This is a genomic window from Zeimonas sediminis, from assembly GCF_023721795.1.
GTDB classification, from domain to species: domain Bacteria; phylum Pseudomonadota; class Gammaproteobacteria; order Burkholderiales; family Burkholderiaceae_E; genus Zeimonas; species Zeimonas sediminis.
The window spans coordinates 1,565,614-1,620,309 of the sequence record NZ_JAMQYE010000001.1; the positions used below are offsets into that span (position 1 = coordinate 1,565,614).

57 protein-coding genes and 1 tRNA gene (2 of these 58 cut by a window edge) are annotated in these 54,696 nt (G+C 71.4%); 39 read left to right on the top strand and 19 right to left on the bottom strand.

Annotation, left to right across the window (positions count from 1 at the left end; translation table 11 throughout):
• The 3 genes in view from ruvA to M6I34_RS07285 are tightly spaced (each overlapping or abutting the next) and all read left to right on the top strand, a layout consistent with a single transcriptional unit that may run on beyond the window.
• A protein-coding gene (gene ruvA, locus M6I34_RS07275; RefSeq protein WP_272485027.1) for a Holliday junction branch migration protein RuvA crosses the window boundary here: on the top strand, positions 1-179 show its end. 403 nt of this gene lie to the left of the window's left edge; 179 of the gene's 582 nt are visible here — the last part of the coding sequence; its start codon lies beyond the left edge, outside the window; the stop codon is at positions 177-179.
• Positions 176-1,228: a Holliday junction branch migration DNA helicase RuvB gene (gene ruvB / locus M6I34_RS07280; RefSeq protein ID WP_272485028.1), complete on the top strand. Its 1,053-nt coding sequence runs from the start codon at positions 176-178 to the stop codon at positions 1,226-1,228. Before ruvA ends, ruvB begins: the two co-directional genes overlap by 4 nt.
• Positions 1,225-1,950 (top strand): rhomboid family intramembrane serine protease, encoded by a 726-nt coding sequence (locus M6I34_RS07285; protein WP_272485029.1) that lies wholly within the window; start codon positions 1,225-1,227, stop codon positions 1,948-1,950. Before ruvB ends, M6I34_RS07285 begins: the two co-directional genes overlap by 4 nt.
• Here the strand turns inward: M6I34_RS07285 and eda are convergent.
• Entirely contained in the window at positions 1,910-2,620 is a 711-nt protein-coding gene (gene eda, locus M6I34_RS07290) for a bifunctional 4-hydroxy-2-oxoglutarate aldolase/2-dehydro-3-deoxy-phosphogluconate aldolase (RefSeq protein ID WP_272485030.1), read from the bottom strand. The two genes, M6I34_RS07285 and eda, sit on opposite strands and share 41 nt — an antisense overlap.
• A 93-nt stretch (positions 2,621-2,713) precedes the next feature.
• Here eda and M6I34_RS07295 point away from each other — a divergent pair, with 93 nt between their 5' ends.
• The 11 genes from M6I34_RS07295 (at position 2,714) to M6I34_RS07345 (ending at position 11,181) form a co-directional block, all read left to right on the top strand.
• Positions 2,714-3,643: a sugar kinase gene (locus tag M6I34_RS07295; RefSeq protein WP_272485031.1), complete on the top strand. Its 930-nt coding sequence runs from the start codon at positions 2,714-2,716 to the stop codon at positions 3,641-3,643.
• A 1-nt stretch (position 3,644) separates the two neighbouring features.
• Positions 3,645-4,124, top strand: coding sequence for a tol-pal system-associated acyl-CoA thioesterase (gene ybgC, locus M6I34_RS07300; protein WP_418953541.1), 480 nt, complete (start codon positions 3,645-3,647; stop codon positions 4,122-4,124).
• Positions 4,121-4,792, top strand: coding sequence for a protein TolQ (gene tolQ, locus M6I34_RS07305; RefSeq protein ID WP_272485033.1), 672 nt, complete (start codon positions 4,121-4,123; stop codon positions 4,790-4,792). The genes ybgC and tolQ overlap by 4 nt, the downstream gene beginning before the upstream one ends.
• A 3-nt stretch (positions 4,793-4,795) precedes the next feature.
• Positions 4,796-5,239 carry a biopolymer transporter ExbD gene (locus M6I34_RS07310; protein ID WP_272485034.1) on the top strand — a complete coding sequence of 148 codons (444 nt, stop codon included), beginning with the start codon at positions 4,796-4,798 and terminating at the stop codon, positions 5,237-5,239.
• A gap of 28 nt (positions 5,240-5,267) precedes the next feature.
• Positions 5,268-6,476 (top strand): cell envelope integrity protein TolA, encoded by a 1,209-nt coding sequence (gene tolA, locus M6I34_RS07315; RefSeq protein ID WP_272485035.1) that lies wholly within the window; start codon positions 5,268-5,270, stop codon positions 6,474-6,476.
• Between the two features lie 38 nt (positions 6,477-6,514).
• Positions 6,515-7,780, top strand: coding sequence for a Tol-Pal system beta propeller repeat protein TolB (gene tolB / locus M6I34_RS07320; RefSeq protein ID WP_272485036.1), 1,266 nt, complete (start codon positions 6,515-6,517; stop codon positions 7,778-7,780).
• 47 nt (positions 7,781-7,827) lie between these two features.
• Positions 7,828-8,388 carry a peptidoglycan-associated lipoprotein Pal gene (gene pal / locus M6I34_RS07325; RefSeq protein ID WP_272485037.1) on the top strand — a complete coding sequence of 187 codons (561 nt, stop codon included), beginning with the start codon at positions 7,828-7,830 and terminating at the stop codon, positions 8,386-8,388.
• Positions 8,388-9,167, top strand: a complete 780-nt coding sequence (gene ybgF / locus M6I34_RS07330) for a tol-pal system protein YbgF (RefSeq protein WP_272485038.1) — start codon at positions 8,388-8,390, stop codon at positions 9,165-9,167. The genes pal and ybgF overlap by 1 nt, the downstream gene beginning before the upstream one ends.
• Positions 9,167-9,886, top strand: a complete 720-nt coding sequence (gene queC, locus M6I34_RS07335; RefSeq protein ID WP_272485039.1) for a 7-cyano-7-deazaguanine synthase QueC — start codon at positions 9,167-9,169, stop codon at positions 9,884-9,886. Before ybgF ends, queC begins: the two co-directional genes overlap by 1 nt.
• A gap of 17 nt (positions 9,887-9,903) precedes the next feature.
• The gene (locus M6I34_RS07340; protein WP_272485040.1) at positions 9,904-11,019 is read left to right on the top strand and encodes a YeeE/YedE family protein; all 1,116 of its coding nucleotides are present in this window, start codon (positions 9,904-9,906) and stop codon (positions 11,017-11,019) included.
• A gap of 86 nt (positions 11,020-11,105) precedes the next feature.
• Positions 11,106-11,181, top strand: a tRNA-Lys gene (locus M6I34_RS07345).
• A gap of 115 nt (positions 11,182-11,296) precedes the next feature.
• On the opposite strand, the gene M6I34_RS07350 is transcribed toward M6I34_RS07345, so the two are convergent.
• The gene (locus tag M6I34_RS07350; protein ID WP_272485041.1) at positions 11,297-12,649 is read right to left on the bottom strand and encodes a PQQ-dependent sugar dehydrogenase; all 1,353 of its coding nucleotides are present in this window, start codon (positions 12,647-12,649) and stop codon (positions 11,297-11,299) included.
• A 145-nt stretch (positions 12,650-12,794) separates the two neighbouring features.
• Positions 12,795-13,703 carry a cyanophycinase gene (locus M6I34_RS07355; RefSeq protein WP_272485042.1) on the bottom strand — a complete coding sequence of 303 codons (909 nt, stop codon included), beginning with the start codon at positions 13,701-13,703 and terminating at the stop codon, positions 12,795-12,797.
• Between the two features lie 235 nt (positions 13,704-13,938).
• Between M6I34_RS07355 and M6I34_RS07360 the strand changes: the two genes are divergently transcribed.
• The 3 genes from M6I34_RS07360 (at position 13,939) to M6I34_RS07370 (ending at position 16,147) form a co-directional block, all read left to right on the top strand.
• Entirely contained in the window at positions 13,939-15,027 is a 1,089-nt protein-coding gene (locus M6I34_RS07360; RefSeq protein ID WP_272485043.1) for an acyltransferase family protein, read from the top strand.
• Positions 15,028-15,090: 63 nt separating this feature from the next.
• A complete protein-coding gene (locus M6I34_RS07365; RefSeq protein ID WP_272485044.1) occupies positions 15,091-15,546 on the top strand; it encodes a DUF3237 domain-containing protein in 456 nt (151 codons plus the stop codon).
• A 7-nt stretch (positions 15,547-15,553) separates the two neighbouring features.
• A complete protein-coding gene (locus tag M6I34_RS07370; protein WP_272485045.1) occupies positions 15,554-16,147 on the top strand; it encodes an IMPACT family protein in 594 nt (197 codons plus the stop codon).
• Here the strand turns inward: M6I34_RS07370 and nanR are convergent.
• Both nanR and M6I34_RS07380 read right to left on the bottom strand, forming a co-directional pair.
• Positions 16,056-16,895 carry a transcriptional regulator NanR gene (nanR, locus tag M6I34_RS07375; RefSeq protein ID WP_272485046.1) on the bottom strand — a complete coding sequence of 280 codons (840 nt, stop codon included), beginning with the start codon at positions 16,893-16,895 and terminating at the stop codon, positions 16,056-16,058. The two genes, M6I34_RS07370 and nanR, sit on opposite strands and share 92 nt — an antisense overlap.
• Positions 16,895-17,728: a phosphogluconate dehydrogenase C-terminal domain-containing protein gene (locus tag M6I34_RS07380; RefSeq protein WP_272485047.1), complete on the bottom strand. Its 834-nt coding sequence runs from the start codon at positions 17,726-17,728 to the stop codon at positions 16,895-16,897. The genes nanR and M6I34_RS07380 overlap by 1 nt, the downstream gene beginning before the upstream one ends.
• A 157-nt stretch (positions 17,729-17,885) precedes the next feature.
• Here M6I34_RS07380 and M6I34_RS07385 point away from each other — a divergent pair, with 157 nt between their 5' ends.
• From M6I34_RS07385 to M6I34_RS07395, 3 genes are read left to right on the top strand one after another with little or no spacing between them, the layout of a single operon-like run.
• The gene (locus M6I34_RS07385) at positions 17,886-19,130 is read left to right on the top strand and encodes a ribulose-bisphosphate carboxylase large subunit family protein (protein WP_272485048.1); all 1,245 of its coding nucleotides are present in this window, start codon (positions 17,886-17,888) and stop codon (positions 19,128-19,130) included.
• Positions 19,127-20,476 carry a 3-oxo-isoapionate kinase OiaK gene (gene oiaK, locus M6I34_RS07390; protein ID WP_418953499.1) on the top strand — a complete coding sequence of 450 codons (1,350 nt, stop codon included), beginning with the start codon at positions 19,127-19,129 and terminating at the stop codon, positions 20,474-20,476. Before M6I34_RS07385 ends, oiaK begins: the two co-directional genes overlap by 4 nt.
• A 57-nt stretch (positions 20,477-20,533) precedes the next feature.
• Positions 20,534-20,932 carry a VOC family protein gene (locus M6I34_RS07395; protein WP_336254468.1) on the top strand — a complete coding sequence of 133 codons (399 nt, stop codon included), beginning with the start codon at positions 20,534-20,536 and terminating at the stop codon, positions 20,930-20,932.
• A 4-nt stretch (positions 20,933-20,936) separates the two neighbouring features.
• Here the strand turns inward: M6I34_RS07395 and M6I34_RS07400 are convergent, their stop codons facing one another.
• The 5 genes from M6I34_RS07400 to M6I34_RS07420 are packed head-to-tail and all read right to left on the bottom strand — an operon-like array spanning position 20,937 to position 26,505.
• The gene (locus M6I34_RS07400) at positions 20,937-22,025 is read right to left on the bottom strand and encodes an SDR family oxidoreductase (RefSeq protein WP_272485049.1); all 1,089 of its coding nucleotides are present in this window, start codon (positions 22,023-22,025) and stop codon (positions 20,937-20,939) included.
• 37 nt (positions 22,026-22,062) lie between these two features.
• On the bottom strand, positions 22,063-22,770 hold the full coding sequence (locus M6I34_RS07405) for an ABC transporter ATP-binding protein (RefSeq protein WP_272485050.1): 708 nt from the start codon (positions 22,768-22,770) through the stop codon (positions 22,063-22,065).
• Positions 22,767-24,437, bottom strand: a complete 1,671-nt coding sequence (locus M6I34_RS07410) for a branched-chain amino acid ABC transporter ATP-binding protein/permease (RefSeq protein WP_272485051.1) — start codon at positions 24,435-24,437, stop codon at positions 22,767-22,769. Before M6I34_RS07410 ends, M6I34_RS07405 begins: the two co-directional genes overlap by 4 nt.
• A 3-nt stretch (positions 24,438-24,440) precedes the next feature.
• Complete coding sequence (locus M6I34_RS07415; RefSeq protein WP_272485052.1) at positions 24,441-25,301, bottom strand: branched-chain amino acid ABC transporter permease; 861 nt, start codon at positions 25,299-25,301, stop codon at positions 24,441-24,443.
• Between the two features lie 49 nt (positions 25,302-25,350).
• A complete protein-coding gene (locus M6I34_RS07420) occupies positions 25,351-26,505 on the bottom strand; it encodes an ABC transporter substrate-binding protein (RefSeq protein ID WP_272485053.1) in 1,155 nt (384 codons plus the stop codon).
• Between the two features lie 265 nt (positions 26,506-26,770).
• On the opposite strand from M6I34_RS07420, the gene M6I34_RS07425 reads away from it, so the two are divergent.
• From M6I34_RS07425 to M6I34_RS07475, 11 genes are all read left to right on the top strand, one after another.
• Positions 26,771-28,390 (top strand): AMP-binding protein, encoded by a 1,620-nt coding sequence (locus tag M6I34_RS07425; protein ID WP_272485054.1) that lies wholly within the window; start codon positions 26,771-26,773, stop codon positions 28,388-28,390.
• Between the two features lie 114 nt (positions 28,391-28,504).
• Entirely contained in the window at positions 28,505-29,332 is an 828-nt protein-coding gene (locus tag M6I34_RS07430) for an IclR family transcriptional regulator (protein ID WP_272485055.1), read from the top strand.
• Positions 29,333-29,380: 48 nt separating this feature from the next.
• Positions 29,381-31,462 carry an acetate--CoA ligase family protein gene (locus M6I34_RS07435; protein ID WP_272485056.1) on the top strand — a complete coding sequence of 694 codons (2,082 nt, stop codon included), beginning with the start codon at positions 29,381-29,383 and terminating at the stop codon, positions 31,460-31,462.
• 139 nt (positions 31,463-31,601) lie between these two features.
• Positions 31,602-32,300 carry an AzlC family ABC transporter permease gene (locus M6I34_RS07440; protein WP_272485057.1) on the top strand — a complete coding sequence of 233 codons (699 nt, stop codon included), beginning with the start codon at positions 31,602-31,604 and terminating at the stop codon, positions 32,298-32,300.
• Positions 32,293-32,619: an AzlD domain-containing protein gene (locus M6I34_RS07445; RefSeq protein WP_272485058.1), complete on the top strand. Its 327-nt coding sequence runs from the start codon at positions 32,293-32,295 to the stop codon at positions 32,617-32,619. Before M6I34_RS07440 ends, M6I34_RS07445 begins: the two co-directional genes overlap by 8 nt.
• Before the next feature lie 16 nt (positions 32,620-32,635).
• On the top strand, positions 32,636-33,049 hold the full coding sequence (locus tag M6I34_RS07450; protein ID WP_272485059.1) for a ribonucleotide reductase subunit alpha: 414 nt from the start codon (positions 32,636-32,638) through the stop codon (positions 33,047-33,049).
• Positions 33,050-33,154: 105 nt separating this feature from the next.
• Positions 33,155-34,087: a DMT family transporter gene (locus tag M6I34_RS07455; protein ID WP_272485060.1), complete on the top strand. Its 933-nt coding sequence runs from the start codon at positions 33,155-33,157 to the stop codon at positions 34,085-34,087.
• Between the two features lie 170 nt (positions 34,088-34,257).
• Complete coding sequence (locus M6I34_RS07460; protein WP_272485061.1) at positions 34,258-35,034, top strand: ferredoxin--NADP reductase; 777 nt, start codon at positions 34,258-34,260, stop codon at positions 35,032-35,034.
• Between the two features lie 234 nt (positions 35,035-35,268).
• On the top strand, positions 35,269-37,041 hold the full coding sequence (locus M6I34_RS07465) for an N-acetylglutaminylglutamine amidotransferase (protein ID WP_272485062.1): 1,773 nt from the start codon (positions 35,269-35,271) through the stop codon (positions 37,039-37,041).
• Between the two features lie 38 nt (positions 37,042-37,079).
• A complete protein-coding gene (gene ngg / locus M6I34_RS07470) occupies positions 37,080-38,825 on the top strand; it encodes an N-acetylglutaminylglutamine synthetase (protein WP_272485063.1) in 1,746 nt (581 codons plus the stop codon).
• Complete coding sequence (locus M6I34_RS07475) at positions 38,822-40,036, top strand: osmoprotectant NAGGN system M42 family peptidase (protein WP_272485064.1); 1,215 nt, start codon at positions 38,822-38,824, stop codon at positions 40,034-40,036. Before ngg ends, M6I34_RS07475 begins: the two co-directional genes overlap by 4 nt.
• Before the next feature lie 61 nt (positions 40,037-40,097).
• Here the strand turns inward: M6I34_RS07475 and M6I34_RS07480 are convergent, their stop codons facing one another.
• From M6I34_RS07480 to M6I34_RS07490, 3 genes are read right to left on the bottom strand one after another with little or no spacing between them, the layout of a single operon-like run.
• Positions 40,098-40,766 (bottom strand): DsbA family oxidoreductase, encoded by a 669-nt coding sequence (locus tag M6I34_RS07480; RefSeq protein ID WP_272485065.1) that lies wholly within the window; start codon positions 40,764-40,766, stop codon positions 40,098-40,100.
• Positions 40,767-40,780: 14 nt separating this feature from the next.
• Positions 40,781-41,422 (bottom strand): trimeric intracellular cation channel family protein, encoded by a 642-nt coding sequence (locus M6I34_RS07485; protein WP_272485066.1) that lies wholly within the window; start codon positions 41,420-41,422, stop codon positions 40,781-40,783.
• A complete protein-coding gene (locus M6I34_RS07490; protein ID WP_272485067.1) occupies positions 41,419-41,988 on the bottom strand; it encodes a DUF2062 domain-containing protein in 570 nt (189 codons plus the stop codon). The genes M6I34_RS07485 and M6I34_RS07490 overlap by 4 nt, the downstream gene beginning before the upstream one ends.
• A gap of 226 nt (positions 41,989-42,214) precedes the next feature.
• Between M6I34_RS07490 and phhA the strand changes: the two genes are divergently transcribed.
• The 4 genes from phhA to alkB all read left to right on the top strand — a co-directional run bounded on the left by phhA (position 42,215) and on the right by alkB (position 45,972).
• Positions 42,215-43,072 (top strand): phenylalanine 4-monooxygenase, encoded by an 858-nt coding sequence (phhA, locus tag M6I34_RS07495; protein WP_272485068.1) that lies wholly within the window; start codon positions 42,215-42,217, stop codon positions 43,070-43,072.
• A gap of 81 nt (positions 43,073-43,153) precedes the next feature.
• Positions 43,154-44,101, top strand: coding sequence for a delta(1)-pyrroline-2-carboxylate reductase family protein (locus tag M6I34_RS07500; protein ID WP_272485069.1), 948 nt, complete (start codon positions 43,154-43,156; stop codon positions 44,099-44,101).
• A gap of 84 nt (positions 44,102-44,185) precedes the next feature.
• Positions 44,186-45,313 carry a bifunctional DNA-binding transcriptional regulator/O6-methylguanine-DNA methyltransferase Ada gene (gene ada / locus M6I34_RS07505; protein WP_272485070.1) on the top strand — a complete coding sequence of 376 codons (1,128 nt, stop codon included), beginning with the start codon at positions 44,186-44,188 and terminating at the stop codon, positions 45,311-45,313.
• A complete protein-coding gene (gene alkB, locus M6I34_RS07510; protein ID WP_272485071.1) occupies positions 45,310-45,972 on the top strand; it encodes a DNA oxidative demethylase AlkB in 663 nt (220 codons plus the stop codon). Before ada ends, alkB begins: the two co-directional genes overlap by 4 nt.
• Before the next feature lie 52 nt (positions 45,973-46,024).
• Here alkB and M6I34_RS07515 read toward each other — a convergent pair whose 3' ends face one another.
• Complete coding sequence (locus M6I34_RS07515) at positions 46,025-46,768, bottom strand: DUF4197 domain-containing protein (protein ID WP_272485072.1); 744 nt, start codon at positions 46,766-46,768, stop codon at positions 46,025-46,027.
• Between the two features lie 135 nt (positions 46,769-46,903).
• Between M6I34_RS07515 and M6I34_RS07520 the strand changes: the two genes are divergently transcribed.
• The 4 genes from M6I34_RS07520 to M6I34_RS07535 all read left to right on the top strand — a co-directional run bounded on the left by M6I34_RS07520 (position 46,904) and on the right by M6I34_RS07535 (position 50,711).
• Complete coding sequence (locus M6I34_RS07520; RefSeq protein WP_272485073.1) at positions 46,904-47,362, top strand: MarR family winged helix-turn-helix transcriptional regulator; 459 nt, start codon at positions 46,904-46,906, stop codon at positions 47,360-47,362.
• Positions 47,359-48,663: an MFS transporter gene (locus tag M6I34_RS07525; protein WP_272485074.1), complete on the top strand. Its 1,305-nt coding sequence runs from the start codon at positions 47,359-47,361 to the stop codon at positions 48,661-48,663. The genes M6I34_RS07520 and M6I34_RS07525 overlap by 4 nt, the downstream gene beginning before the upstream one ends.
• Positions 48,664-48,870: 207 nt before the next feature.
• Positions 48,871-49,542 carry a GTP cyclohydrolase II gene (gene ribA, locus M6I34_RS07530; RefSeq protein ID WP_272485075.1) on the top strand — a complete coding sequence of 224 codons (672 nt, stop codon included), beginning with the start codon at positions 48,871-48,873 and terminating at the stop codon, positions 49,540-49,542.
• A complete protein-coding gene (locus M6I34_RS07535; protein WP_272485076.1) occupies positions 49,539-50,711 on the top strand; it encodes an NAD(P)/FAD-dependent oxidoreductase in 1,173 nt (390 codons plus the stop codon). Before ribA ends, M6I34_RS07535 begins: the two co-directional genes overlap by 4 nt.
• Positions 50,712-50,779: 68 nt before the next feature.
• Here M6I34_RS07535 and M6I34_RS07540 read toward each other — a convergent pair whose 3' ends face one another.
• The 5 genes from M6I34_RS07540 to M6I34_RS07560 form a co-directional block, all read right to left on the bottom strand.
• A complete protein-coding gene (locus M6I34_RS07540; protein WP_272485077.1) occupies positions 50,780-51,523 on the bottom strand; it encodes a tRNA threonylcarbamoyladenosine dehydratase in 744 nt (247 codons plus the stop codon).
• Positions 51,520-52,488, bottom strand: a complete 969-nt coding sequence (locus M6I34_RS07545; protein WP_272485078.1) for a quinone oxidoreductase family protein — start codon at positions 52,486-52,488, stop codon at positions 51,520-51,522. The genes M6I34_RS07540 and M6I34_RS07545 overlap by 4 nt, the downstream gene beginning before the upstream one ends.
• Before the next feature lie 74 nt (positions 52,489-52,562).
• Entirely contained in the window at positions 52,563-53,342 is a 780-nt protein-coding gene (locus M6I34_RS07550; protein ID WP_272485079.1) for an SDR family oxidoreductase, read from the bottom strand.
• Positions 53,343-53,344: 2 nt separating this feature from the next.
• Complete coding sequence (locus tag M6I34_RS07555; RefSeq protein WP_272485080.1) at positions 53,345-54,250, bottom strand: DMT family transporter; 906 nt, start codon at positions 54,248-54,250, stop codon at positions 53,345-53,347.
• Positions 54,247-54,696: the 3' end of a helicase HerA-like C-terminal domain-containing protein gene (locus M6I34_RS07560; protein ID WP_272485081.1), read on the bottom strand. Its footprint extends 1,062 nt past the window's final position; the window shows 450 of its 1,512 coding nt (coding positions 1,063-1,512); its start codon lies off the right edge, out of view; it ends in the stop codon at positions 54,247-54,249. The genes M6I34_RS07555 and M6I34_RS07560 overlap by 4 nt, the downstream gene beginning before the upstream one ends.

The following is a 54,696-nucleotide window of genomic DNA, read 5'->3' on the forward strand; positions in this document are numbered from 1 at the left end:
AACTGCCCGGGGCGGCGGGCCGGGGCCCGGTCGACGAGGCCGGCGCCGACGTGCTGCGCGCGCTGCTCGCGCTCGGCTACTCCGAGCGCGAGGCGACGGCGGCGGTCAAGCAACTGCCCGCCGACGTCGCGGTGTCCGAGGGCATCCGGCAGGCGCTGCGCAACCTGGCCAAGCCATGATCGAGCACGACCGGCTGATCGCGCCGTCGGCGGCCACGCCCGCCGAAGAGGCGGTCGAGCGCGCGCTGCGCCCCAAGCGGCTCGCCGACTACGTGGGGCAGCCGCGCATCCGCGAGCAGCTCGAGATCTTCATCGGCGCCGCGCGCGCGCGCGCCGAGGCGCTCGACCACGTCCTGCTGTTCGGCCCCCCGGGCCTGGGCAAGACCACGCTCGCGCACATCATCGCCGCGGAAATGGGCGTGGGCCTGCGCCAGACCTCGGGCCCGGTGCTGGAGAAGCCCGGCGACCTGGCCGCGCTGCTCACGAACCTCGAGAAGAACGACGTGCTCTTCATCGACGAGATCCACCGGCTGAGCCCGGTCGTCGAGGAGATCCTGTACCCGGCTCTCGAGGACTACCAGATCGACATCATGATCGGCGAGGGCCCGGCCGCCCGCTCGATCAAGCTCGACCTGCAGCCCTTCACGCTGGTCGGCGCCACCACGCGCGCCGGCATGCTCACGAACCCGCTGCGCGACCGCTTCGGCATCATCGCGCGGCTCGAGTTCTACGAAGTGGCCGACCTCGCGCTGATCGTCGCCCGTTCCGCCCAGCTGCTCGGCGCGCAGGTCACCGACGACGGCGCGCTCGAGATCGCCAGGCGCTCGCGCGGCACGCCGCGGATCGCCAACCGGCTGCTTCGCCGGGTGCGCGACTACGCCGAGGTGAAGGCCCGGGGCCTGATCGACGCGAAGGTCGCGGATGCGGCGCTTTCCATGCTCGAGGTCGACGCCGCCGGCTTCGACCTGATGGACCGCAAGCTGCTCGAGGCGATCGTCCACCGCTTCGGCGGCGGGCCGGTCGGCCTCGACAACCTCGCCGCGGCGATCGGCGAGGAGCGCGACACGATCGAGGACGTGCTCGAGCCCTACCTGATCCAGCAGGGCTACCTGCAGCGCACGCCGCGCGGCCGCGTCGCCAGCGCCGCCGCCTGGCGCCACCTTGGGCTGGCCGCGCCCGGGCGCGCCGAACCCGGGCTCTGGGCCGACGACGCGCCGCAGGCCGGATGATCGATCCGTTTCTCCACCGGCTCAGGCAGGCCACGCCGCACGCCCGGGTCACCGGCACGCTGATCGCGCTGAACCTGCTGGTCTGGCTGGCGAACCTCGCCGACGGCCTGAACCCGGTGCTGCCCGACGCTCGCGAGCTGCTCGCCTGGGGCGGAAACCTGCTGCCGCTGACGCAACGCGAGCCCTGGCGGCTGGTCAGCGCGATGTTCCTGCACGCGGGCATCATCCACCTGGCCTTCAACATGTGGGCCCTGTGGAACGTCGGCAGCATCTCCGAGCGCTTCTACGGCAACACGCAATTCGCGCTGATCTACCTGCTCTCCGGCCTGTTCGGCTCGCTGGCCAGCCTGTTCTTCGCGGCGCGCACCGCCGTGTCGGTCGGCGCGTCGGGCGCGATCTTCGGGATCACCGGCGCGCTGCTGGCGGCCATCCTGCTCAAGCGCGACAAGCTGCCGGGGCCGCTGGTGGCCTCGATGCGCTCGTCGCTGTTCATGTTCGTCGGCTACTCGCTGTTCCTCGGCTTCACGTCGGGGGTCGTCGACAACGCGGCGCACGTGGGCGGGCTGGTCTCGGGCTTCCTGCTCGCCTGGATCATGGCCGAGAAGTTCGACTGGGCCGAGTACCGGCGGCACGCGGTCTCGCGCGCGCTGCTGGCGGTGGGCGCGGCGCTGGCCGCCGCCTTCACCCTCTGGCAGCTGCTGCCCGCGCGGCCAGCGCTGTGATCCGGGCCCAGTCCCGGGCGGACAGCGCATCGGCCGGCGTCAGCCAAGAACCGCCCACCGCGAACACGTTCGGAAGCGCCAGGTACTGGGCCAGGTTGTCCTGCGTGACGCCGCCGGTCGGGCAGAAGCGCAGGTCGGGGAAAGGGCCGGCAAGCGCCTTGAGCATCGGCACGCCCCCCGCCACCGAAGCCGGGAAGAGCTTCAGCTCCCGATGGCCCCGATTGGCGGCGGCCATCGCCTCCGACGGGGTCATCACGCCCGGGACGAACGCGATGCCCTCGTCGCGGGCGGCCTCGGAGAGTTCGGGCGCCCAGCCAGGCGACAGCGCGAAGCGCGCGCCGGCCTCGCGCACCGCCCGCATCTCGGCGGGCCGGGTCACCGTGCCGGCGCCGACCAGCGCCCCGGGCACTTCCGCCGCGATCCGCCGGATCGACTCCAGTCCGGCGGGCGTTCGCAGCGTGACCTCCAGGGCGTTCACCCCGCCGGCCAGCAGCGCGCGCGCCAGCGGCACCGCGTCGTCGGCGTCCGCCACGACGATGACCGGAATCACCGGGCAAGCAAGCAGGCCGGCCAGCGAAGCGTTCGCGCCGACAGGATCGGCGGGGCGCGACGACCGAGCCGAATCGGCTGGCGACGGGACGGGATCGGGGCGAACTTCGGGACGATTCATGGCGGACTCCGGAGCCGGCCTCGCGCGCCCGACGGGGGCCGCGCCGAAACCGGCACAATAGAAAGATTCGCGCCCGCAACCTTACCGGAACCCATGGCCGACATCGTCGCAATCGGCGAACCGCTCTTCGAGTTCAACCAGCTTCCCGGACAGAGCCTGTACCGCCAGGGTTTCGGCGGAGATACCTCGAACTTCGCGATCGCCGCGGCCCGCGCGGGCGCCTCCGTCGCCTACCTGACCCGGCTGGGCGACGAGGCCTTCGGGCGGCAGTTCCTCGAGCTCTGGGACCGCGAAGGCGTCGATCGGTCGGCGGTCACGCTCGATCCCGACGCGCCCACCGGCATCTACTTCGTCAGCCACGGCCCGGCCGGCCACGAGTTCACCTACCGGCGCGCCGGCTCGGCGGCCAGCCGCATGCGCTTCACCGACGCCTTCGCCGAGCGCATCGCCGGCGCGAAGTGGCTGCACCTTTCCGGCATCACGCAGGCGATCGGGCCCGAGGCCTGCGACGCCGCCTTCGCCGCGCTCGCGCACGCCAGGGCGAGCGGGGTCCGCGTCAGCTACGACCTGAATTTCCGTCCCCGGCTCTGGCCGGCCGCTCGCGCGGCCGCTATCGCGCAGGCCACGATCGCGGCCTGCGACCTGTTCCTGCCGTCGATCGACGAAGCCGCGATGCTGTTCGGCATCGAGGATCCGGCCCGGCTGATCGCGTTCGCGCACGGCCTCGGCGCGCGAATGGTGGCGGTCAAGCTCGGGGCGCGCGGCGCGCTGGTCTCCGACGGCGGCACTGTCCACGAGGTGCCCGCCTTCGCCGTCGAGCCGGTCGATGCGACCGGCGCAGGCGACTGCTTCGGCGGCGTCACGGTGGCCCGCCTCCTCGCGGGCGATTCGCTGCCCGAAGCGGCGCGGGCCGGCTGCGCGGCCGCCGCCCTGTCGACGACCGGCTACGGCGCGATCGATCCGCTGCCCGGTCGCGAGCGGATTCGCGAGGCGCTCGGAATTCCGCCCGGCGCCGATTGGTAGAATCCGCCCCGTGACTGCCGCTGCCAACGCCTCGAGGGCCGCCCCCGACTTCACGCTGCGGGTGCGCGTCTACTACGAGGACACCGACGCCGGGGGCATCGTCTACCACGCGAACTGGCTGCGCTGGTTCGAGCGCGCGCGCACCGACTGGCTGCGCGCGCTCGGCGTCGAGCATTCCAGGATGCTCGCCGAGACCGGTGTCGGCTTCGTCGTGCGCGACATGTCCATCGATTACCGCCGTCCCGCCCGCCTCGACGAGGAACTGCTCGTCGACGTCAGGCTGGTCGATGCCAGGCGTGCCAGCTGGACGCTCGCGCAGCATGCCAGGCGCCCCGGCGAGACCGAGATGCTGGTAGGCGCCACGCTGCGGATCGCGGCGGTGCACCTGGCCAGCGGCCGGCCCACGGCCATTCCCCGAGACCTCGCCGAACGCGCGCTGGCGCGCGGCGCCCGACCCAACCTCCTGCCGAACGACGAATGAACGCCGAACTCTCGATCCTGTCGCTGGTCATGCAGGCCAGCCTGCTGGTCCAACTGGTGATGGCCGGCCTGGTGACGATCTCGATCGGCTCCTGGACGATCATCTTCCGCAAGTCGTTCACGATCCGCGCCGCCCGCCGGGCGACCGACTCGTTCGAGGACGACTTCTGGAGCGACCGCGACCTCGGGTCGCTTTACCAGCAGGTGCGGCACGACTCGGCCGATCGCGGCGCCATGGCGAGGATCTTCGAGGCCGGCATGAGCGAGTTCCTGAAGACGCGCCAGCAGAAGCCCGGCGACGTGCAGGCGATGCTCGACGGCTCGCGCCGGGCGATGCGGGCGACCTTCCAGCGCGAGATGGACGCGCTCGAATCGAGCCTCGCCTTCCTGGCCTCGGCCGGCTCGGTCAGCCCCTACATCGGCCTGTTCGGCACGGTCTGGGGGATCATGAACTCGTTCCGCGGCCTGGCGAACGTGCAGCAGGCCACGCTGGCGGCAGTCGCCCCCGGCATCGCCGAGGCGCTGGTGGCCACCGCGATCGGCCTGTTCGCGGCGATCCCTGCGGTGGTCGCCTACAACCGGTTCGCTCACGACCTCGACCGGCTGTCGAGCCGCTTCGACAGCTTCATCGAGGAGTTCTCGAACATCCTGCAACGACAGGCCAAGTAAGCCATGCCCGCCCTCGCTTCCCGTTCGCGCGGCGGCCGCAACCGCCGGATGGTCAACGACATCAACGTCGTGCCCTACATCGACGTGATGCTGGTGCTGCTGGTGATCTTCATGGTCACCGCGCCGCTGGTGCCGCCCGGGGCGATCGACCTGCCGCGCGCCGGTCGAAGCGCGGCCAAGACCGACAAGTACATCGAGGTGCAGGTCTTCGCGGACGGCACGATGCGCGTGCGCACCGGCAACACCGGCGACCCGTCCGAGCGACAGGTGGCGCGCGCCGATCTCGAGTCCTCGGTGCGGGCGCTGCTCGCGGAGCACGGCGAGGCGATGCCGGTCGTCATCAGCGGCGACCGGGCGGTCCGCTACGAGCGGGTGATCGAGGTCCTCGGCGACCTGCAACGGATGAACATCGCGCGGGTCGCGCTGATGGTCAAGCCGGGCAACTGACGCGGTTCGCGCAGCGTCGCAGTCGTCCATGAGATTCGGCAACAAGCTCGTCCGCCCTCGCCCCCCTGCCAGGCGCAAGCCGCCGACCGCTCGCGGCCGGCTGCGGGCATTCGCGCTGGCGCTGGCGATGCACGGGCTGCTGTTCGCCATGCTCTTCGTCGGCATCCGCTGGCAGACGCAGTCGCCGCCGGCAGTCTCGGCCGAATTGTGGGTGCCCCCGCCGCCTCAGCAGGTCGCCAAGGTAGAGCCCAAGCCGGTTCCCGAGCCCAAGCTGGTGCCCCAGCCCACGCCGCCCGAGCCCACGCCACCGCCCCCGCCACCGCCTCCGCCGCCCCCGCCGCCGGTCAAGGCGCCCGAGGCGCCGGATCCGGAGATCGCGCTCGAGAAGAAGCGCGAGGAAGAGCGCAAGCGCGAGCAGGAGCGACTCGCCGAGGAGGCGCGCCTGGCCGAGCAGAAGCGCCTGGCCGAGCAGAAGCGCCTGGAGGAAGAGAAGCGCCTGGCCGAGGAGAAGGCGAAGCGCGACGCCGAGGAAAAGGCGAAGCGGGAAGCCGAGGCGAAAGCGAAACGCGAGGCCGAGGAGAAGGCGAAACGGGAAGCCGAAGCCAAGGCGAAGCGCGAGGCCGAGGAAAAGGCAAAGCGGGAAGCCGAGGCGAAAGCGAAGCGCGAGGCCGAGGAGAAGGCGAAGCGCGAGGCCGAAGCCAAGGCGAAACGCGAAGCCGAAGCGAAGGCGAAGCGCGAGGCCGAAGCCAAGGCGAAGCGCGAAGCCGAGGAGAAGGCGAAGCGCGAGGCCGAAGCCAAGGCGAAGCGCGAAGCCGAGGAGAAGGCGAAACGCGAGGCCGCCGCCGAGAAGCGCCGGCAGGAGTACCTGGACAGCCTGATGGCCAAGGCCGGCGGCACCGAAGGCAGCGCCTCGGGCACGGCGGGCTCCGGCGCGGCGGCCGGCGGCGGAGGCGGCACCGACTCCGGCTACGTGGCGCGATTGTCGTCGATGCTGCGCTCGAACACGACCTACCAGGTCCCGCCCGACCTGCAAGGCAACCCGAAGGCGGTGTTCGTCGTGACGGTGGGCGCCGACTGCACGATCACCTCGGTCAAGCTGAAGCGCTCGAGCGGCGTGCCGGCCTGGGATGCCGCCGCGCAGCGCGGCATCGAGCGCACCAGTCCGCTGCCGAAGCAGGCCGACGGCAGCTGCCCGAAGGAGCTCGAGATTTCCCGCGGCCCACGCGACGATCGCTGACCGTATAGAATCCTGATTCGCCCTTCACGAGGAGTTCCATGAGGCATCTCGTCCTCGCGCTGCTTGGCGCACTGCTGCTTCCGTTCGCCGCATCGGCCCAGATGCGGATCGACGTTTCCGGGGTCGGCGCGACGCAGTACCCGATCGCGATCGCCCGCTTCGCCACCGACGGCAGGGTTCCGCAAGACGTGTCCGAGGTCGTGCGCGGCGACCTGCAGCGCAGCGGCGCGTTCCGCATCATCGAGCAGGCCGCCGCGATGTCCGACACCGCGCAGATCGACTTCGTCGACATGCGCCGGCGCGGCGCCGACGCGGTGCTCACCGGCTCGGTCGCGCGGCTGGCCGACGGCCGCTACGACATCCGCTACCGGCTCAGCGACGCCGTGCGCCAGACCACGCTGGGCGGCGAATCGCTGGTCGTGGCCGAGGCCGACCTGCGCTACGGCGCGCACCGTATCGCCGACTGGGTCTACGAGAAGCTCACCGGCGAGAAGGGCATCTTCTCCACGCGGATCGCGTTCGTGTCGAAGCAGGGCAGCCGCTACAAGCTGAGCATCGCCGACTGGGACGGCGAGAACGTGGTCACGCCGCTGAACTCGCCCGAGCCGATCATCTCGCCGAGCTGGTCCCGCGACGGTTCCCGGCTCGCCTACGTGTCCTTCGAGAGCAAGAAGCCGGTCGTCTACGTGCACACGCTGGCCACCGGGCAGCGCAAGGCGGTCGCCAACTTCAAGGGCAGCAACAGCGCGCCGGCCTGGTCGCCCGACGGCCGCACGCTGGCGGTCGCGCTCACGATCGACGGCCTGTCGCAGATCTACCTGATCCCGTCCGACGGCAGCGCGCCGCCCAAGCGCCTGACCACGTCCACCAGCATCGACACCGAGCCGGTGTTCACGCCCGACGGCAGCGCGCTCTACTTCACCTCCGACCGCGGCGGTTCGCCGCAGATATACCGCATGCCTGTCAGCGGAGGCGATGCCTCGCGCGTTACCTTCAGCGCGACCTACAACGTCAGCCCTCGGATCAGCCCCGACGGCCGCTCGCTCGCCTACGTGTCGCGGCGCGACGGGAAGTTCCTCGTCGTGGTCCGCGACCTGGCGTCCGGCGCCGAAAGGGTGCTTTCCGAAGGCGGCCGCGAGGAGTCGCCGAGCTTCGCCCCCAACGGCAGATGGATCATGTACGCAACGCAGGCTGGCGGCCGGGACTCGCTGGTCGCGGCCAGTGTCGACGGCCGCGTGCGCCAGCGCCTGACGTCGAATGCCGGCGACATCCGCGAGCCGACCTGGGGTCCGTTCTCGAACTGAATGCGGCCGATCCGCCCACCCGATCACCACCGAACACCGAGGAAAAGATGAACGCCACGACCAAGCTCCTTATCGCCGGCCTGACCGCCGCGCTCCTGTCCGCCTGCAGCTCGGGCGTCAAGCTCGAGGACACCGCCCAGGGAGCGGCGCCGGTCGAGAGCCGCACCGGAGATGCCGGCCAGGCCGGCACCGGAGCCGACGCCTCGGGCGCCGGCTCGCGCGGCGTGCAGCAGGTCACCCTCGGGGACAAGGACCCGCTGAACGATCCGGCCAGCCCGCTGTCCCGTCGCAGCATCTACTTCGACTTCGACAGCTTCGCGATCCGCGACGAATACCGCGGCACCATCGACGCGCACGCCCGCTACCTCACGTCGAACCAGGGCCGTCGGGTGCTGATCCAGGGCAACACCGACGAGCGCGGCAGCCGCGAGTACAACCTGGCGCTGGGCCAGAAGCGGGCCGAGGCCGTGCGACGGGCCCTCGCGGTTCTGGGGGTCTCCGAAGGCCAGATGGAAGCGGTGAGCCTGGGTGAGGAGCGCCCGCGCGCCACCGGCTCCGACGAAGCCTCGTGGGCCGAGAACCGCCGCGCCGACCTGGTGTACCAGTGATGAGGGCGGCCCTGGCCCAAGGCGCGCTGGCGCTGGCGTTGATCGCCGGCGCCTCGCCGGCGCACGCGCTGTTCGGCGACGACGAGGCCCGCAAGGCGATCCTCGACCTGCGCGGCCGCGTCCAGCAGTACCAGGAGACGACCGACCAGCGGCTCGCCAAGATCGAGGCCCAGCTCGCCGACCTGGTGAGCCGCCTGTCCAACGCGCAGCTCGACAACCAGTCGCAGGCCGACCAGCTCAGGCAGGAGATCAGCAAGCTGCGCGGCCAGATCGAGGTGCAGGCGCACGAGCTCGCGGTCACGCAGCGCCAGCTGCGCGAGCAGCTCGCCACCGTCGACAACCGGATCCGCCGCTTCGAGCCGGTCGAGGTCGAGATCGACGGCCGCAAGGCCACGGTCGACCAGACCGAGCGGAAGGCCTTCGAGGCCGCGCTCGCGCTGTTCCGCGCCGGCGACTTCAAGTCGGCGCTGGTCGCGTTCAACCAGTTCCAGGGCCAGTATCCCGACAGCGCCTACTCGCCAGCCGTCCATTTCTGGATCGGCAGCAGCCAGTTCGCGCTGAAGGACTACAAGGGGGCGATCGCCAGCCACGAGGCGCTGGTCTCCAAGTTCCCGCAGAACCCGCGGGTGCCCGACGCGCTGCTGAACATCGGCTATGCGCAGGCCGAGAGCGGCGACCGCGCGGGCGCCCGCAAGACGCTGCAGTCGCTGATCGACAGGCACCCGCAGAGCCCGGCCGCCCAGCTGGCCCGCGACCGGATCGCCACGCTGGGGCGCTGATGGAAGCCTCCCGGACGAGCGGCGCTGCGCGCGCGGTCGTGCTGCTGTCCGGCGGGCTGGACTCCGCGACCGTGCTGGCGATCGCCCGCTCGCGCGGCTTCGAGTGCTACGCGCTGTCGGTCGACTACGGCCAGCGGCACCGGGCCGAGCTCGACGCCGCCGTCCGCGTGGCCGGCATGCTCGGCGCAACGCGCCACGTGATCGCCGAGGTCGACCTGTCCCGCTTCGGTGGCTCGGCCCTAACCGACGCCTCGATCCCGGTGCCCGAGGCCGACGCGCCCGCACCGTCCGGCCCGACCGCGTCGATCCCGGTCACCTACGTGCCGGCCCGCAACACGATCATGCTGTCGATCGCGCTGGGCTGGGCCGAGGTGCTCGGCGCCGACGACATCTTCTTCGGCGCCAACGCGGTCGACTACTCCGGCTACCCGGACTGCAGGCCCGAATACGTCGAGGCCTTCGAGCGCATGGCCAACCTGGCCACCAAGTCCGCGGTCGAGGGCCGCGCGCTGCACGTGCACGCGCCGATCATCCGGTTGTCCAAGGCCGAGATCATCCGGCAGGGCGCGCTGCTCGGCGTGGATTTCTCGCAGACGGTCAGCTGCTACCAGGCCGACCATGCCGGCCGGGCCTGCGGACGCTGCGATTCCTGCCGGATCCGACGCGAGGGTTTCGCGGCGGCCGGCCTTCCCGACCCCACCCGTTACCAGCCGGGCTGAGAGGCCCGTCGCCCGCCATGCCCGACATCGACATCGCCGCCGTGCAGAGCACCGTGGTCTGGGCCACCTTCGCGCTCGCCCTGCTGCTCGGCGCGCTCATGAACCGCAGCAACTTCTGCACGATGGGCGCGGTCGCCGACATCGTGAACATGGGCGACTGGACCCGGATGCGAATGTGGGCGGCCGCGATCGGCGTGTCCATCCTGGGCCTGCAGTTGCTGGCCGTCGCCGGGCTCGTCGACCCGGCCAAGACCATCTACACCGGCTCCAGCTTCACCTGGCTGTCCTACGCCGTCGGCGGCCTGCTGTTCGGCTTCGGCATGGTGCTGGCCTCGGGCTGCGGCAGCAAGACGCTGGTCCGGATCGGCGGCGGCTCGCTGAAGTCGCTGGTCGTTTTCCTGGCGATGGGGCTGGCGGCCTACATGACGCTGCGCGGCCTGACCGGCGTTTGGCGGGTCAACCTGCTGGACCCGGTGGCCGTCGCGATCGCGCCGGGCCAGGACCTGCCCCGGCTGCTGTCGGGCGGCAACGCAGGCATGCTCGATACGCTGAGGATCGCGCTGGCCGCGGTCATCGGCGGGGGCCTGGTCGCCTGGAGCCTGGCCAGCCGCGAGGCGCGCGAGCCCGATGCGCTGATCGGCGGCTTCGGCACCGGCCTGGCCGTGGTCGGCCTGTGGTACGTGTCCGGTCACCTGGGCTACGTGGCAGAGCACCCCGACACCCTCCAGGAGGCATTCGTCGCCACCAACACCGGCCGCGCCGAATCCTTCACCTTCGTCGCGCCGATCGCGTTCAGCCTGGAGTTGCTGCTGTTCTGGAGCGACACGAGCCGGATCGTGACCGTGGGCATCGCCGCGGTGGCCGGCATGATCGCCGGCTCCTGCCTGTGGGCGCTGCTCACACGCCAGTTCCGCTGGGAAGGCTTCCGCGGCACCGAGGACACCGCGAACCACCTGGTCGGCGGCCTGCTGATGGGCGCGGGCGGGGTCACCGCGCTGGGCTGCACCGTCGGCCAGGGCATCAGCGGCCTGTCGACGCTGGCGCTCGGCTCCTTCGTGGCCGTGGCCGCGATCGTGGCCGGCGCGGTGGTCGGGCTGAAGTACCAGATGTGGCGAATCGAAAGGATGGGCTGAGCCCTCGATTTGACCGCCCCTGGAACAGGAGATAGAATCGCGAGCTTTCCTGATGACGCGCCGCAGAGCGCGCCGAACGGAAAACCGGGTCGTTAGCTCAGCTGGTAGAGCAGCGGACTTTTAATCCGTTGGTCGCAGGTTCGAATCCTGCACGACCCACCAAATTTCAAGGGCTCGGCCGCAAGGTCGGGCCCTTTTTGTTCATCCGCGCTCTTTGTTCGCGCGCCCTTGCCTGACGCGGTGATCGGCGGCCTGCGCGTGGCCGGATCCGGCCCGCTCAATTCCTGGGCGACACCACCCGGAACACCTTGCCGGTGCTCCCGTACGGCCCGAAGGTCTCGTTCGTCAGCAGGTAGAGTTCGCCGCTCCGATCCTCGGCCAGGCCGATGATCCGGCTGTCGATCACCTGCAGGCGCCGGTAGGGCCACGGCTTTCCCTTCCCGTCGCCGGGCTGCGCGACGAAGACCTGCCCGCTCGGCTTGCGGAAATCGGCGCTCCAGTCGGTGAACAGCAACCTGCCCCTCAGCTCCGGGATTGCGCTCCCCCGGTAGATGCGCGCCCCGGTGATCGCGGTGCCCACGCCGCGGATCCCGAGCTTCGTGTCCGGGTGCGAGGCCTGCATGTTCGGGTACTCGAGCACCGGCATCAGGATCGGCCGGCCGCTCGCGTCGCGCGACGGGCACGATTGCGGCGGCTGCCGGGGCTTCAAGCGATCGACGCAGTGGGTGCCTTCCATCAGCGGCCAGCCGAAGTTGCCCGGCCCCTCGACGCGATACGCGGCCTCCCACAGGGTTTCCGCGACCGCGGTCACGTAGAAGCTGCCGTCCCCGCGATCGAAGGCGATCCGGTACGGGTTGCGAAAGCCCCAGGCCCAGATCTCCGGCCGTCCTCCGCCCTTCGCGAACGGATTGCCGGCCGGAATCGCGTAGCCCGGGAACCCCCGGTCGACGTCGATGCGCAGGATCTTGCCGTACAGCGATTCGGTGTCCTGCGCCAGATGGTCCCATGTCAGGGCCTCGCGGGGCACGTCGAAGGCCTGCCAGCGCACCTGCTTGCCGATCCCGTGCGAGGCGCCGCTGTCGCCCAGGCCGATGTAGAGCAGGCCGTCGGGGCCGAACGCGAGCCCGCCGCCGTTGTGCTTGCGGCTCGGCCAGTCGAGCTCCATCAGCACGCGCTCTGAAGCCGGATCGATGTGGGACAGATCGCCGGCAGGCGTGCTGAACTCGGAGACTCGCCGGGTGTGGTTCCAGTTGCGGGGCGCGCCGGCGCGCAGCGGCGCCGAATAGCTGACGAACACCCGGCCGTTGCGCCTGAATTCGGGATGCAGCGCGAAGCCCAGCAGCCCGCGTTCCTCGAAGTCCTGCTCGAGCTTCAGCATGGCCGGGCGCAGATCGAGGAAGGGCTCTGGCGCAAGCCGCCCGTCGCGCTGAAGCACCCGCACGACGCCGTCCTGCTGGACGATGAGCCTGCGCCCGCTTCCGTCGGCCGGCTCGACGAACTCGACCGGGGCGGTCAGGCCATCGGCGACCAACTCCAGCGCAAGATCCTCTGCCTGCGCGTGAATCGCGTGCGCGAGCAGGAACGCGAAGGCGAGCCCAGCCAAGCGGCGGCCGAGAAATCTGGAAGTCATCCGGAGCCCCCCTGTCATTCGCCCTGCCGGTCTCACTGTGGCGGCCCGCGGGCGACAAGCGCCGCGGCATCGAACCGCAACGTAGATGGTAGCAAGGCCCGCTATCCCGGCAAGGGCCGCTCCGCGGGACGGCCCGCCGGCGCACTCAGCCGTCCGGGAAAGCCACCCTTCGTCGCTTAGGGTCGAAAGTGCTTCCGCCAGGCAGCACGTGCATCCGGATGTCGCTCGCCCTGGCCATCGGGCCTTCGTCCTCGACGATGCGCGCCCTGCGGGCATCGAAGATCTTCACGTAGTAATTGCCCAGCACTTCCCACGTCCCGTCGGCGCGCACCAGCAACGCGGTCTCCTCGTCGATGCCGACCCCGATCAATTGGGGATGATCGAGCACCGCGCTGATCAGGCGGTTGTACCGGGCGCGATGCATGAAGTGCTGGTCGACGATCGCCCCCTTGAAGAAGCCGAAGCCCTTGGAAATCTCCTGCATGCCGCGGGCGATGTTGACGATCTCTTCCTCCTCCGGATTCCGCGGCTTTCGCCAATTGCCCGTGAGCATCAGGCTCGTCATCACGGCGGCGCCCGCCGAGGTGCCTCCGACCACCGAACCCTGCTTGTAGCGCCGCTCGATGCTCGCGAGCGCCTTTGTCCCGAGCAGCAGGCCCGACAGGCGGGACTGGTCTCCGCCCGAAAACCAGTAGCCGCTGAACCCCTCCAGGAATCTCGCCGTCGAGTCGCTGTTCGCTTCGCCCGGCCCGAGGTCCACGAGTTGCGCCTCGGCACCGAGCCTTCGCAAGTCGTCGACGACTTCCCTGGCTTCTTCGTCGGACTTGAGGCTTGCCATCGGGAGGACGGCGATCCGCGCCTGGCCCGGCCCACCAGCGAGCGCGACGAACCGCTGTTGCACCGTCATGGGCGTGTCGCCACCACCGACGATGATCAGGCTGCCGACCGGATCGGGCGCGAACAGGCTCGACTCCTGCGCGACGGCAGGCGCGCCGAGGATGAGCCAGGCGATGAGCAGGAACCAGGCCGGATGCCCCGGGGACGGAATTCGCACGACGAGTTCGGGGATGTTGCACGAGGGGGGGTCGAGGCGGGCACCGAGCCGCCGCGATGCGCACCCCGTCGCGGAAATCCTACACGACGCGCGACCTCCCCGAGCCCCGATCGCCGGGCAGTCCACTATTGTCCGCCGCCGCGGTAAGCTTGCCCACCCCGCACGCCGCGCCCTGCCTTTCGCAGGGCGTTTCTGCGTCCGGGGCCCGTTCTCGGCTTCCCCGGAGCGCACCCGAATGGCCGCCTCGCGCCTGCCCCTGATCGACGCCATGAAGGCCCTTGGCTGCATCGCGATCGTGCTCCACCACCTGGCGGTCTACGGGCCGATGTCGGACGCGGTCGCCGGCGTGGCGCAGCCGCTTTTCGACTGGCTCTACGACCGTGCCCGGCTGGCGGTTCAGGTCTTCCTGGTGCTGGCTGGCTGGCTGGTCGCCGCGACGCTCGCGCCCGACGGCCGGCCCGCGGTCAGGGAGCCGCTGAGCCTGGCGTGGAAGCGCTATCGGCGGCTCGCGCCTCCGCTGGCCTTCGCGGTCGCGATCGCGGCGCTCGTCACGGCCCTCGTGCGGCCATGGTTCGGCCACGATTCCCTGTCGGCCCCGCCCACCCTGCCCCAGTTCGCGGCGCACGCCCTGCTGCTGCAGGACGTCCTCGGATTCGAGGCGCTGTCGGCGGGCGTCTGGTACGTGGCGATGGACTTCCAGCTCTTCGTGGCCACGGCCTTGCTGGCCGCACTGGCGGCGCGGCTGCCGGGCGCGACGGCTGCAGCCTTCCCGGCGGCCGTCGCGCTGCTCGCGGGCGCCTCGCTCTTCCTGTTCAACGGCAATCCCGCGTACGAGAACTACGCCGTCTATTTCTTCGGCGCCTACGGCCTGGGCATGCTCGCGTTCTGGGCCGCGCGTTCGCGGTTCCGCCGGCTCGCGCTCGCCGCGCTCGTCGTGCTCGGAGCCGCGGCGCTCTGGCAGGAATTCCGCAAGCCGATCGCGGTCGCGCTGGCTACCGCGCTGCTGGTCGCAGTCGCCGACCGCCGCGGCTGGCTGGCGAGCTGGCCGAGATGCGACGCGCTGGCCTGGCTCGGCCAGCGCTCCTATTCGATCTTCGTGATCCACTACGGCGTCCTGATCGCCTTCAACGCGACCTGGAGCCTGCTCTTTCCCGACGGCGTCTGGATCAACGCGCTCGGGATGCTGGGCGCGACGCTGGCATCGGTCGCGGCCGGTGCCGCCCTCTTCCGCACGGTGGAGAGCCGGCTCGCCCTTGGCCTGAACCGGGCGGCGGCCCTGCTCGCGACCATGCTGGCCGCCGCGCTGGCGCTCGAGGCCGCCTGAAGCCGCGATCCTGTAAGCTCGGCCGGTTCCCGCCCTGCGGCGGCACTTCCGGCGAGCCCACCGATGATCGACACCCGTCCCCTTTTCGAGATCCGCATCCAGGTTCCCGAGATCCAGGATCTCGGCCAGACTCCGCTCGGCCGCCGGCGCATCGCGGTGGTTTCCGGCGGCAGCTTCGAGGGCGAGCGCCTGCGCGGCGAAGTGATCGGCGCGCCGGCCGGCGACTGGCTGCTGCAGCTGGCCGACGGCACCACGCTGCTCGACGTGCGGCTCACGCTGCGCACCGACGACGGCGCCTCGATCTACATGAGCTATCGCGGCCTGCGGCACGGCCCGGCCGACGTGATGGCGCGACTGGCCGCCGGCGAGGCAGTCGATCCGAAGCGCTACTACTTCCGCATCGCGCCCACGTTCGAGACCGCGTCCGAGAAGTACGGCTGGCTGAACCGGATCCTCGCGATCGGCGTCGGCCGCCGCGAGCCCTCCGGGCCGGTCTACTCGGTGCACGAGGTGCTCTGACGCCGGCATGCCCGTCACCCTCGCCGCCCCGGCCCACAGCGAACTGATCGTCAGGAAGAGCCGCTTCATCGGCTGCGTGCAGCCGATGGCCGATCGCGCAGGCGCGCTGAAGGTCGTCGAGGCGCTGCGCGCCGGGCACCCGGGCGCGGCGCACGTCTGCTGGGCCTTGCTGGCGGCCGGCCATTCGGCGGCGGTCGACGACGGCGAGCCATCCGGCACCGCGGGCAGGCCGATGCTCGACGTGCTGCGCCACCAGGACCTCGACGGCGTGCTGGCCACCGTGGTGCGCTACTTCGGCGGCGTGAAGCTCGGCGCGGGCGGGCTGGTTCGCGCCTATACCGACACGGTCGCGCAGGCGCTGCTCGGCGCCACGAAGGTGCCGATCGTGCGCAGGCGGGCGCTTCGCTGCCGGGTGCCGTACGCGCTGGAAGGCATGGTGCGGCGCGAGCTGGAGCAGGCCGGTGCCTCGCTCGACGCGGTGCTGCACGGCGAGCTTGTGGAGCTGGAGTTCAGCCTGCCGGAGGACGCAGCCGCGCCTTTCGTTGCGCGCGTGAACGACCTGGCTCACGGCCGGGCGCTCTGGCCGAGCGACGAGAACTGAGCGCGACGGGCTCTTCGCGCAGCAGCTCCCCGTACAACGCGTTCGCTCGCGCAAGGTGCCGGCGCATCGCGTCCTCGGCGGCCCGCGGGTCGCCGCTCGCGATCGCATCCCGGATCTCGTCGTGCTCGCGCAGCGTCAGCGACTCGGCGCCGGGCGCGCGCACCAGCGCGCGGTGGTGGCCACTGAGCCAGCGGAACATCGCGTCGACGATGGCAGGGAAGATCGGGTTGCCGGTCATCGCCGCGATCGCGACGTGGAACTCGCGATCGCCGTCGACGAAGCTCGCGGGGCCTTGGGCAAGGCGCCCTCGAACCTCCGCGAGACGGCGATGCGCGGCCAGGGCCTCGTCGAGCCGCGCGAGCGCGCTCGCATCGGCCCGCTGCGCGGCGATCCGCGCGATGCCCGTTTCCAGGAACTCGCGCACTTCCTTCAGGTGCTCGAGCGAGGCCGGATCCATTCGCAGCAAGTGCTGCGCGCCGGCGGCGACCTGCGCGACCAGCGACTCGGCCGTGGGCAGCACCACCCGGGCGCGTTCGCCGTGGCTCACCTCGACGATGCCGGCGCGCGCCAGCGCGAGCATCGCCTCGCGCACCGCCGAACGGCCCACGCCGTAGTGGTCCATCAGCTCGCGCTCCGAAGGCAGCTGCTCGCCGGGCAGGATCTCGCGCCTGCGGATCCGCTCGAGCAGGCGCTCGTAGACCTCCTGGTAGAGCTTGCGCCGCTGGATCGGCTCGGGCGCGGCCGTCATCAGGTGATGCGCCGGATGCTTTCGGCGATCTCGTCGCGCTCGAACACGCCCAGCCAGTCGTCGCGCAGCAGGCGCGGCTTGCCGAAGGTGATCGCCTTGTTGCAGGCGTCGGAGAACGCGCCGGGGATCTCCTCGAAGATCACCGCGGCCAGGATGTTCATGTGCCCGAGCAGGAACTCGCGCGCCGCCTCCTTCGGCACGCCGCGCTTCACCACCTCGTCCATCGCATCGCGCATCGTGGCAAGCAGCGTGGCGACGACCGTTTCCGACAGGCCCGGCTCGAGCAGCGCCATCTGCTCGACCGATACGCGGTAGGAATTCAGCACCGGCGCGTAGATCACCTTCGCGATCGCCTCGCCGACCGCGTAGTGCTCGTCGGGCCCCTGCATCAGCGCGTTCACGATCGACTGGCGCGCGGCCAGGCCGCCGAAGCGGTCGCGCCGCGCTTCCTCGCTCGCGTCGTCGTTGAAGATCGACGGATGGCACGGGTGCGTGACGAAGTAGACGAGATCCGGCCGGTCGGGCAGGTGTCCCGCGAACGGCGCGGCCGCGTCCAGCGTGACGACCATCGTGCCGGGCTTCAGCTTGGGCGAAATCGCCGCGGCGAGCTTGCCGATGATCGTGTCCGGCACCGCCAGGATGACGACCTGCGCGTCGGCCAGCGCGGCATCCTCGTCGACGCAGCGGACGCCCAGCTCGCGCTCCAGCCGCTCGCGTCCGGCAGGACTCGGCTCCACGTGCCGCACTTCGTACGACGATGCACGCAGGTTGCGCGACAGTCGATGGCCCATCTTTCCGCCCGCGCCGAACAGCGCGATCGTCGGTTCGTTCATCCGCTTGCTCCTGGTTGGCTCGCTGCGGCCGGTCGCCGGGCGTCGGTACCCGAACCGGCAGCTGCTATGATGTCAGCTTATCAGACAAGTACATGACATTCAAACAGCGGTCCCGGCGGCAGACTCGCCGGCTCCCCTTCCGAAGACGCGAGAAACGATGAGCGAACGCATCCACGCGACCTACTGGCTGGAGACCGGCGACGACCCCCGGCGCGCCGCCGACACGATCGCCGGCGAGCAGTCGAGCGGCACCTTCGTCGCGCTGCCGATGGAGACGCCCGAGCTGAAGGACCGCTCCGGCGCCCGCGTCGAGCGGCTCGAGCTGCTCGAACGGGTGCGCGAGCCGAGCCTGCCGACGCCGGTACGCGCGCCGCACTACACCCGCTGCCTGCTCGAGTTGTCGTGGCCGATCGAGAATTTCGGCGCTTCGCTGCCGATGCTGATGGCCACCGTGGCCGGCAACCTGTTCGAGCTGCGCGCGGTCACCGGCCTGCGGATCCTCGACTTGCGGCTGCCGCCGGCATTCGCCGACGCGTACCCGGGCCCGGCCTTCGGCGTGGCGGGCACCCGCAGGCTCGCCGGCGTGCCGCGCGGCCCGCTCGTCGGCACGATCGTCAAGCCCAGCGTGGGCCTTAGCCCGGAGCAGACCGCGGAGCAGGTGAAGGCGCTGGTCGAAGGCGGCATCGACTTCATCAAGGACGACGAGCTGCAGGCCGACGGGCCGCACTGCCCGTTCGAGGAACGGGTGAAGCGGGTCATGGCGGTCGTGAACGACGCGGCCGAGCGCACCGGCCGCAAGGCCATGGTGGCGTTCAACCTGACCGGCGACCTGGACCAGATGCGCCGGCGCCACGACATCGTGCTGGCCGCCGGTGGCACCTGCGTGATGGCCTGCCTGAACTCGGTCGGCCTGGTCGGCCTGCACGAGCTGCGCCGCCATTCGCAGCTGCCGATCCACGCGCATCGCGCCGGCTGGGGCTCGCTGACCCGCTCGCCGGCGCTCGGCTGGGACTACGCGCCATGGCAGAAGCTCTGGCGGCTGGCCGGCGCCGACCACATGCACGTGAACGGCCTGGCCAACAAGTTCAGCGAGCCCGACGACAGCGTGATCGCGGCAGCGCGCGCGGTGCTCGCGCCGCTGTGGGCGGACGCGGCGATGACCGCGATGCCGGTGTTCAGCTCGGGCCAGACCGGCCTGCAGGCCGCCGACACCCATGCCGCGCTCGGCTGCGCCGACCTTATCCACGCCGCCGGCGGCGGCATCTTCGGCCATCCGCAAGGCGTTGCCGCCGGCGTCGAGGCGATGCGCGAGGCCTGGGAAGCGGCGATGAACGGCGAGGCGCTCGAGGCGCGCGCCGGCCGCAACGAGGCCTTGCGCGCCGCGCTGGGGTTCTGGAAGTGAGCCGCGACGGCCTGCTGCTCGCCTACTACGGCGACGACTTCACCGGCTCGACCGACGCGCTGGAGGCGATGACCGCCGCAGGCGTCCCCACGGTGCTGTTCCTCGAAGCGCCCACGCCGCAGGCGCTGGCGCGTTTTCCCGACGCGCGCTGCGTCGGTCTGGCCGGCTCCTCGCGCGGGCGCGACCCCGCCTGGATGGAAGCCGAGCTGCCCGCCGCCTTCGAGGCGCTCGCCCGGCTCGGCGCGCCGATCCTCCAGTACAAGGTCTGCTCGACCTTCGACTCCTCTCCGGCGATCGGCTCGATCGGCAAGGCGATCGATCTCGGCGTGGCTCGCATGCCTGGCGACTGGTCGCCCTGCGTGGTCGGAGCGCCCCGGCTCGGCCGCCTCCAGGTGTTCGGCAACCTGTTCGCGGTCGCCGGCGGCGTCGGGTACCGCCTCGACCGCCATCCGACGATGTCGCGGCATCCGGTCACGCCGATGCACGAGGCCGACCTGACGCGCCACCTGGCCAGTCAGACGGCGCGGCCGATCGCGCTGATCGACATGCTCGAGCTGCGCCGCGGCGACGCGCGGCCGCCACGCGGCGCGGCGGGTGGCGAGGTTCCCGTTGTCTTCATCGACGTCGCCGACGAGCAGACGCTCGCCGAGGCCGGCCGCATCGTCTGGGAGAACCGCGGCGCGGGCCTCTTCAGCGCTTCGTCGTCGGGCCTGGACTATGCGCTGGCCGCCTGGTGGCGCGCGCGCGGCTGGCTGCCCGAGCCGCCGGGCCTGCCGCCCGCGAAGGCGGTGCCGGTCATCGGCGCGGTCAGCGGAAGCTGCTCGCCGGTCACCGCCAGCCAGCTGCGCTGGGCGCGCGCCCACGGCTTCCTGACCGAGCGGCTCGATCTCGGCCGGGCGCTGCCGGGCGCGACACGCGCGGCTGAGGTCGAGCGCGCGGCGCGCGCGGCCGCGAACGCAATCCGCGCCGGCCGCAGCGCGATCGTGTTCAGCGCCGAAGGCCCCGACGACCCCGCGGTCACCGGGTTCGACGAGACCGCGGCGCGCGCCGGCCTGTCCCGGGGCGACGCGGCCCGCGGGGTCGGCGAATGCCTGGCGGACGTGATGCGCGGCATCCTGGTCGAAGCCTCACCGAAGCGCATCGTCGTGGCCGGCGGCGACAGCTCGGGCGAAGTCGCCTCGGCGCTCGGCATCGAGGCGCTGACCGCGCAGGCCGCGATCGTGCCCGGAGCGCCGCTGTGCCGCGCCTGGAGCGCGGACCCGTCCCGTGACGGCCTCGAGATCGTCCTGAAGGGCGGCCAGATGGGCGGCGAGGACTTCTTCGGCAAGGCGCTCGGGCAGGGCTGAGCGATACTGCCGCCGACGCGCTTCACTTCGACCACCGCTCCAGCGAACGAGACGACCATGCAAGCCCTGATCGACCGCATCGACCACATCGTGCTGACCGTGACCGACATCGAGGCCACCACCGCGTTCTACGAGCGCGCCTTCGGCTTCGAGCGCGAGTTCTTCCGCGGGCCCGAGGGCCAGCCCCGCCACGCGGTGCGCATGGGCGGCTTCAAGATCAACCTGCAGGACTCGGCCACCGAGACGCCGACCAAGGCGCGCGTGCCCACGATCGGGTCCGGAGACTTCTGCATGATCGCCTCGGTGCCGCTCGACGACTTCATCGCGCACCTGAAGGCCGAGGGCATCCCGATCGACACCGGGCCGGTGTCGCGGCGCGGCGCGCTCGGGCCGATCCGCTCGGTCTACCTGCGCGACCCCGACGGCAACCTGGTCGAGGTCGCCGAGTACGTCTAGAGGCTCAGCGCGGCGGCAGCCACTTGCGCTCCTGGAAGCGCCGGATCAGCCGCACGAACATCTCCTCGGTGTCCACGCAGTCCTGGAAGCCCGCCTGGCGCGCCTTGATCGTGCTGGCGAGCGCCGGCACCGAGGCCAGCGCGTCGCCATAGGCGAAGTTCCGGTCGGCGTACTGGAAGGACAGCCCGACGAAGTCGCGCAGGCTCTCGGGGGACTGCAGGCCGTGCCTGCGGTGGATCGCGCTCCACTGCGCCTGACGCTTCGGCATCTCCTGCGCGAGCGACATCGGCGACGGATCGCCGACCTTCATGCCGAAGGCGTCGGCGATCGCCGGCCACACCGTGGCCCACTCGAAGGCCTCGCCGTTGTTGATGTTGAAGGTCTCGTTGCGGCAGGCGGGCGTGGTGGCCGCCCATGCGCAGGCGCGGGCCAGCAGGTCGGCGTCGACCGCCTGCACGATGCGCCGCGCCCCGCCCGGGTAGGACAGCGGCTTGCCCTCTTCCTTCAGCAGCGCCGCGTACACGCCGATCGCCGGGATCGGGTTCATCGCGCTGCCGATCGACTCGCCGAAGACCACCTGCGGCCGCAGGATCGTGAAGTGCCAGCGACTGCCGGCCTGCTTCTCGCGCAGGTAGTCTTCCTGCAGCCAGTAGAAGTTCTCGTGCGGATGCCGCGGCCAGCGCTCGCGGGCCGGCACCGGCACCGGCTCGACGTGCACGCCGTAGGCCTTCGTGCCCTGCAGCAGCGTCACGTGCTCGAGCCGGGGCGCCGCCTGCAGCAGCGGATCGAGCAGGTTGCGCAGCATCGCGTCGTTGACGCGCATCTGCTCGGGGTCGCGCCAGCCGGCCACGAGTTCGTCCTTCTCGTACAGCGCCGCGTACAGCACGTGGGTGACGTCGGCCATCGCGCCGAAGACCTCGGCGCAGCGCGCCCGGTCGGTCAGGTCCACCGACACCAGCGCCGCGTCGTCGAGGCCGGGTGGCCGGCGGCGCGACACGCCGACGACTTCCCAGTCGGGCAGGGAACCGAAATGGCGGATCGCGGCGAAGCCGACCAGGCCGGACGCACCGGCCACCAGCACCTTCCTCTTCACTGTCGAATCCCCCTCGCCGCGCCGGCCCGCCCGGCGCTCAGAAAAGCTCCATCAGCCTGACGTGGTCGCCGAGCGGCGCGGGATCGCCGTCGTAGATCTTCTGCCCGGTCTTGAACACCGCGGCGCGGTGCGCGATCGGCAGGCTGGCCTTCACGTTCTGCTCGATGATCAGGATCGTGGTGCCCATCGTGCGGTTGATCTCGGCCACGCTCTGCATCACCTTGTCGACCAGGTTGGGGGCCAGGCCGATCGAGGGTTCGTCGAGAAGCATGAAGCGCGGCGCGTGCATCAGCGCGATGCCGATCGCGAGCATCTGCTGCTGGCCGCCCGACATGGTGCCGGCCAGCTGCGCGCGACGCTCGGCCAGGATCGGGAACATCGAGAACACCCGCTCGCGGCGCTCGTCGAGCTTCGAGCGATCGTGCTCGACGAAACCGCCGAGCTCCAGGTTGTCGGCCACGCTGAGCGTGCGGAACACCCCGTGCCCCTGCGGCACGAAGGCGAAGCCGTCGGCCACGTTGCGCGCCGGCGAGCGGCCGGTGATCTCCCGCTCGCCAAGCCAGACGCGGCCCGCCTGCGGCTGCAGCAGGCCGAACAGCGCGCGGGCGAAGGTGGTCTTGCCGGCGCCGTTGTGCCCGAGCAGCAGCACGATGCTGCCGGCCGGCACCTCCAGATCGATGCCGTCGACGACGCGCTTCTTGCCGTAGCCCGCCGCGAGCCCGCTGACCTTCAGGGACACGCTCATTTGAAGTACCGCTCCGAAAGCTCCGGGTCGCGCATCAGCTCCTCGGGCGTGCCCTCGGCGAGCTTGCGGCCCTCGTCGAGGAACACGACGTGGCTGCACAGCTCGCGGATCACGTCGAGGTTGTGCTCGATGATGCACAACGTGCGACCCGACTCGGCCAGCCTGCGGAAGATCGGCAGCACCCTGGCCAGCGCGTTGGGCGCGAGGCCCGACAGCGGCTCGTCGAAGAGCAGCGCCTCGGCGCCGGTGGCCAGCAGGCGCGCGACCACGAGCAGCTTCTCCTCGGCGTACGAGAGGTCGGACGCTAGCTCGCCCGCGCGTTCGCCCAGCCCCACGAACTCGAGGATCGCCATCGCGCGGGCCAGGTTCTCGCGCTCCTCGCGGCGGACCACCCACGGCATGAAGTAGACGTGGAACAGCCTGTCGCCGCGCTGATCCGGCAGGGCCACCAGCACGTTCTCGAGCACGGTCAGGCCGGTGAACAGCTTGAGGTCCTGGAACGAGCGCGCCACGCCGGCGCGCACGATCTGGTGCGGCTTCAGGCCCTTCAGCGAACGGCCGCGATACGTGACCTCGCCCTCGTTCGGCTGCAGGAAACCGGTGAGCAGGTTGAACGCGGTGGTCTTGCCGGCGCCGTTCGGGCCGATCAGCCCGGTGATGCGGCCGGGCGGGATCGTGATGTCGACGCCGGACACCGCGACGATGCCGCCGAAGCGCTTGGCCAGCCCCTTGCCCTCGAGCGAGGCACCGGCCAGCTGGGTCGCCACCGGCGGGCGATCGGGCGGCGCACGATAGTGGCTGGCCGAGGCAGACTCGGGCAGCAGGCCCTGCGGCCTGAGCCGCAGCATCACGATCAGCAGCAGCCCGTACATCATCTGCCGGACCTTGTCGGCGATGTCCGAGGGCATGTCGACGAACTTCAGCAGCTCGGGAAGCACCGCGAGCACCACGGCGCCGACCAGCGAGCCGGCCAGGTTGCCGGTGCCCCCGAGGATGACCATCGCGAGCAGGTAGATCGTGAGCTCGACCGTGAAGCTCTCCGCCGACACGAAGGTCACGTAGTGCGCGTACAGCGAGCCGGCCACCGAGGCGAGCGCCGCGGCGATCGCGAACACCCAGAGCTTCATCGCGACCACGTTCTTGCCGATCGCCTGCGTGGCCGCCTCGTTCTCGCGCATCGCCTTCAGCGCGCGACCGAAGGGGGAGGCGCCGAGCCGCCATGCGATCGCGTAGCAGGCCACCGCGAAGGCCACCGCGAGCGGCAGGAAGCTGCCCGGCGAATCGAGCGCGACGCCGAACAGCTCGATCCGCGGGATGGCCCGGATGCCGTCGGTGCCGCCGGTCATGTCGGTCCAGTTCAGCAGCACCGTGGTCACGATGATCTGCAGCGCCAGCGTGACGATGACCAGGTAGTCGCCGCCGATGCGCAGCGCCGGCAGCGCGATCAGCACGCCGAGCGCGGCGGTGACCAGGATCCCGGCGATCAGCGGCAGCGGAAACGGGATGCCGTAGGTGGCCGCGAGGATCGCGGTGGCGTAGGCGCCCACGCCGAAGAAGGCCGCGTGGGACAGCGCGAACAGCCCGGCGTAGCCGATCAGCAGGTTGAAGGAGCTGGCCAGGATCGCGTAGAGCGACACCATGACCGCGACGTGAAGGACGTAGTCCATGAACTAGCGCCCTCCGAACAGGCCGCGCGGCCGGAACAGCAGCACGATGAACAGCACGACGAAGGCGACCGAGCTCTGCCACTCGGTCGGAATCCTCACCATGCCGGTGCTCTCGATCAGGCCGAGCGCCAGCCCGCCGATGACCGCCCCGCGCAGCGAGCCGACGCCGCCGACCACGACCGCCACGAAGGCCATGAACACGGCCAGGAAGCCCATGTGCGCGGTGGCGCCGTCCTTCACCAGGATCAGCGTGGCCGGCACCGCGGCGATCGCGGAGCCCAGCGCGAAGGCGATCACAGAGACCCTGACCGTGTCGATGCCGATGATCCTAGCCATCTCGGCGTTGTCGGTCATCGCCAGCACCGCCTTGCCCATCCGCGTGCGGGTCAGGTAGACGCCGACCGCGGTGGCCACGATCGCCAGCGCCGCCACCTGCGCGAGCTGCACGCCGGTGACCACCAGCGGACCCCACAGGAAGATGCCGCCGGGCGGGGACGGCACCACCTTGGTGTCGGTGCCGAACACCACGCCGATCGCGTTCTCGAGCAGGATGAACAGCCCAAGCGACGCGATCAGCACGACCAGCGAGGTGCTGCCCCGCTTCTCGAACGGCCGGTACACGACCAGGTAGGCCAGCACGCCGGCGATCGCGCCGGTGGCGACGCCGGCGACTCCCGACAGCCAGAGCGGCGCGCCCATCGACGCCGCCAGCCAGCTGCCGTAGGCCGACAGCGCGTAGACCGGGCCGTAGGCGAAGTGGACGACCCGGGTGGTGCCGAAGATCAGTCCGAAGCCCAGCGCGAGCAGCGCGTAATGGCTGCCGTTGACCAGGCCGTTGACCACCAGCTGGGCGAGCAGGTCCAATCGGGTCTCCCGATGCCGTAGAGGGCGGCGCGTGTCGGTCCGGCTTCGATCAGTCGGGCTTCACGAAGGACTGGAATTTCTTCTCCCCGCCCTCGACCTTGAACAGCCCCACCCGCTTCTGCGCGACGCCGTTCGGCTGGAACACCATCTGCCCGCCGTAGACGCTGTCGAACTTCGGGTCGTCGTACAGCGCGGCCTTCATCACCTCCGCGTCCATGTAGTCGCCGCCCTTGGCCTTCGCGCGCTTCAGCAGCTCGGCGATCAGGTAGACGCCCTCGTAGTAGTTGGCCGCGTAGAAATCGGGCTTGGTGCCGTAGCGTTTCTCGTAGTCGGTGGCGAACTGCTTGGACCACGGCTGGTCGTCGGAGGGCTGGAAGTAGTCGTTGATGAACAGGTAGCCCTCGCCCTGGGCGCCGGCGATCTTCGCGTCGTTCTGCGTGTACTCGACGCCGATGATCGGCTGCTTCATGCCGAAGTCGCGGATCCGCTTCACTGCCAGGCCCACCTCGGGCGTGAACATCCACAGCGCGATCGCATCGGGGTTGGCGGCGCGGATCTTCGCGATCTGCGTGTCCATGTTGGTGACGCCCTGCGGCACCGCCTCGATCGCGACCACCGAACCGCCCGCCTTCTCCCAGTAAGGCCTGGTCGCGCGCACCACGCTGTCGCCGGCGTCGTTCTTCCACTGCAGCATCGCGAGCTTCTTCGCGCCGGTCGACTTAAGGTGAGCGACCGCGGCCAGGCCGAGGTCGGCGGCCAGCGATCGGTTGTGGAACATGTACTTCGAGACGCCGACCAGGCTGTTCGACACGCCCCCGCCGTTCAGCAGGAAGATGTGGTGCTGGTCCGCCAGCGGTGCGACCGCCTGCGTGGGCGCCGAGAACGAGGTCATCACGATCTTGACCTTGTTGATCGTGATCAGGCGGTTCATCGCGGAGACCGCCTCCTGCGCGTTGCCCGACTTGTGGTCCTCGATCACCGCCTCGAGCTTGATGCCGTTGACGCCGCCCTTGGCGTTGATCTCGTCGACCGCCTGCTTGATGCCCTGGCTCATCACGGTGCCGTAGAAGCTGGCCTGCCCGCTCATCGCGAGGATGGCGCCGATCTTGTAGGTCTGGGGATCCTGGGCCGATGCGGTGCCGAAGACCGAGGCCGCGGACAGCGCCGCGACGAGCACCGGAAGCCTGCGCTTGAGCTGGAACATGATCGTCTCCTCTTGTGGATGCCGGCACGGCGGCACCTGCGTGCGCCTTTTTCGGTCGCCGCGTTGATGTTTCATTGAATGAAACAATGAAACTGCATTAGGATTCTAAGCGCCAAATTCGGCAGTGGTCAATGCGCGGCCCGGATCCCGCCGAAGACTTTCAATCGATGAAACCGCCCCGGATTGGCGATCCGGAGTGCGGGCGCGCCGGCCGCCGCCGGCGCCCCGCGGCGCTGCCGGCCGCTCAAGACGGATGGAGACCAGGATGGACCGAATCACCTTGTCCGCCATGCTCGCGCATCACCGGCCTCGCGAGCCCGGCGCACCGGTCCTGACCGACGATCGCCGGTCGCTGGACCTTGCGGCCTTCGAGGCGCTGGTCCGGCGCGCCGTGGCCTGGCTCCACGGGCAGGGAATCGGCCGCGGCGACCGCGTGGGCGTCTGGCTGCCGAACCGGGTCGAGTGGCTCGTCCTGCTGTTCGCGCTCGCGCGCCTTGGCGCGACGCTCGTGTCGATCAATACCCGTTATCGGGCCGCGGAGGTCGCATACCTGCTCGAGCGCTCGGGCGCGCGGCTGCTCGTGCTGCAGGGCGCCCTGCGCGGCGTCGACTTCCCGGCCGTGCTGGCGGGCATCGAACCGGGCACGGTGCCGGCGCTCGAGCGGATCGCGGTGCTCGCCGACCCGGCCGCCCGGCCCGCGCACTTGCTCGGCAGGCCGACCCTGGGGTTCCACCTTGCCGACCTGCCGCCGGACCCGGGGCCCGACGACCCGGCCGCCGCGCACTGCGGCGATCCCGAGTCGATCGCGATCCTGTTCACCACGTCGGGTACCACCCGCAGGCCCAAGCTGGTGATGCACACGCAGCACACGCTGGCCTGCCACGCGGCGCACGTCGCGCGCGCCAACCGCCTGGACGCGCCCGGCGCCTGCCTGCTCGGCGCGCTGCCGCTGTGCGGCACCTTCGGGCTCACCGGCGTGCTCGCCGCGCTGTCAGCGGGCGCGCCGGTCGTGCTGGTCGAGTCCTTCGACGGCGCGAACGCCGCGCGGCTCGTGCGCGAGCGCGCCGTCACGCACGCGTACGGAAGCGACGAGATGTTCCGCAGGATGCTCGACGCCGCGCCCGGCCCCCGCCCCTTCCCTTCGGCGCGGGTGTTCGGGTTCGCGGCCTTCCAGCCCGGGGCCGCGGAGTTCGCGAAGGCCGCCGTGGCCCGCGACGTGCCGATGCTCGGACTCTACGGTTCGAGCGAGGTGCAGGCGCTGTTCGCGATACAGGATCCCGCCGAGGGCGTCGACGCCCGGGTCGAAGGCGGCGGCGTGCCGGCCGCCCCGGACGCATCGGTCCGGATACGCGACATGGAGACCGGCGAGCTCGTCGGCCCCGGGATCGACGGCGAGATCGAGATCCGCGCGCCGGGCAACTTCGTCGGCTACCTGAACGACGCGCAGGCCACCGCGTCGGCGATCGACCCCGAGGGCTTCTTCCGGACAGGCGACATCGGCCACCTGCGATCCGACGGCAGCTTCGTGTACCTGACGCGGCGCGGCGACGCGATCCGGCTGGGAGGCTTCCTGGTGAACCCGGGCGAGATCGAGGACGAGCTCGGCGCGCTCGCCGGCGTCGCCGGCGCGGCCGTGATCGCGGTCGAGATCGACGGCCGGGCGCGCTGCGTGGCCTTCGTCGTGCGCGAGGCCGGCGCGGCCATCGAGGAAGCGGCCCTGATCGAGGCAGCCAGGAACCGGATGGCCGGCTTCAAGGTCCCGGCCAGGGTCTGGTTCGTCGACGCGCTGCCGGTCACCGCGAGCGCGAACGGCACCAAGGTGCAGCGCGCGCGGCTCCGCGAAATGGCGATGGAGCGGCTGGACGCCCCCGCGGGCGGCGACTGAACGTCATTTCGCTCTTCGAAACCTTCGAGGAACTCGATTGACGCGACTCGACGCGGCCCCTAGCATGAATCCGCGCATGGGTTCATTGAATGAAATTTCATTCGAGGCATCGTGATGAGCAGATCGCCCCGCGGCAGCGCCAGGCCCGCCCCGACCTCCTCGGTGCAGCGCGCTTGCCGGATCCTCCAGGTGCTTTCCGACACGCGCAACGGGAGGCTCACCGACATCGCCGCCGCCGCCGGGCAGGACAAGGCAACCGTGCTGCGGCTGCTCGACGTGCTGGCCGGCGAGGGCTTCGTCGTGCGCGACCCGGCCAGCAAGCGTTACTCGCTGGGCGCCGAGGTGTTCGTGCTGGGCGCCGCCGCCGCCGCCCGCTTCGATCCGCGGCCGATCGCCCGCCCGTCCCTGATCCGGCTGGCGAACGCGTTCCAGGACAGCACCATCCTGTCGATCGCGCGGGGCGCGGAGTCGGTCTGCGTCGACGTGGAGCTCGGCAGCTTCCCGATCCGAGCCACCTACCTCGAGGTCGGCAGCCGCAGGCCGCTCGGCGCCGGCGCGGGCAGCCTGGCGCTGCTCGCATGGATGCCGGACCCGGAGATCGAGGCGCTGATGCCGTCGATCCTCGCGGGCCTGGGCCGCTATCCGCGAATCACGCAAAAGGCGCTCGAGCGCCACGTCGCGCAGTCGCGCAAGCGCGGCTACGCGGTCATGCTCGATCTGGTCGTCGACAAGATGGGCGGGATCGCGATGCCGATCCTCGGCGGCGACGGGCGGCCGGTCGCGGCGATCAGCATCGCGGCCCTGACCGAGCGGATCGTGTCGCGCGAGGCAGCGCTCGCCGAGGCGCTGAGGCGCGAAGTCGCGGCTTGCGAGGCGATCGGGGCCCTCGGCGCGGCGGCCCGCTCCACCGGCGCGACCAGGCACCGCGCGGACAGCGCGTGAGCGCCGACCGCTGACTCCCACACACGCATCGACGCCGAGGCGACGACCATGGACGACACGCTGCAGTTCGCTCTTGCCCCCCGGTCGGTCGCCGTCATCGGCGCCTCGGACGACCCGAACAAGATCGGTGGACGCCCGATCCACTACATGCTGCGCCACGGCTTCGCCGGCCGGATCCTGCCGGTCAACCCCAGCCGGGCGAAGATCCAGGGGATAGCGGCCTTCGCGTCGCTGGCGGCCCTGCCCGAGACGCCCGAGCTGGCGGTGATCGCCGTGGCCGGAGAGGCCGCGGTCGAGGCGGTGGAAGCCTGCGCGAAGCGCGGCGTGAGGGTCGCGGTGATCATCGCGTCGGGCTTCGGCGAGACCGGCGCGGCGGGGCGCGCTATCCAGCAGGCGATGGTGACCAGCGCGCGTGCCCACGGCATGCGGCTGGTCGGCCCGAACACCCAGGGGATCGCCAATTTCGGCAACGGCGCGATCGCCAACTTCTCGACCATGTTCGGCGAGCTGCCGCCCCTCGACGGACCGGTCGCGATCTGCAGCCAGAGCGGCGGCATGAGCCAGGTGGTCTACGGCCTGGTCCGCAACCGCGGCATCGGCGTGCGGCACGTGCACGCGACCGGCAACGAGGCCGACCTGACGGTCGCGGACTTCGCGGTGGCCTGCGCCCTCGATCCGGACGTCCGGCTGATCCTCCTGTACCTGGAGTCGATCGCCGAGCCGGAGCGACTCGCCCGCGCGGCAGCGATCGCCCGCGAGCGCGACGTGCCGATCGTGGCGATCAAGGCGGGCCGCTCGGCGAGCGGCCAGCGCGCCGCCAGCTCGCACACCGGCGCGCTGGCCAACGAGGACCGCGTGGTCGACGCATTCCTGAGGCGCCATGGCATCTGGCGAGCGCGCGACCCGCATGCGCTGGCGCTCGCCGCCGAGGCCTACCTGAAGGGCTGGCGCCCCGAGGGCAGGCGGCTCGTGGTCATCAGCAACTCCGGCGCCAGCTGCGTTCTGGCCGCCGACGAAGCCGAGGCCCTGTCGCTGCCGCTCGCCGAGCTCGCGCCGGAAACGCGCGCGGCCGTCGCGGCGAAGCTGCCCGGCTTCGCCAGCGCCGCCAACCCGATCGACATCACCGCCGCGCTGCTGCAGAACAGCCGCCTGTTCGGCGACGTGCTGCCGGTGCTGGCCGGCGACCCGGCCGCCGACCTCTTCTTCATCGACATCCCGGTGGCGGGCGCAGGCTACGACGTCGACGCCTTCGCGCGCGACACCGCGGGCTTCGCGCAGGCCACCGGCAAGCCGGTCGTGGTCGCCGTCGCGCAGGAATCGATCCGCGACGTGTTCCGCGCGGCCGGCGTCGTCGCCTACGCGGACGGCACCGACGCGCTGAATGCGCTGGCCCAGCTGGCCTCGCACACCGAGTTGATGCGCGCTCCGGCTGCGGCCTGGCCGGGCCCCGAGCGGGTGTCGCTGCCCGAGGGCGCGGGCGGCTTCCTGGACGAAGCCGCGAGCCTCGCCGTCCTCGAAGCGCGCGGCCTTCCGGTGGTCGCCCACCGCCTGTGCCGCAGCGCCGACGAGGCGCGCGCGGCCTTCGCGGCGATCGGCGGGCCGGTGGCGGTGAAGGCCTGCTCGGCCGACGTGCCGCACAAGTCCGAGCACGGGCTGGTTGCGCTGGGCGTGGCCGACGAAGCCGCGGCGATCGCCGCTTTCGAGGCGCAGTCCGCGAAGCTCGACGCGATGCGCGCCAGCCGTCAGGGAGTCATCGTGGCCGAGATGCGCCGCGGCCGGCACGAGTTCATGGTCGGCGCGCGAATCGACCCGGTGTTCGGGCCCGTCGTGCTGGTGGGCGACGGCGGCCGCTACGTCGAAGCGCTGAAGGATTTCGCGATCCTGCTTCCGCCCTTCGATGCCGGCGAAGTGCTGCAGGCCCTGCACGGCCTGCGGATCGCCCCGCTTTTCGGCGGCCTGCGCGGCGAGCCGCCGATGGACCTCGAGGCGCTCGCGGCAATCGCGGTCGGCGTCGGCCGCCTGCTGCGCGATGCGCAGGGCAGCATCGCGTCGATCGACCTGAACCCGGTGATCGTCGGTGCGGCCGGCGAGGGCGCGGTGATCGTCGACGCGCTGGTCGAGCGGGGGTGAGGCGCCGGCTGGCTGTCCGCAGGACGTGCCGTTTCCAGGCCGCGCAGGCGGGTCCCGCCCCGGCCGCATGGCATCATCCGGCAACCCGGACACTGGCCGCGCCCAGTGCCTTCGCCTCGCTCCTCCTGCCCCTGCCCGCATGAATCCCGGTTACCGCCTCGGCGCCCGCGAGGCGCTCGGCACCCCCGCCGCGGTGCTCGCGGCCGGCTACGTCGGCTACGGCGCGCTGTCGTCCGACGTCGGTTTCTCCCTCTGGGCGACGCTGCTTTCGACCGCCGCGATCTGGGCGCTGCCCGGACAGCTGATCCTGGTCGAGATGTCGTCGTCGGGCGCGCCGCTGTTCGCGATCCTGCTGGCGGTCGCCTTCTCCGCGGTCCGCTTCCTGCCGATGACGGTCTCGCTGCTGCCCGCGCTTCGCGCGCCGGCGCACGGCCGCGCCAAGGAGTTCCTGGCAGCCCACCTGATCGCGATGACCGGCTGGATCATGGCGATGCGCCGCACGCCCGAGCTCCCGGTCGCCGACCGCCTGCCCTACTTCATCGGCTTCGCGCTGGCGCTCTGGCTCGTGTCGATCGCGGCCACCGGCGCCGGCTTCCTGATCGCCGGCAGCCTGCCGCCGGTCACCAAGAGCGCCTTCGTGTTCATGAACCCGGTCTACTTCCTGCTGCTGATGCTGTCCGACGCGCGCACCCGCGTGATGGCGTTGTCGCTGGCCGGCGGCGCCGTCTGCGGCCCGCTGATCTACCTGCTCGCGCCGCAGTGGAGCGTGCTGGGCGGCGGGCTGATCGGCGGCACCGCAGCGTTCGCGATTCACCGGTACGCGAGCCGCCATGACTGAGTCGCTGCTTGTCGCGATCTGCGGGGCTGCCACCTACCTGTGGCGCGGGCTGGGTGTCGTGCTGTCCGGGCGCGTGCGCACCGAGAGCCCGGTCTTCACCTGGGTCGGCTGCGTGGCCTGGGCGATGATTGCCGGGCTCACGATGCGCATCCTTCTGATGCCCGCGGGCGTGCTGGCCGAAACCTCGCTGCTCGATCGCGCGATCGGCAGCGCGGTCGCGATGCTGCTCTACTTCGTACTGAGCCGGCGCAACCTTTTCCTCGGCGTCGGCTCGGCATTCGTCACGATGATCGTGCTGTCGCTTCTGCAGCGCGCCTGATTGCGAGGGAACCCACGTGAATCCGATCTCCAGCTTCGACGACCTGCTGCAGGCGGCACGCCAGCAGCCCGAGCCCCAGCGCCTGCTCTTCGTGTTCGCCAACGTCGAGCTGCCCGACAAGCCCACTCGCGAGCAGCGCGCCGAGTTCGACGCGGGCCGCGGCGGAACGCTGGCGCCGGTCATGTGCGTGGACAAGGCGGCCGACGAGCTGCCGGACTTCGCCGCGCTGGTCGGCGAGTCGGAGCAGTTCGGGCAGCCGTGGGCGGTCGTCTTCGCGGGCGCGCTGTCGGGCCGCGACGGCCGCGCGCCGGCCGAGACCGAAGTCGAGAAGGCGCTCGAGCGCATGATCGAATCGATCAAGGGCGGCGCGATCGGGTCGATGATCCCGTTCGACAGGAAGGGGCGGATCCTGGCGCTCAGCGGCGGCTGACGGCGGCTCGCCCTGCGGCCGAGGCGGCAGGCCTGGCGCTGTTGCTGCAGGCGGCGCCGCTCTTCGACCTGCGAGGGCGCCTAGGCAAGGTGTAAAGTCCGGCGCATGCCAGGCTCTCCTTCCAGCGCCGGCGGGACGCTTCCCCGCTGGCTGGGCGTCGTCGCCCTGCTCGCGATCGCAAGCACCTTCGGCGCCAACCACGTTGCGGCGCGGCTGGCGTTCGATCACGGCGTCAGCGTGACCACCGCGGTATCGGTGCGCTCGGTGGGCACCGTGCTGTTCGTGCTGGCCCTGCTGCGGCTGTCCCGGGTGCCGCTGCGGGTTCCGGCACCCACGCTTCGCCGCGGGCTGGCGATCGGCTTGCTGGTGGCGGTGCAAAGCTGGTGCATCTACTCGGCGGTGGCGCGCATTCCAGTTGCGCTGGCGCTGCTGGTCTTCAATACCTTCCCGATCATGCTGGGGCTGGTTTCCTGGGTCGCCGGCGGCGAGCGCCCGGCGCCTCGCACGCTGGTCGCGATGCCGGTCGCCCTGCTCGGGCTGGCGATCGCGCTCGACGTGGCCGGCGTCGCGGACGCGGCCACGGCGGAAGGCGGGCGATCGGCCTTCGCAACCATGCTGCCAGGCGTGGGCTTCGCGCTCGGCGCATCGGTCGCGTTCGGGGTCGCGCTGTACCTGACCGGCCGCTGGCTGCCGGCGATCGACGGCCGGCTGCGCACGCTGATGTTCATGACCACGGTGGGAATCGTGTCGATTGCGGCGGGTGCCGCGGGCACCGGCTTCGGCTGGCCGCAGGACGCTCCAGGCTGGGTCGGGCTGGCGCTGCTGACCGTGCTCTACGGCTCTGCGATCACCGCGCTGTTCGTCGTGCTGCCGAGGCTGGGCGCGGTCAACAACGCGGCGATCATGAACATCGAGCCGGTCGCGGCGCTGGTGCTCGCCTGGCTGCTTCTCGGACAGACCGTGTCGCCGGTCCAGTTGCTCGGCGGCGCGATCGTGATCGGCGCGATCGTGTTCCTGAGCACCGGACGGCGCCCCTGAGCACCGGTCGGCGACCCTGAGCGCCGGTCGGCGACCCTGAGCGCCGCACGGCCACGCTGGAAGCGGGACCGCGGCCCCGCGCGCCGAGCGGCGGCGGTCGACCCGCGTCGCGGATCCGGGGCCCGAAAGGCGCGAGAATCGCGACTTTCCCGCACCGCAAGCAGATCCTCGTGTCCGCCTTCAACACCGAAACCGTGACCCAGGTCCGTCACTGGGACGACCGCCTCTTCAGCTTCCGCACCACCCGCGACCGCAGCCTGCGCTTCCACAACGGGCATTTCGTGATGCTCGGCCTGGAGGTCGACGGCCGGCCGCTGATGCGGGCCTACAGCATCGCCAGCGCGAACCACGAGGACTTCCTCGAGTTCCTCAGCATCGAGGTGCCCAACGGGCCGCTGACCTCGCGCCTGCAGCACCTGCAGGTCGGCGACAAGGTACTGGTCAGCCGCAAGCCGACCGGCACGCTGGTCGCGTCCGACCTGCTGTCCGGCAAGCGGCTCTGGCTGCTCGCCACCGGCACCGGGCTCGCGCCCTTCATGAGCATCGTCAAGGACCCCGAGGTCTACGAGCGCTTCGAGAAGGTGATCCTGGTGCACGGCGTGCGACGCGTCAGCGAACTCGCCTACGCCGACTACATCGAGAAGGAACTGCCGCAGGACGAATTCCTCGGCGAGATGATCCGCGAGAAGCTGCTGTACTACCCCACGGTCACCCGCGAGCCCTTCCGCAACCAGGGGCGGATCACCGCTCTGCTGGAGTCGGGCAAGCTCGAGGCCGACCTCGGCCTGCCGCCGATCGCGCCGGCCGAGGATCGCTTCATGCTGTGCGGCAGCGTGGCGATGCTCGCCGACCTGCGCGCGCTGCTCGACGCCAGGGGCTTCCGGCTCTCGCCACAGACCGGCCACGCCGGCGACTACGTGATCGAGAAGTCGTTCGCCGAGAAGTGAGGTGAGCGCGGCGGCGCAAGCGTCGCCGCCGTGGCGAGGGGCCGGCCTGGAGCCGGCCCTTCCTTTTTGCCGCCCATCCCCTTCCACCCCCTCTCCCTGCCAAAAAATAACGAAAGATCACGCCATTTTTGAAGAGGATAAAGACAGATTGCAGACGACTACATTTGCATAAATACAACATACCTGCGATAATCCTCAGGCTCCACCCACCAGACACAGCGAGGCAATCCACTCATGTGCGGATTTGCGGGTGAAGCCCGCTTCGACTCTTCTGCTGCCGATATCGGCACCGTCGCCCGGATGGGCGAGGTCCTGCAACCCCGCGGTCCCGACGCCTCCGGCGCCTTCCAGCAGGGCGGCATCGCGCTCGCCCACCGCCGGCTGCGGATCATCGACCTGTCCGAGAACGCGCAGCAGCCGATGACCGACCCCTCGCTCGGGCTCACGGTCGCCTTCAACGGCTGCATCTACAACTACCGGGAACTGAGACGCGAGCTGGAGGCCCTCGACTACCGCTTCTTCTCCGATGGCGACACGGAAGTGGTGCTCAAGAGCTTTCACGCCTGGGGGCGCGACTGCGTCAGCCGGTTCCACGGCATGTTCGCGTTCGCGATGTTCGAGCGCGACAGCGGCCGGCTCACGCTGGCACGCGACCGCTTCGGCATCAAGCCGCTCTACCTGGCCGAACGCGCGGGGCGGCTGCGCTTCGCTTCGTCGCTGCCGGCGCTGCTGGCGGGGGGCGAGGTCGACACCGCGATCGACCCGGCCGCGCTGCACCACTACATGAGCTGGCACGCGGTCGTGCCGCCGCCGATGACCATCCTGGCCGGCATTCGCAAGCTGCCGCCCGCCACCGTGGCCACCTGGGACGCCGAGGGCCGGTGCGAGACGAACCGCTTCTGGGGGCTGAAGGTGCAGGCCGACCCGGCGCTGGCCGCGCTGCCCGCCGAAGAGCGCGAGCGGCTCACCGAAGACGCGCTGCGCACCGCGGTGCGCCGCCGCATGGTGGCCGACGTCCCGGTCGGCGTGCTGCTGTCGGGCGGCGTCGACTCCAGCCTGATCGTCGCGCTGCTGGCCGAGGCCGGCCAGCACGACCTGCGCACCTTCTCGATCGGCTTCGAGGCCGCCGGCGGCGAATCGGGCGACGAGTTCGTCTACTCCGACATGGTCGCGAAGCGCTTCGCCACGAAGCACACGCAGATCCGGATCCCGACCTCCGAGCTGATGGGCGCACTGCCGGGAACCATCGCCGCGATGAGCGAGCCGATGGTCAGCTACGACAACGTCGCGTTCTACCTGCTGTCGCGCGAGGTCTCGAAGCACCTGAAGGTGGTGCAGAGCGGCCAGGGCGCGGACGAGGTCTTCGCCGGGTACCACTGGTACCCGAAGCTGGCGGCCAGCACCGAGCCGACCGCCGACTACGCGCGCGCCTTCTTCGACCGCGACCACGCCGAGTACCTGGCCACCGTGGGCGAGGCCTTCGCCACCGACGACCACAGCCGGGCCTTCCTCGAACGCGAGTTCGCCGCCGGCCACGGCGGCAGCGCGGTCGAGAAGGCGCTGCACCTGGACACCACCGTGATGCTGGCCGACGACCCGGTCAAGCGCGTCGACAACATGACGATGGCCTGGGGCCTCGAGGCCCGGGTGCCCTTCCTGGACCACGAACTGGTCGAGCTGGCCGGCCGGCTGCCTGCGGCGGACAAGCTCGGCGACGGCGGCAAGGGCGTGCTGAAATCGATCGCGCGCCGGCTGGTGCCGCGCGAGGTCGTCGACCGGCCGAAGGGCTATTTCCCGGTGCCCATCCTCAAGTACATCGACGGGCCGGTGCTCGAAATGGTGCGCGACGCGCTCGGCAGCCGCGCCGCCCGCGAGCGCGGCCTGTTCCGGCCCGACGCGGTCGCGAAGCTGCTGGCCGCGCCGTCGGACCACATCACCCCGCTGCGCGGCTCCAAGCTCTGGCAGGTCGCGCTGCTCGAACTCTGGCTGCAGGCCCGCGGCCTGTGAGCCCGAACGGCCGCGGCCCACGCGGCAAGGAGAGACCGATGACACGCACTGCCAGCGTCGACGATCGCGACCCGATGGACCCGGTCCGGATGGCCTCGCTGAAGCACTGGGGCGAGTTGCCCGCGGGCACCGGCGAGCGGATGACCGACGAAGCCACGGTCGACTGCGGCTGGGGCCGGCTGATCTTCGGCCAGACCTTCGCATCGCCCGAGCGGCTGGCCGACGAGATCCGCCGCGAGGAGCCCGGCCGGCGCGACGTCGCGCTGTACATCCGCGACCCGCACGTCGTGATCGCGCTGGCCCCGCAGCAGCTCTTCCTGGACCCCTCGCACACCTTCAGGCTTGCGCTGCGCGGGGCGGAGATCGACGCCAGCCCCGTGCCGGGCGTCGCGATCCGCGAGGCCCGGCCCGACGACGAAGCGCAGGTCAACAGGATCTACCTGTCGCGCTCGATGGTGCCGGTTCGCGAGGGCTTCCTGGCCCGCGCGAAGGACGATCCCGCGGTGCTGCTGCTGGTGGCCGAGGACACCGACAGCGGCGCGATCCTCGGCGCCGTAACCGGCGTGGACCACGTCGCCGCCTGCAACGACCCTGACGGCGGCTCCAGCCTGTGGTCGCTGGCGGTCGACTCCCAGGGCACGCGGCCCGGCGTCGGCGAGGCGCTGGTGCGCGCGCTCGCGGCGCGCTTTCGCGAGCGCGGCCGCACCTGCATGGACCTGTCGGTGATGCACGACAACGCCGAGGCGATCGCGCTCTACGAGAAGATCGGCTTCGAGCGGGTGCCGGTCTACTGCGTGAAGAACAAGAACCCGATCAACGAGAAGCTGTTCGTCGGGCCGGACAGTTTCGCCGGACTCAACGTGTACGCGCGAATCCTGGTCGACGAGGCCCGCCGCCGGGGCATCGGCGTCGAGGTGCTCGACGCCGAGCACGGCTATTTCCGGCTCTCGCACGGCGGCCGCACCGTCACCTGCCGGGAATCCCTGTCCGAGCTGACCACCGCGATCGCGATGAGTCGCTGCGACGACAAGCGCGTCACCCGCAACGTTCTGACCGGCGCAGGCCTGCGGATGCCCGACCAGATCATCGCCGGCGACGACGAGTCGCTGCGCGCCTTCCTGGCGCGCCACGGCCGGGTCGTGGTCAAGCCGGCGCGGGGCGAGCAGGGCCACGGCGTGAAGGTCGACCTGCGCAGTCTCGACGAGGTGAAGGCCGCGGTCGACGAGGCGCGCCAGTACTGCGAGGAGGTCATCGTCGAGGAGCTCGTGCCGGGCGACGACCTGCGGATCGTGGTCATCGACTACCGCGTCGTCGCGGCGGCCACCCGCAAGCCGGCGCAGGTAGTCGGCGACGGCGAGAACACCGTGCGCACGCTGATCGAGAAGCAGAGCCGCCGCCGCCAGGCGGCCACCGGCGGCGAAAGCTCGATCCCGCTCGACGCCGAGACCGAGCGCTGCGTGGTGGCCGGCGGCAGGACCATGGCCTCGGTGCTGGCGCCGGGCGAGGCCCTCGTCGTCCGCAAGACCGCCAACCTGCACACCGGCGGCACGATCCACGACGTGACCGGCGAGCTGAACCCCAGGCTCGCCGACGTCGCGGTGCGGGCGGCGCGCGCGCTGGACATCCCGGTCGTCGGCTTCGACTTCATGGTGCCCGACGTGGCGGGCGACGAGTACGCGATCATCGAGGCGAACGAGCGGCCGGGCCTGGCCAATCACGAGCCGCAGCCCACCGCCGAGCGCTTCGTCGACCTGCTGTTTCCCCAGACCAGGACCGAACAATGACGAAGAATCCCCCCGAGACCCGCTCGGCGATCGACCGGGCCTACATGCTGGACATCCTGGGCAGGTTGCTCGCCACGCCGAGCCCCTCGGGCATGACCGACCAGATCGTGCTCACCGCCTGCCAGGAACTGGAGAAGCTCGGCATCCCGTACAGCCTGACCCGGCGCGGCGCGATCCGCGCCGACCTGGAGGGCGCGCGGCACAGCCCGGACCGGGCGATCGTCGCGCACCTCGACACGCTGGGCGCGATGGTCAAGCAGCTCAAGCCGAACGGCCGGCTCGAGATCGTGCCGATCGGCCACTGGTCGGCGCGCTTCGCCGAGGGCGCGCGCGTGACCGTCTACGGCGACGAAGGCCGCCATTTCCGCGGAACGATCCTGCCGCTGAAGGCCTCGGGCCACACCTACAACGAGGGGATCGACACGCAGCCGGTCGGCTGGGAGCACGTGGAACTGCGGCTCGACGAGCGCAGCCACTGCATCGACGACCTCGTGAATCTCGGCGTGAACATCGGCGACACGATCTCGATCGACGCGCAACCCGAGTTCTGCGACAACGGCTTCATCAACTCGCGCCACATCGACGACAAGGCCGGCGTGGCCGCGCTGCTGGCGGTCGCCAAGGCCTGCCGCGACAACGAGGCGCGGCTGCCGGTCGATTGCCACCTGCTGTTCACGATCTCTGAAGAGACCGGGGTGGGCGCCTCGCACATCCTGCACGGCGACGTTGCCGAGCTGGTGTCGATCGACAACGGCACGATCGCCCCGGGCCAGAACACCTGCGAATACGGCGTCACGATCTCGATGCAGGACTCGTCCGGCCCCTTCGACTGGCACCTGACGCGCCACCTGCTGGGGCTGGCCCGCGAGAACCGGATCGAGCACAGCCGCGACGTGTTCCGCTACTACCGCAGCGACGCGGCGGCCGCGGTCGAGGCCGGCAACGACATCCGCACCGCGCTGGTCTGCTTCGCGCTCGACGCCTCGCACGGCTACGAGCGCACGCACGTCGACTCGCTGATGGCGCTGGCCGACCTGCTCTACGCCTACGTGACCAGCGAGCCCCTGTTCCGGCGCGACGCGCTGCGCCTGGGCCCGGTGGCAGACTTCCCGACGCCGCCGCCGCCGCCCGAGCGGCCGTCGGACGACCCGGCAGTGGCCGACCAGGCGCCGCCGCGCCAGCCTGGTTCGGAGTTCCTGCCCAAGGGCTGACGAACGGAACGGCGCCTGGAACCTCGCCGCGCCACGCGGGGCTGGCCGGCGTCCACCGCGTTCAGCCGCCTCGCGCCTGCTCGAACGCGGAAACGAGCGCGTCCGCGCCCTGCGCGCCGCTCACCCCGAGCTTGCCGTCGATGACGAAGAAGGGCACGCCGCTCACGCCCAGCCGGCGCGCCTCGGTGTCGCCGAGTGCCGCTTGCTGCGCCCCTTCACCGTCGAGCGCCTCACGGATGGCCTCGTCCGACAATCCGGCCTCGCGCGCGAGAGCCTCGAGCGTGTCGCGCGCGGTCAGGTCGGCGCCCTCCATGAAGTAGGCGCGGAACAGCCGCTCCACGACCGCCTGCTGCGCCTCGCCATGCGCCGCACCGACCAGCGCGTGCGCGCGCAGCGTGTTCGGCTGCCGCGCGATCTTCTCGAATTCGGGCGCGAGCCCGACCGCCCGGGCCGCCGCGCCGACCCGCTGGTAGATCGACGACGGATCCGGCGTGCCGAACTTCATCCGCAGGTAGTCGGCGCGCGCGACCCCCTCCTCGGGGAGGTCGGGATTCAGCTGGAACGGGTGCCAGCGCACCAGCGGCTCGGGCGCGCCCGGGTGCGCCTCGCGCCAGCGCGCGAGCGCCGCCTCGAGCTGGCGCTTGCCCACGTAGCACCACGGGCAGACGACGTCGGAAATCACGTCGACCCGCAGCGCCTCGCCGGCAGGTTCGAGTATCGGGTTGTCCATCGCCTTCTCCTTGTTCAGCTGCGTTCGGCCCAGCCTGGCACCCGCCAGCCGCGCGCGAGCGCGAACAGCCGCAGGCCGGCAGTGACCACGATGCCGACCGACAGGGCCGGCCAGCCGGGGCCCGTGACCGACGCCACCGCCAGGAATGCCCAGGCGCCGGCGAAGGAACAGACCGCGTAGGGCCGATGATCGCTGAAGATCGCCGGCACCTCGTTGCACAGCACGTCGCGCATCACCCCGCCGAACACGCCGGTGACCACCCCCATCAGCGCGCAGACGATGGCCGGCTGCCCCATCTCCCACGCCAGGCCGGCGCCCGAGGCGCTGAACAGGCCGAGTCCGAGCGCGTCGGCCCACAGCATCGGCCGGGCCGACGGCGAAAGGTGCGTCGCCCGCAAGCCGGCCAGGCCCGCCGCGACCAGCGCGAGGACCGCCCACACGTATTCGCTGTGCTGCACCCAGAAGAAGGGCCGGCGGTCGAGGAGGATGTCGCGCAGCGTGCCGCCGCCGAAGGCGGCGAAGAAGGTGACCGCGGCCACGCCGACCACGTCCATGCGCTTGCGCGCGGCCTCGATGAAGCCCGACAGCGCGAAGGCCAGCGTGCCGGCGACCTCGATCGCGGTCAGGACCCAGTCGACCCTGACGGCCGGCGTCACGCGCCGGCCCGCAACCGCTGCGGACGCCGCCGCTTGATGAGGACGGCCATTCGCCAGACGAACAGCGTGCCGAAGTAGGAGACGATCGACAGCGTGACGGCCATGATGCCCAGGCCCAGGAACAGCGGCTTGCCGTAGGCGGCCATCTGCGTCCAGACATCGGACAGCCAGGCGCCGATGCCCGACGCAGCGTGCTCCAGCGCCGGCGTGACTGCGTGCACCAGCGCGGGATCGAGGTCCGCCGCGGTGGCCGGCCCGGCGTGCCCGAGCAGGAAACCGCCCAACCGGTAGGCAGCGTAGTAGATCGGCGCGTAGGTGAACGGGTTGGACACCAGTGTGGCGATCGCCGACACGAGCAGGTTGGCCCGCGCGAAGAAGGCGCCGATCGCCGCGGCCGGAATCTGCGCGACCGGGATCATGAAGCCGAAGAAGACCCCGATCGCCACGCCGCGCGCCACCGCGCGCCGGTTCAGGTGCCAGAGGCCGGGCTCGTGCAGGCGCGGCCCGAGCCAGCGCAAGAACCTGTTGGCCTTGATGCTTTCCTCGGTAGGCAGGAACCTGCGCAAGATGTTTCTCTCGGGTGTCTCGGGTCGCCGCGGCCGGGCTCCGGGCCAGGGGCGCCGGCTGCCCGCACGCCGCTGCGGGGGGAATCGGATCGTACAACTTTTCGTCGTGATTTCCCTGTGCGAAATGACAGGCGGCACGGTTTCGGGCGGTAGCCGGGCTGCGGCAGAATCGGGGCAGGCTCCCTGCCCGCGCCCGGCGCAGGTGCCCCGACTCGAGGAGCTGCCGATGAACGAACCCGAGGATCCAGCGTCGCCCGCGGTCGACCGGTCCGGCTTCCTGGCCGACGTGGCCGCCCGGTCCACGCACGGGCTGCGCGGCGATTATTCCCGGATGCGCGCCGACTACACGGTCGAGCAGCGCTATGAGCTCTACACGCCTGCCCACCAGGACGTCTGGCGCCGGCTCTACGCCCGCCAGCACGAGCTGCTGCCCGGCAGGGCCTGCGAGGCCTTCGCCTCGGCGCTGGCTAGGCTGGACTTCGCCGACGCGATCCCGCGCTTCGACTCGGTCAACCAGCGCCTGCACGCCGCGACCCGCTGGCGGCTGGTGCCGGTGCCGGGCCTGCTGCCCGACGACGTCTTCTTCGGCCACCTCGCGAAGCGCCAGTTCCCCGTGACGGTCTGGATCCGCGAGCCCGAGGAATTCGACTACATCGTCGAGCCGGACATCTTCCACGACTTCTTCGGCCACGTGCCGATGCTGTTCGACCCGCAGATCGCCGACTACCTTCAGGCCTACGGTCTGGGCGGCCTGAAGGCGCAGCGGCTGGGCGGCCTGAAGTACCTGGCCCGGCTCTACTGGTACACGATCGAGTTCGGACTGGTCGCCGAGGCCGGCGGCGTGCGCGCCTACGGTGCCGGCATCCTGTCCTCGCCGGGCGAGATCCGCCACGCGGTCGACGCGCCGGAGGTCCACCGCGAACGCTTCGACCTGATCCGGGTCATGCAGACGAAGTACCTGATCGACGACTTCCAGAAGGTCTACTTCGTGGTGGACTCCTTCGGCCAGCTGTTCGACGAGACCGCGCCCGATTTCTCGCTGTTGTATCGTGCGCTCGAGCGACTGCCGGAGCTCGAGCCCTGAGCGGCGCGGGCCGCGCTGCGACAGCCTGCCCGCCCCCTGCCCCTCCTGCATCCACGGTCCCGACTTCCCCCCCCCGATGCCATGCCGCTGAAAGTCCTCGACGCCGAAGCCACCGCCGCCGCGCTGCCCTGGGGCGGCCTCATCGACGCGCTGCGCGACATGCTCGCGCGCCGGCGCGCCGGTCGCACCCAATCGCCCGAACGGCTCGCGGTGCCGATCGCCGGGGGCACGCTGCTGGCGATGCCGGCCACCGACGGGGAATACGCTTCGACGAAGCTGGTGACCGTCTGCGCGGACAACGCAGCGCGCGGGCTGCCCACGTTGCTGGGCGAGGTGATCCTGATGCGCGCCGACACCGGCGAGCGGCTGCTGATGCTCGACGGGCCCACCGTCACCGCCCGGCGCACCGCGGCGATGTCCGCGCTCGCGGCGATCGAGCTCGGTGCGGCCAGTCTTGCGGCGCCAGGCGACGGACCGGCGGGTGCTGCGCGTGACGACGGCCCCTCGATGCTGATCGTGGGCAGCGGCGTGCAGGCGCAGGGACACCTCGAGGTGTTCACGCAGACGCTCGGCGTGAAGCGGGTGCGCGTGTCCTCGCGCACGCCGGAGAACGCGCGGGCCTTCGCCGCGCGCGCCCGCGCCGCCGGAATCGACTGCGAGGCGATCGCGAACCCGGGGCAGGCGCTGCGCGACGCTGACATCGTCGTCACCGGCACGACTAGCCTCGCCCCGCTGTTCGACGACGATCCGGACTTCGGCGGTTTCGTGGCCGCGGTCGGCGCCTTCCGGCCCGAGATGTGCGAACTGCCGGCCGCGCTGGTGCGCCGTGCGCGCCTTTACATCGACGACAAGCCGGGCGGCCTGCACGAGGCCGGCGACTTCATCCAGGCGAAGATCGACTGGAAGCGCCTGACGGCGCTCGAGGACGCGATCGCCGACGGCGAGAAACCTGCCGGCGGGCCGGTGGTCTTCAAGAGCGTGGGCCAGGCGCTGTGGGACCTGGCGGCCTGCCGGCTTGCGATCGAGTAATTCGATCGCAAGCCCCGGAGTGAAGCCGCGCGGGGGCTCGAATAGATTCTGTCCGTCGATCCATCGAATCCGGGAGGGACGGAAATGAACATGAGCACGAAGAGGGAGCTTCTCGCCGCAGCCACGGTGGCCGATCCCCGCTGGGCCGCCGTCGTGGCGCGCGACCCGGAGGCCGACGGCCGTTTCGTCTATTCGGTCGCCACCACCGGCGTCTACTGCCGGCCCTCGTGCGCCGCGCGCAGGCCCCGGCCCGAGAACGTCGCCTTCCACGCCGGTCCGGCCGATGCCGAGCGCGCGGGCTTCCGGCCCTGCAAGCGCTGCCGGCCCGACCGGCCGTCGCTCGCCGAGGCCCACGCCACGATGGTCGCCCGGCTCTGCCGGACGATCGAGGGCTCCGGGCAGGCGCCGACCCTCGAGGCGCTGGCGCGCGAGGCCGGCATGAGCCCGCACCACCTGCAGCGGGTGTTCAAGGCTATCGTCGGCCTGTCGCCCCGGCAATACGCGGCGGCGCATCGCGCGCAGCGCGCGCGAGAGCGGCTCGGCGCCTCGGGATCGGTCACCGACGCGCTCTACGACGCCGGCTTCGGGTCGAGCGGCCGCTTCTACGAGAACTCGAACGAGCTGCTGGGCATGACCCCGACCGCCTGGCGCGCCGGCGGCGCGAACACCGAGATCCGCTTCGCGATCGGCCAGTGCTCGCTCGGCGCGATCCTGGTGGCGGCCACCGGGCGCGGCGTCTGCGCGATCCTGATCGGCGACGATCCCGACGAGCTGGCCCGCGACCTGCAGGACCGCTTCCCGCGCGCCACGCTGGTCGGCGGCGACGCTGCGTTCGAGAAGACCGTCGCGACCGTCGTCGGCTTCGTCGAGGCGCCGCGGCTCGGTCTCGACCTGCCGCTCGACGTGCGCGGCACCGCCTTCCAGCAGCGAGTCTGGCAAGCGCTGCGCGAGATCCCGCCCGGCAGCACTGCCAGCTACACCGAGATCGCCGCGCGGATCGGTGCGCCGAAGTCGGTGCGCGCGGTGGCCGGCGCCTGCGCGGCGAACGCGCTGGCGGTCGCTATCCCCTGCCACCGGGTCGTGCGAAACGACGGCGGCCTGGCCGGCTATCGCTGGGGCGTGGCGCGCAAGCGCGCGCTGCTCGAGCGGGAAGCAGGCGGCACACGCCGGGCATCATCTTCCACGACGCGGCCTGAGCAAGCTCGCCGATGACGCCCGACCTCTTCGATTCGATCGATGCGGCCCGCCCGGACGAAGCGCTCGCGGAGCAGCTCGCCGACGGGGCAGTCGTGCTGCGCGGCTTCGCGCTGCCCGCCCAGGCCGCATTGCTGGACGGCCTGCGGCAGGTCGTCGCGCAGGCGCCGCTGCGGCACATGGTCACTCCGGGCGGATTCACTATGTCGGTCGCGATGACCAACTGCGGCGCGCTCGGCTGGGTGTCGAATCGCCGCGGCTATCGCTACGCGCCGCTGGATCCCGACGGCACCCTGCCCTGGCCGGCGATGCCGCGGGACTTCGAACGGCTCGCCGCGGAGGCGGCCTCGCGGGCGGGCTTCCCGGGCTTCGTGCCCGACGCCTGCCTGGTCAATCGCTACGAGCCGGGCGCGCGCCTGGCCCTGCACCAGGACCGCAACGAGCGCGACTTCGACGCGCCGATCGTGTCGGTGTCGCTGGGCCTGCCGGCAGTCTTCCTTTTCGGTGGCCAGTCACGCGCGGACAAGGCGATGCGCGTCCCGCTGGTCCACGGCGACGTCGCGGTCTGGGGCGGACCGGCCAGGCTGCGCTACCACGGCGTGATGCCGCTGAAGGACGGCGAGCATCCGTTGCTGGGCCGTTGCCGCATCAACCTGACCTTCCGCAAGGCCGGCTGAAGGCCGCGCCGTGCCGGCGCGCCGCGAGCACGCCTGCCGTCGCAGCGATCGGTCAGCCGCCGAACACCTTCTTGAGCAGCTCGGTCGTGCGCGCGCCCGGGTTGCTGCGGATGCTCTTCTCCTCCTCGCCGACCATGTAGAACAGGCCGTCGAGCGCCTTTCCGGTCACGTAGTCGTCCAGGTCGAGCGACTGGCTGCCGACCAGCGGCACCTTCTCGTAGCGGCCCATCATGTCCTTGTAGGCGCGGGTCGTGCCGACCTCGTCGACCTTCTTCGACACGACCGGCTTGAAGGCCGCGAACAGCTTGTCCTGCGTCTTGCCCCGGAAGAACTCGGTGGCGGCGGTGTCGCCGCCGGTGAGGATCGCGCGCGCGTCGTCGAGCGTCATCGCACGGATCGCGTCGGCGAAGAAGCGGCTCGCCATCGGCACCGCCGCCTCGGCCGCCCGGTTCATGCTCAGCACGAACTCGTCGACCTGCTTCTGGTAGCCGGCCATCCGGGCGACGTCGGCCACCTTCTGGATCGACGAGGGCATCAGGATCTTCACCGCCTGGTTGCCGAAGTAGCCGTCGCGCCTGGCGAGGTTCGCGACCGCGCGCTCGGTGCCCACGGCCAGCGCCTCCTTGATGCCGGCGACGTCGGTCTGCGCGTCGCCGCTGCCGACGCTCCCGGAGGACAGGCCGGGGAGCGCGGCGCCGCCCTTCTTCAGGAGGTCGTCGAGCCGGGGCAGCTGCGCGCGCGCGGTGCCGCAGGCCAGCAGTGCGGCCAGCGCCGCCAGGGTCGTTCGCCGGTTCATGCTCGGGCTCCATGCATCGTCGGACACCATGCTTGCTTTCTTGCCATCCTAGCCGATGCGGGTCGACCGTAGCTTGCCGTGACCAATCTATTGCATCTACAATTGTTGTATCTACATTTTCACGTCCGGCCTGCGATGACGACACCCACTTCCCGGCCCTCCAGGGCCTGCACCAACTTCCGGCTTCGCCAGTTGACCCGCCGCGTCACCCAGTTCTACGACGCCGAGCTGGGGAAGGCCGGCATCAGGACGACCCAGTACGCTCTGCTCTCGCACGTGCTGAAGCTCGGCCCGGTGCGCCCTGGCGAGCTGGCCCGGGCAATGACGATGGACGCGTCCACACTGACCCGCAACCTCAGGCCCCTGGTCGAAGCCGGCTGGATCGAAATCTCGGCCGGGCCCGACGCGCGTTCCCGCATGGTCACGATCACCGAGGCCGGACGGGCCCGGCGCGAGGCCGCCCGCGATGACTGGCAGCGCGCCCAGACCGGCCTCGAGGCACGCCTCGGTCGGTCCCGGGTGCTCGCCTTGCACGCGCTGATCGACGAATCCCTGGCGCTGCTCGATGCGCCAGCCGACGGAGACATCGAATGAGCCAGTCCCCAGGCGGATCCGGGCGATCCCCGGGCGCTACCACCGCCGCCGCGCCGGCCCCCGCGCAGATCGCCGTCTGGCTGGTGCTGCTGGCCGCCGCCGGCACCTTCGCGCTCACGATGGGCACCCGCCAGACCATGGGCCTGTTCCTGAGCCCGCTGAACAGCGCGACAGGGCTCGGGCTCGGCAGCATCAGCCTGGCCTTCGCCTTCGGCCAGCTCTGGTGGGGGCTCACGCAGCCCTTCGCCGGCGCGATCGCCGACCGGATCGGCGCCGGCCGGGTGTTGCTGGCCGGCGTCATGCTGGTGGCGCTGGGCACTGCGCTCACCCCCTTCATGACGACCACCTCGGGCCTGGTGCTGGCGATCGGCGTGCTGGCGGCGGGCGGCGCCGGCATGGCCGGCCCTGCCGTGCTGATGGCCGCGACGATGCGGCTGCTGCCGCAACGGATGCGCGGCATGGCGACCGGCATCGTCAACGCAGGCGGCTCGTTCGGCCAGTTCGCGATGGCGCCGATCGCCGGCGCGCTGATGGTCGGCTACGGCTGGTCGATCGCGATGCAGGTGCTGGGCGCGATCGTGCTGCTTGCGCTGCCGGCGGCCTTCCTGCTGCGAGGCAACGGGCAGGCGGCGCAGCCGGCTTCCGCGCCGCCCGCGGGACCGGCTACCCCCGCTGCTGCGGTTGCCCCCCGGCCCGCCGGCGCCCGCGCCGCGCTCGCCGAAGCCGCGCGCGACCCGAGCTACCGGATGCTCGCCGCCGGCTTCTTCGTCTGCGGCTTCCACGTCGCCTTCCTGGCCACCCACCTGCCGGGCGTGATCGCCACCTGCGGGCTGCCGGTCCAGTTCGGCGCCTGGTCGCTGGCCATGCTGGGCCTGTTCAACATCGTCGGCAGCGTGGCCATGGGCTGGGCGGTCGGTCGCTGGCGGATGAAATCGCTGCTGTCGCTGGTCTACGCGACCCGCGCGCTGGCGGTACTGGCCTTCCTGCTGGCTCCCAAGACCGGTTTCACGGTGCTGGCCTTCTCGGCGGTGATGGGCCTGACCTTCCTGTCCACCGTACCGCCGACCGCCGGCCTGGTGGCCAAGCTGTTCGGCACGACGAACATGGCGATGCTGTTCGGCGTGGTCATGCTGTCGCACCAGATCGGCGGCTTCCTGGGCGCCTGGCTCGGCGGCCGGATGTTCGAGGCCACCGGCAGCTACGACTGGGTCTGGTACATCGACATCATGCTGGCCGTCGGCGCCGCGCTGATCCACCTGCCGATCCGCGAGGCGCGGATCGCGCGTCCGTCGGCCGCCTGAGCCGCGCGCCGGCCGGCCACCCGGGGATCCGTGCCCGGGTGCCGGGCCGGACCGCCCACGCGCAAGCGCCCCCCGCGCGGCGCAGCCCGGAACGTGCCGGGAGCGCCGGTCGGCGCGGCCCGATATCATTCGCCTTTGCGACCCGCCGGTCGACGAACCGAATCATGGCGACCCGGCGGCGCCCACGGCCCCGGATCCCCCACGCGCATGGCGAACCAGACGCCCCTCGAAGACAGGCCCGAACCCACCGCCGGCGAAGCCGCGATCCGGCTGGTCGCGTCCTGCCGCCTGCCCACCGAGTGGGGCGTCTTCGAGCTGCACGGTTTCGAGGAGGCCGCCACCGGCCGCGAGCATGTCGCGCTCGCGATGGGCGACATCGCCGACGGCCGGCCGGTGCTCGCCCGGCTCCACTCCGAGTGCCTGACCGGCGACGCGCTGTTCAGCCTGCGCTGCGACTGCGGGCCGCAGCTCGAGGCCGCGCTGGCGGCGATCGCCGCCGAAGGCCGCGGCCTGCTGCTCTACCTGCGCCAGGAAGGCCGCGGCATCGGGCTGCTGAACAAGATCCGCGCCTACCGGCTGCAGGACGAAGGCGCCGACACGGTCGAGGCCAACCTGCGGCTCGGCCTGGCGCCGGACCTGCGCAAGTACGACATCGCCGCCGACATGCTGGTGCAACTCGGCGTGCGCTCGCTGCGCCTGATGACGAACAACCCGCGCAAGATCCGCGCGCTCGAGAAGGCGGGCATCGAGATCGCCGAGCGGGTGCCGCTGCAGATCGAGCCTAACCCGCACAACGCCGGCTACCTGCGCACCAAGCGCCAGCGCCTGGGCCACCTGCTGGCCGCCAGCGGCCTGCAGCCCGACGAGACCGCGCCTTGAGCGCGAACGCACCGGGCCAGGCGGCCGGCATCGACGTCGCGCGCAGCGACGCGATCGTCGTCGGCGCCGGCATCGTCGGCGCGGCCTGCGCCCGCCGGCTCGCCGAGGCGGGCCTGCGGGTCACCGTGCTCGAGCGCGAAGCGGCGCCCGCCACCCACTCGACCGGCCGCAGCGCGGCCGGCATCCGGGTGCAGTTCAGCGAGGCGGTCAACGTGCTGCTGTCGGCGGCGAGCCTGGACGAGTATCGCGCGATGCCCGAGGCCGCCTACCGGCCGGTCGGTTACCTGTTCTTCGTGCCGCCCGCGCTGTGGCCGGCTCATCTCGAAGGCTACGAACTGCAGCGCTCTCTCGGCATGCCGGTCGAGCGGCTCACCCCGGAGCAGGCCGCCCGGATCGTGCCGGCCCGCATCGACGACATCGCCGGCGCCACCTGGTGCCCCGCCGACGGCGTACTGGATCCGCACGGCATCGCGATGGCCTTCCTGGCCGAGGCCAGGCGGCTCGGGGCGGCCGTCCGCCTGAACGCGCCGGCGCAGGCGATCGCGAACGCCGGTTCGCCCGCCGCGGCGCGCTGGCAGGTGCGCACGCCGGCGGGCACGTTCGAGGCCCCGGTGCTGGTCAATTGCGCGGGCGCCTGGTCGGGCGAGGTCGGCCGCCTCGCCGGACTCGAGGTGCCGGTCGGCCCGGCGCGCCGGATCGTGTTCGCGACCGGCCCGCGAGTCGAGCCGAGGGTCTTCCCGCTGACGGTGGATGCCGGCACCGGCTTCTGGTTTCGCTCGGAGGGGCAGCGGCTGATCTTCGGGCTGAGCAACCCGGAGGACACCGGCTTCGAGGAAGGCATCGACTGGCCGTGGCTCGAGACCGCGTACCCGGTCGGGCTCGAGCGCTTTCCCTGGTTCGAGACGCTGGACCTCGACCGCAAGGCGAGCTGGTGGGGCTACTACGAAGTGACGCCCGATCACCAGCCGGTGGTCGGGCCCATGCCGGGTGCTCCCGGCTGGTTCAACGCCTGCGGCTTCTCCGGGCACGGCGTGCAGCAGGCCGCCGCGATCGGCCGGGTCGTCGCCGCCCAGGTGCGCGGCCAGCAGCCCTTCGTCGACGTGTCGTCGCTGTCGATCGAGCGCTTCGCCGCCGGCGCGCCGGCGAAGCGGGAGTCGCTGATCGTCTGAGCGCGGCGAGGCACGCGTCGACGGCGACGCCCCTGTTCGGCAGGCCCGAACGCTCGCCGCCCGGAAGCTCAGCGATGACGCGCGCGCGCCAGGTCCAGCGCCCGCGCCGCCGCGGCCAGGCCCATCGCCGCGGTGACCGTCACCAGCGAGCCGTAGCCGGCGCAGGACAGCGCGGCCCCCGGCGCCTCGGCCGCGCGGCCGCCGCCCATGTGCTCGTCGCTGTAGACCACCTCGACGCCGAAGCGCTTGCCCGGTTCGCGCGGAAACCCGTGCTCGCGCCGCAGGCGGGCGCGCAGCGAGGACAACAGCGCGTCGCCCTTCGCGTTCGCGAGATCGTCGCGCCTCAGCCGCAGCGGATCGTGGCGGCCGCCGGCGCCGCCGCAGACGAGCAGCTTCTGCCGGCGGGCGCGACACAGCGCGACCAGCGCCACCTTCGAGCGGACCTGGTCGATCGCGTCGACGACGATCGCGTCGGCCGGGACGATGTCGGCCGCGTTGTCGGGCGTGACGAACTCGTCGACGGCCGTCACGCGGCAGTCCGGGGCGATGTCGGCGATCCGCGCGCGCATCGCCTCGACCTTGGCCGCGCCGAGCGTGGACTCGAGCGCCAGCACCTGCCGGTTCAGGTTGGACTCCGCGATGTGGTCGAGGTCGATCAGCGTGAGCCGCCCGACGCCGGACCGCGCCAGCGCCTCGGCGGCCCAGGAACCGACACCGCCCAGCCCGATCACGCAGACGTGGGCGGCGGCGATCCGCGCGAAGGCGTCGTCGCCGAAGACGCGCGCGACGCCCGAGAAACGCCGGGGCGTCAAGGCAGCAGCAGCGACGACCCGGTGGTCTTGCGCGATTGCAGGTCCTGGTGCGCCTTCACCGCGTCGGCCAGCGCGTAGCGCTGGTCGATCTCGATCTTCACCTTGCCCGAGCCGACCATCCGGAACAGGTCGGCCGCCATCTCGACGAGGTTCTCGCGCCTGGCGGTGTGGGGCATCAGCCCGGGCCGGGTCAGGTAGAGCGAGCCCTTGAGCACGGTGAGCGGAATCGGCGGCACCGGCCCCGACGCGTTGCCGAAGCTCACCATCAGGCCGAAGGGCTGCAGCGAGTCGATCGACATCTGGAAGGTGTCCTTGCCGACGCCGTCGTAGACCACCGGCACCATCGCGCCCTTCGTGATCTCGCGCACCCGCTCGGGCACGTTCTCCTTGCGGTACAGGATCACGTGGTCGGCGCCGAACTTGCTCGCGAGCGCCGCCTTCTCCTCGGAGCCGGCCGTGCCGATCACGGTCACGCCCAGCGCCTTGGCCCACTGCATCGCGATCAGGCCCACGCCGCCGGCAGCGGCGTGGAACAGGATCGTCTGGCCCTTCTGCAGCTTGTAGGTGCGGCGGAACAGGTACTGGACGGTCAGGCCCTTGAGCATCATCGCCGCGGCGGTCTCGAAGTCGATCTTCTTCGGCAGCTTGACCAGCACGGCGGCGGGCATGTTGCGCAGCTCGGCGTAGGCGCCGACCGGCCCGCCGCAATAGGCGACCCGGTCGCCGACCTTCACTTCGGTCACGCCGGCGCCCACCGCGGTGACCACGCCGGCCCCCTCGAGGCCGATGCCCCCCGGAAGCGGCATCGGGTAGAGCCCGCTGCGATAGTAGGTGTCGATGAAATTGAGGCCGAGCGCGTGGTTGCGCACCTGGGCCTCGCCCGGGCCGGGCGCGCCGACCTCGACATCGACCAGTTTCATCACCTCGGGACCGCCGGTCTCGGTGATCCGGATCGCCTTCGCCATCTTCGTCTCCCTCGTCTGTCGAATCTGGCCGGCCGCTCTCGGCCGGCCGCCAGCCTGGTTTGCCTGTCGGGCCCTCAGAAGGTGCCCGGGTAGTTGCCGCCGTCGATCAGGAAGTTCTGCCCGGTCACGTAGCCGGCCTGCGCGCTGCACAGGTAGGCGCAGGCCTGGCCGAACTCCCACGACGTGCCGAAGCGGCCCGCCGGGATCGAGGCCATGCGCCGCGCGGCGGCTTCCTCGACCGTGATGCCGGCGGCATCGGCCGCCGCCTTGTTGGTGCCGCGCAGGCGGTCGGTGTCGAACATGCCGGGCAGCAGGTTGTTGATCGTCACGTTGTGCACGACCGTCTTGCGCGCCAGGCCGGCGACGAAGCCGGTCAGGCCCGAACGCGCGCCGTTGGACAGGCCCAGGATGTCGATCGGCGCCTTGACCGCGCTCGACGTGATGTTGACGATGCGGCCGAACTTGCGCTCGATCATCGGGTCGACGGTGGCCTTGATCAGCTCGATCGGCGTCAGCATGTTCGCGTCGATCGCCTTGATCCAGTCGTCGCGGCCGAACTTGCGGAAGTCGCCCGGCGGCGGGCCGCCGGCGTTGTTGACCAGGATGTCGACCTGCGGCGCGGCGGACAGCGCCTCCTTGCGGCCGGCCTCGGTCGTGATGTCGCACGCGACCGCGCGGACCTCGACGCTGGTCTCGCCGGCGATCCGCTTCGCGGCCTCTTCCAGCGGGCCGGCCGAGCGCGCGTTGATCACCAGGTTCACGCCCTCCTTCGCGAGCGAGATCGCGCAGCCGTAACCCAGTCCCTTGCTGGCGCCGCAGACCAGCGCCCACTTTCCGGCAATGCCGAGATCCATCGTCAGACTCTCCGTTGTTGTCGTGTCAGGAAAAAGATACCGGCAAGCACGATCGCCGTGCCGATCACCTGCGTTCCGGAAACGGGCTCGCCGAGCAGCAGCGCGCCGAGCGCGATCGTCGAGACCGGGCCCAGCATGCCGGTCTGGGCCGCAGCTGCCGACCCGATGCGGTCGATCGCGAACATCACCAGGAAGACCGGCAGCACGGTGCACAGGGTACCGTTGAGCAGCGAAAGCCACCAGACCGGCGCCGGTTGCGCGAGCAACGCGGCAGGATCCAGCACCAGCGCCTGCGCGATGCAGGCCAGGCTGGCCACGATGCTCGCCCAGGCGGTCAGCCGCACCGGGCCCAACCGCTTGACCATCTCGCCGCTCATCACCAGGTAGACCGCGTAGGACAGCGCACTGGCGAAGACCAGCGCGCCGCCGAGCGGCACGTTGGCGCCCTCGAAGCGCACGTCGTGCGCGAAGACCACCAGCACCCCCAGGTAGGCGATCGCCAGCGCGATCACCTCGTGGCGGCGGATCGGCCGGCGCAGGGCCAGCGCCGAGATCAGCAGCACCAGCGTCGGGTTCAGGTACAGGATGATCCGCTCCAGTCCGGCCGAGATGTACTGGAGGCCGAGGAAGTCGAGGTAGCTCGCCAGGTAGTAGCCGAGCAGCCCGAGCAGCAGGACCCGCGCGCGGTCACCCCGCCGCCAGGCGATCGGCGAGCGCCGGCCGATCCACCAGGCGGCCGCCGCGAAGAACGGCAGCGCGACCAGCATCCGCATCGCGATCAGCGTGGCCGGGTCGACCTGGTGGCGGTAGGCGAGCTTGACGATGATCGCCTTGGCCGAGAACAGGACGGCGCCGGTCGCGGCCAGCGCGAAGCCGCCGGCGCGCGCCGGGGCAGGCGCCGCGGTCAACGCCGCTTGCCGCCGAGCAGCGTGCCGAGGATCCCGCGAACGATCTGCCGGCCGAGCGTGGAGCCGATCGAGCGGGCGGCGCTCTTGGCCATCGCCTCGACCGTCGATTGCCGGCGGCCGCCTCCGCCGCCCAGGATGTCGTCGAGGATGCCGCCCTGGCCCGCGCTGCCGGCCCGGCCCCTGGCCTGCTCCTTCGACGCCTGCTCGGCGGCCTGCTGCGCGGCCTCGCTCTCGGCCCTGGCCTTCAGCATCTCGAACGCCGACTCGCGGTCGACGGTCTTGTCGTAGACCCCCGCCACGATCGACCGGCGCAGCAGCGGCGCGCGCTCCTCGTCGGTGATCGGCCCGATCCGCGAGGCGGGCGGACACACCCACGCGCGCTCGACGACGCTCGGCCGCCCCTTCTCGTCGAGCATCGAGATCAGGCCCTCGCCGACGCCCAGCTC

Excerpts from the sequence above, each read along its gene's own strand:
- ruvB (WP_272485028.1), top strand. The coding sequence starts at position 176 with ATGATCGAGCACGACCGGCTGATCGCGCCGTCGGCGGCCACGCCCGCC.
- M6I34_RS07285 (WP_272485029.1), top strand. The coding sequence starts at position 1,225 with ATGATCGATCCGTTTCTCCACCGGCTCAGGCAGGCCACGCCGCACGCC.
- eda (WP_272485030.1), bottom strand. The coding sequence starts at position 2,620 with ATGAATCGTCCCGAAGTTCGCCCCGATCCCGTCCCGTCGCCAGCCGAT.
- M6I34_RS07295 (WP_272485031.1), top strand. The coding sequence starts at position 2,714 with ATGGCCGACATCGTCGCAATCGGCGAACCGCTCTTCGAGTTCAACCAG.
- tolQ (WP_272485033.1), top strand. The coding sequence starts at position 4,121 with ATGAACGCCGAACTCTCGATCCTGTCGCTGGTCATGCAGGCCAGCCTG.
- M6I34_RS07310 (WP_272485034.1), top strand. The coding sequence starts at position 4,796 with ATGCCCGCCCTCGCTTCCCGTTCGCGCGGCGGCCGCAACCGCCGGATG.
- tolA (WP_272485035.1), top strand. The coding sequence starts at position 5,268 with ATGAGATTCGGCAACAAGCTCGTCCGCCCTCGCCCCCCTGCCAGGCGC.
- tolB (WP_272485036.1), top strand. The coding sequence starts at position 6,515 with ATGAGGCATCTCGTCCTCGCGCTGCTTGGCGCACTGCTGCTTCCGTTC.
- pal (WP_272485037.1), top strand. The coding sequence starts at position 7,828 with ATGAACGCCACGACCAAGCTCCTTATCGCCGGCCTGACCGCCGCGCTC.
- ybgF (WP_272485038.1), top strand. The coding sequence starts at position 8,388 with ATGAGGGCGGCCCTGGCCCAAGGCGCGCTGGCGCTGGCGTTGATCGCC.
- queC (WP_272485039.1), top strand. The coding sequence starts at position 9,167 with ATGGAAGCCTCCCGGACGAGCGGCGCTGCGCGCGCGGTCGTGCTGCTG.
- M6I34_RS07340 (WP_272485040.1), top strand. The coding sequence starts at position 9,904 with ATGCCCGACATCGACATCGCCGCCGTGCAGAGCACCGTGGTCTGGGCC.
- M6I34_RS07350 (WP_272485041.1), bottom strand. The coding sequence starts at position 12,649 with ATGACTTCCAGATTTCTCGGCCGCCGCTTGGCTGGGCTCGCCTTCGCG.
- M6I34_RS07360 (WP_272485043.1), top strand. The coding sequence starts at position 13,939 with ATGGCCGCCTCGCGCCTGCCCCTGATCGACGCCATGAAGGCCCTTGGC.
- M6I34_RS07365 (WP_272485044.1), top strand. The coding sequence starts at position 15,091 with ATGATCGACACCCGTCCCCTTTTCGAGATCCGCATCCAGGTTCCCGAG.
- M6I34_RS07370 (WP_272485045.1), top strand. The coding sequence starts at position 15,554 with ATGCCCGTCACCCTCGCCGCCCCGGCCCACAGCGAACTGATCGTCAGG.
- nanR (WP_272485046.1), bottom strand. The coding sequence starts at position 16,895 with ATGACGGCCGCGCCCGAGCCGATCCAGCGGCGCAAGCTCTACCAGGAG.
- M6I34_RS07380 (WP_272485047.1), bottom strand. The coding sequence starts at position 17,728 with ATGAACGAACCGACGATCGCGCTGTTCGGCGCGGGCGGAAAGATGGGC.
- M6I34_RS07385 (WP_272485048.1), top strand. The coding sequence starts at position 17,886 with ATGAGCGAACGCATCCACGCGACCTACTGGCTGGAGACCGGCGACGAC.
- M6I34_RS07395 (WP_336254468.1), top strand. The coding sequence starts at position 20,534 with ATGCAAGCCCTGATCGACCGCATCGACCACATCGTGCTGACCGTGACC.
- M6I34_RS07405 (WP_272485050.1), bottom strand. The coding sequence starts at position 22,770 with ATGAGCGTGTCCCTGAAGGTCAGCGGGCTCGCGGCGGGCTACGGCAAG.
- M6I34_RS07410 (WP_272485051.1), bottom strand. The coding sequence starts at position 24,437 with ATGGACTACGTCCTTCACGTCGCGGTCATGGTGTCGCTCTACGCGATC.
- M6I34_RS07420 (WP_272485053.1), bottom strand. The coding sequence starts at position 26,505 with ATGTTCCAGCTCAAGCGCAGGCTTCCGGTGCTCGTCGCGGCGCTGTCC.
- M6I34_RS07425 (WP_272485054.1), top strand. The coding sequence starts at position 26,771 with ATGGACCGAATCACCTTGTCCGCCATGCTCGCGCATCACCGGCCTCGC.
- M6I34_RS07430 (WP_272485055.1), top strand. The coding sequence starts at position 28,505 with ATGAGCAGATCGCCCCGCGGCAGCGCCAGGCCCGCCCCGACCTCCTCG.
- M6I34_RS07435 (WP_272485056.1), top strand. The coding sequence starts at position 29,381 with ATGGACGACACGCTGCAGTTCGCTCTTGCCCCCCGGTCGGTCGCCGTC.
- M6I34_RS07440 (WP_272485057.1), top strand. The coding sequence starts at position 31,602 with ATGAATCCCGGTTACCGCCTCGGCGCCCGCGAGGCGCTCGGCACCCCC.
- M6I34_RS07445 (WP_272485058.1), top strand. The coding sequence starts at position 32,293 with ATGACTGAGTCGCTGCTTGTCGCGATCTGCGGGGCTGCCACCTACCTG.
- M6I34_RS07455 (WP_272485060.1), top strand. The coding sequence starts at position 33,155 with ATGCCAGGCTCTCCTTCCAGCGCCGGCGGGACGCTTCCCCGCTGGCTG.
- M6I34_RS07465 (WP_272485062.1), top strand. The coding sequence starts at position 35,269 with ATGTGCGGATTTGCGGGTGAAGCCCGCTTCGACTCTTCTGCTGCCGAT.
- ngg (WP_272485063.1), top strand. The coding sequence starts at position 37,080 with ATGACACGCACTGCCAGCGTCGACGATCGCGACCCGATGGACCCGGTC.
- M6I34_RS07475 (WP_272485064.1), top strand. The coding sequence starts at position 38,822 with ATGACGAAGAATCCCCCCGAGACCCGCTCGGCGATCGACCGGGCCTAC.
- M6I34_RS07480 (WP_272485065.1), bottom strand. The coding sequence starts at position 40,766 with ATGGACAACCCGATACTCGAACCTGCCGGCGAGGCGCTGCGGGTCGAC.
- phhA (WP_272485068.1), top strand. The coding sequence starts at position 42,215 with ATGAACGAACCCGAGGATCCAGCGTCGCCCGCGGTCGACCGGTCCGGC.
- M6I34_RS07500 (WP_272485069.1), top strand. The coding sequence starts at position 43,154 with ATGCCGCTGAAAGTCCTCGACGCCGAAGCCACCGCCGCCGCGCTGCCC.
- ada (WP_272485070.1), top strand. The coding sequence starts at position 44,186 with ATGAACATGAGCACGAAGAGGGAGCTTCTCGCCGCAGCCACGGTGGCC.
- alkB (WP_272485071.1), top strand. The coding sequence starts at position 45,310 with ATGACGCCCGACCTCTTCGATTCGATCGATGCGGCCCGCCCGGACGAA.
- M6I34_RS07515 (WP_272485072.1), bottom strand. The coding sequence starts at position 46,768 with ATGAACCGGCGAACGACCCTGGCGGCGCTGGCCGCACTGCTGGCCTGC.
- M6I34_RS07520 (WP_272485073.1), top strand. The coding sequence starts at position 46,904 with ATGACGACACCCACTTCCCGGCCCTCCAGGGCCTGCACCAACTTCCGG.
- M6I34_RS07525 (WP_272485074.1), top strand. The coding sequence starts at position 47,359 with ATGAGCCAGTCCCCAGGCGGATCCGGGCGATCCCCGGGCGCTACCACC.
- ribA (WP_272485075.1), top strand. The coding sequence starts at position 48,871 with ATGGCGAACCAGACGCCCCTCGAAGACAGGCCCGAACCCACCGCCGGC.
- M6I34_RS07545 (WP_272485078.1), bottom strand. The coding sequence starts at position 52,488 with ATGGCGAAGGCGATCCGGATCACCGAGACCGGCGGTCCCGAGGTGATG.
- M6I34_RS07550 (WP_272485079.1), bottom strand. The coding sequence starts at position 53,342 with ATGGATCTCGGCATTGCCGGAAAGTGGGCGCTGGTCTGCGGCGCCAGC.